Consider the following 55,633-nt stretch of genomic DNA (forward strand, 5'->3'; position numbering starts at 1 on the left):
ACGCCCTGCTGAAGATGTTCAGCGCCGGCTACGCCTTCTACAAGTCGCAGCTGCCCCTGGCCCGCGCCGCCTTCTGCGTGTCCTGGGCGCCGCAGGACGGGCCGGCGATCCGCAGCGCCGCCCCGGTGCAGGCCCTGCACGACCTGATCGCCGAACAGCTCGAGGCGGCGGTCGCCCGCGGCGAACTCGGCCAGGAGTCGGAGGTGAAGCTGCGCACCCAGATGCTGTTCGACGCCTATCTGTCGAATTTCCCGCAGGCGATCTTCCACGGCTGGAGCCTGGACGCGCTTCAGGCGCGCGCCCGCGACCAGATCCGCATCCTGCTGGCGGGCGCCCGCCGCGGCTAGCAGGCTGGGCCGGGGGGCCATGGATGAAGGCGGATGTCGGATCGCGGCCGGGCGTGCTCGGCGCCCGGGCCAACAAGCGTGAGGCGACCCGCAACCGCGTGCTGAACGCGGCGCGGGAGCTGTTCGACACCTCCGGCTACCAGGGCACGACGATCCGGGAGATCGCCCGCCACGCGGGCGTCTCCGTCGGCAGCGTCTTCACCACCTTCGCCTCCAAGGGCGAGATCCTCAGCCAGGTCATGCAGGACCGCCTGGAGCCGCTCTACGCCGAGCTGGACCGGGTGGTCCCGCACCTGCGGGGCTCCACCGCCGACCGCCTGCGGTCGATGTTCGCGATCCACTTCGCCTTCGAGGCTCCGCGGGCGCGCCTGTTCCTGGCGCACATCGCGGCGGCCTACGACTGGACCCTGCCGCCGACCGCCCGGCCCTACGGCCATACGCCCAGGCTGCAGGAGGTTATCCGCGAATGCCTCGCCAAGGGTGTCGAGGCCGGCGATGTGGACCCGGCCGCCGACCCGCAGGAGATCATCGACCTGCTGATGGCCGCCTACGCGTGGATCTGGCGCCTGGCGATCACCAGGGCCGCCGACGCCCAGGCCATGACCGAAGCCATGGACCGCCAGATCGGATTGATCTGCGAGGGCTTTCGGCCGCGCTAGCCGCCGCTCAGTTCGCGCCTTCGAGCAGGCGGCGGGCGATCACCTGGGCCTGGATCTCACCGGCCCCTTCGAAGATGTTGAGGATGCGCGCGTCGGCGAGCACGCGGCTCACCGGCTGCTCGACGGCGAAGCCCGTGCCGCCGTGGATCTGCACGGCGTTGTCGGCCGCCGCCCAGGCGACGCGCGCGGCCACGAGCTTCGCCATGCCGGCCTCCAGATCGCAGCGGCGGCCCTGGTCCTTGGCGTCGGCGGCGAACCAGGCGAGGCGACGCGCGCCCAGGATCTCCGCGGCCATCATCGCCAGCTTGTTGGCCACCCGGGGGAAAGCCGCCAGGGGCTCGCCGAACTGGCGCCTCGCCAGCGCATAGTCGAGGGCGAGGTCCAGGGCGTTCTGGGCGACGCCGATCGCCCGTGCGGCGGTCTGGATGCGGGCGCTCTCGAAGGTCGCCATCAGCTGTGCGAAGCCCTGGCCCTCCTGGCCGCCCAGCAGATTGGCGTGCGGCACGGCGAAGCCGTCGAAGGCGATCTCGTATTCCTTCATGCCCCGGTAGCCGATCACGCCGATCTCGCCGCCGCTCATGCCCGGGGCCGGGAATGGATCGACCTCGGTCCCGCGCGGCTTCTCGGCCAGGAACATGGAGAGGCCCCGGTGGTCCTTGGAGGAGGGATCGGTGCGGACCAGGAGCGTCATCAGATCGGCGCGGGCGGCGTGGGTGATCCAGGTCTTCGCCCCGGTGACCTGCCAGGCGTCGCCGTCGCGCACGGCGCGGGTGCGCAGGCTGCCGAGGTCCGAGCCCGCCTCGGGCTCGGTGAAGACGGCCGTGGGGATGATGGCGCCGGAGGCGATGCCGGGCAGGAACCGGGCCTTCTGGTCCTGCGTGCCGTGGGCCAGGATCAGCTCGGCGGCGATCTCCGAGCGGGTGCCCAGGGAGCCGGTCCCGATCCAGCCGCGGGACAGCGCCTCCGAGACCACGCACATGGCCACCTTGCCGAGGCCGGACCCGCCCCACTCCTCCGGCGCCGTCAGGCCGAAGACCCCGAGATCGCCCAGCTCCTGCAGCAGTTCGAGCGGGATCAGCTCGTCGCGTAGGTGCCAGCCGTGGGCGTGCGGCGCGATCTTCTCCGCGGCGAAGGCGTGGAACTGGTCGCGCACCGCCTCCAGCGTCTCGTCGAGGCCGCTGGCCTCCAGCGAGGGCCGCCCGCGGGCCTCGTCCAGCAGGGCCACGATGCGGGCGCGGACCGCCTGGGAGGCGCCGGGCCGCAGCCGCGCGATCACGGGTTGCAGGCGCGCGGCGTCCGCGCCCAGGTCGCCGGGCCGGAACATCTCGCCCTGGTTCATCGGCAGGCCGCCCGCGAGCTGGCTCAGGTACTCGTAGGCCAGCAACTGGGCGGGCAGGGCTTCCGCCTCGCCGAGGCCGGGGCCGAGCGTCCGGGCCCAGGCCGCCGTCTGGCGCAGGGTCTCGGCGTAGGCGGCGGCCCAGGCGAGGCCGTGAGCCCCGTGCTGGGCGGCGTCGAGGGCGGCGCGGTCCAGGCGGCCGTCGGGGCGCACCTGTGCGGCGATGGCGTCGCGCAGCTCGGTGACGAGGGCGTCGGCCTCGCGCGCGGCGAGGTCCAGGAGGTCGGTCAGCTGGGGCAGGACAAGGCTCATGGCCCCCTTATAGGCGATGCTTGCCTTGCGTCGCGTCAGGGGGCTTTGCTGGCCGCCTTCTCCGGAGAGCCGTCATGATCGTCGTCCACCACCTCAACGACTCGCGCTCGCAGCGCGTGCTGTGGCTGCTCGAGGAGCTCGGCGTCTCCTATGAGATCAAGCGCTATGCGCGGGACGCCACGACCCGGCTCGCGCCCCCGGAGCTGAAGGCGGTGCATCCGCTCGGCAAGTCGCCGGTGATCACCGATGGCGAGCGGACGGTCCACGAATCCGGGGCGATCATCGACTACCTGGTGCGCCGCCACGGCGGCGGGCGCCTCGCGCCGGCCCCGGGGACCGACGCCCACGAGACCTACCTGCAGTGGCTGCACTACGCCGAGGGCTCGGCCATGCTGCCCCTGATGCTGCAGCTCTACGTGGGCCGGCTGGGCGAGGCGGCCGCGCCGCTCCAGCCGCGCATCGATAGCGAGATCGCGAACCACCTGGGCTATGTCGACCAGGCCCTGGCCGGCGGCGACTGGCTGCTGGGCGCCGAGCTTTCGGCCGCCGACATCCAGATGAGCTTCGTGGGCGAGGTCGCCGGCGCGTTCGGCCGGCTGGCGGCCCACCCCAACCTCGCGGCCTGGGTCGCGCGTTTCCAGGCGCGGCCGGCCTACAAGGCGGCCCTCGAGAAGGGCGGCGCCTATTCGTTCGCGCGCGGCTAGCGGCTAGAAGCGGCCCTCGAACGGGTCGTCCAGCAGGCCGTCGAGGAAGTCGAACACCGTCGCCTTGGTCAGCCCGTGCGGGATGGCGGAGAAGTGGTCGCAGCCGGGCAGGGACACGCCCTTCCCGAGCGGGAAGACGCGCGCCAGGTCCTCGGGATCGCCGGCGCCCTCGTCCCGCTGGCCGGCCACCACCAGAACCGGCATGGGCAGGGCGGCCATGGCGGCCTCGTCCAGCGGCGGGTTCTGGGCCTGGACGAAAGCCGCCAGCGCGCGGCGGTCCTCGCCCTGCTCGTCGGCGAACTGGCGGAAGCTGCGCAGGAAGGGGTGGGTGATCGTCGCCGGGTCCTCCGCGAGCATGGCGTCCGCCATGATGCTCCCGCGGTCGGTCGAGGGCTCCAGCAGACGGCCGCCGACGCCGCCCAGGATCAGGTTGGAGAACCGGTCGGGGGCGAGAATCGCCGCCTGCAGGGCGGTGCGCGTGCCCATGGAGTAGCCGAACAGGTCGCAACGCCGGACGCCCAGGTGATCCATCAACGCCAGGGCGTCGCCGGCCAGCTTCTCGCGGGTGTAGTCGGCCGGGTCATAGAGCTTGGCGCTCTCCCCATGGCCGCGCTGGTCGAGGCCGATCACCCGCATCCGCCGCCTCTCGAAGGCGCCGTACCAGCCGGTCCTGCGCCAGCCCTCGCTGCGGTTCGAGGCGAAGCCGTGGAGCAGCAGGACCGTCCGCTCCGCCTCGCCGGCGGGGGCGATGTCGTCATAGGCGAGGGTTACGCCGTCGGGGGTGGTGAAGCTGGCCATGGGGCGGAACCGTACCCTCACGGCGTCTCGCCGGTCCACTCCCAGTGCCAGGGTTCGAAGGGGTAGTTCACGAAGCCGAAGCGATGCGCGTTGGCCACCAGCCAGCGGTAGGTGGGCGTCCGCGTCATGTGGAGCCGGTTGGCGTCGGCGCTGGAGTCCGGACCGTAGCCCGGCGCCTGGCCGACGTAGAGATCCATGGCCAGACCGGTGCGGTGGGGCGAGCAGCGGGCGCGCACGATGCCGTTGCAGTTGCCGTCCCGGGCGCAGCGGGCGGCGTCGTAGGCCGGGCTGCGGTAGGCGGAGAAGATGGTCAGGTTGCGCGGGTCGCGGGCGATCTCGGGGACCTCGGCCTTGGCGGCGTCGACCATAGCCCGATAGGCGGCGAAGGCGCCGGGGCGCAGCTCCACGTGCTTGCCCGCATAGCCCTCGCGGGGCCGGCCGGCGGTGAGCCGCGCCTCCGACGGCGGGCTCGGGCAGACGCCGCGCGAGGACAGGCGCACGAAGGCCCGCTTCTCCTGAGCCTGGCCCTTCAGGTGCTGGAAGGCTTCCGGGCTCATCACCCCGTTGGGGAAGATCCGCTGGTCGCCCTGCCAGGCGGCGAAGGCGGCGGCGAAGCCGGGGGTGTCCGGGGCGCACGGCGTGCCGATGGCGGTCTGGATCAGCGGCACATAGACCTGCCAGCCTGTTTCGGGCCGGCGGAAGGGCGCCCACTGCAGGCTGGTCAGGCTGCGCGCGTTCTGCCGGGCCGCCCGCTCCCAGCCCCGGGCCAGGCCGCAGTCGGGGGCGGCAGGAGGGGTCATGGGCGCGGGGGCGGTGGCCACGGCGGGGCCTGTCCGGCGCGGCGGCGCCTCCGGCTTCTCTCCGGTCACCCGCCACACGAGCAGGACAAGCAGGACCACGGCCGCGCCGAGCGCGCCCAGGAACCGCAGAGCATCTGAAGCCTTGAACGTCACGATGCGTAACAAATGCGCATCGTGAAGCCGAGGTCCAAGATGCCCGCTGCAAAGGTCGCGCTCCTGCTGGGCGCGTCCGCGCTCCTCCTGGCCGCCTGTTCGGAGCCCGCCCCGGGTGGCCGCCAGGCGGCGCTCCCCGCCCCTGACGTCCAGCCCGCGCCGCTGGCGATCCCGGCGGTGACGCCCTCGTCGTCCCCCGTGGGGCAGGCCATCGACAAGGCCCAGTGGGGCACGCAGCTCACGCCCGACCAGATGCGGGCGCTCCTGATCCGCACCCAGGTGCTGCTGTCGCGCGCCCACTTCTCGCCCGGCGTCATCGACGGGACGGACGGCGACAACCTGAAGGACGCGGTGCTGCACTACGAGGCCGCCAACGGCCTGCCCGCCGACGGCAAGCTGGACCAGCAGGTGTTCGAGCGCCTGGCCGCCGATTCAGGGCCGGTGATGACCGACTATGTGATCGCCGAGGCCGACGTGAAGGGGCCGTTCGTCGAGACGATCCCCACCGACTACAAGGAGATGGCCGCCCTCGACCGGCTGGCCTTCACCAGCCCGGCCGAGCTCTTGGCCGAGAAGTTCCACATGGACGAGGTCCTGCTGAAGGCGCTGAACCCCAACGCCGACTTCGGCGCCGTGGGGACGAGGATCCTGGTCGCCGCGCCGGGGCCGGAAACCCTGCCCGCCGCCGTCACCCTGGTGCAGGTCGACAAGGCTAAGCGCCAGGTCCGCGCCTACAGCCAGGACGGACGGCTGGTCGCCTCATATCCGGCGACCATCGGCTCCTCCGACATGCCGACGCCGGCCGGCGAATGGGCGGTCAACATGGTCGCCTTCGACCCGACCTGGAACTACGACCCGTCGAAGCTGAACTTCGGCGACAAGTCGGCGGGCAAGCTGACCATCAAGCCCGGGCCGAACAACCCGGTGGGCGCGGTCTGGATCGACCTCACCAAGGACACCTACGGCATCCACGGCGCGCCGGAGCCCCGCCTGGTGGGCAAGACCGCCAGCCATGGCTGCGTGCGGCTGACCAACTGGGACGCCCGCCAGCTCGCCTCCGCGGTGTCCAAGGGGACGAAGGTGGTCTTCGTGGGGACGCCCCAGGCGGCCCCGGCGAAGACCTAGCTCCGCCAGCGCAGGACGGTCGGCTCCACCGGATTGCGGAAGGGCCGGCTCTCCCGGCGGCTGGCGGCCCATTCGCGCTTGAGCTGCTGGTACCACTTGGCCTGGCGGTCAGCGTCCTCGATCCACATCAGTGGCGGGTCGTACTTCAGGCCCTGGTTCTGCAGGTTCACCATCTCGCCGTCCTGGCGCAGGAAGGTCCGCGCGCCGGCCCGGATGAAGGGGCGCAGCAGCAGGAAGGCCGGATGGTCCGACCAGCCGAGCTGGGTGATCCGGGTCTTCGTCTCGTTCACAGGGGTCAGGCAGGTCAGGGACAGGACCTGCCGGCGCCCGACCGTGACGTGCTCCCAGCGCAGGCCCGGCAGGCGGAAGGTGATCTCGGTCAGCGGCTGGCCGCCGAGGACGGCGTAGGCGCGGGAGTTCTTCGACGGCTCGTGGCGGACCATGGCGAAGCCCGCCTCGCGCGGCTCGAACCGCTTGGCCTTCTCGTGCTGGCTGCCCGCCGAGCGCCACCACCACTGCTGGTGCACGTAGGGGCCATGGGCGGGGTCCATCAGGCCCACCACGGCGTGATCGATGTGGGCGTCGAAGGTCATGCGGTCGACGATCTTCGGCGGCCCGCCCACCACGCCCGGGAACACCGGCGGCGGCTCCGCGGGCTCCGCCGTGGGGTCCGAGCCCATCCAGACGAAGACCAGGCCTTGGCTCTCCGCCACCGGGTACGAGCGCACCCGGATGCGGGAGACGTCCATCTCCTGGTCCGCCACCAGGGACGGGATGGCCGCGCAGGCGCCGTCCTGTCCGAAGCGCCAGCCGTGGTAGGGGCACTCCACCGTCTCGGCGCCCGAGGCCTCGGCGCGGAAGCGGCCCGCCGACAGCGGCGCGGCCCGGTGGGGGCAGATGTCGCGCAGCGCGAACAGGGCTCCCGACTTCGAGCGGCCGAGCATCACCGGCTCGCCCAGGATCTCCTGGCGAACCAGGCGGCCGGGCTTCAGGTCCGAGGCGAGCGCGGCGAAGTACCAGATGTCGGTCAGGAAGCCCTGGCCGAACCGGGCCTGGGCGCGCGCCATCTTGGTTTCGCCGTCTGGCATGGCCCCGTTCCTAGCCCTCCGCTCGCCGCGGTGGAAGCCGGGAGCTAGACGAGCTTCAGGAAGGCCGCGGCAAATGGGGAGAGGCCGAGCGAGCCGGCGCGGAGCTCCGCCTCGCCGCCGAGCGGCAGGACCTCGGCGCCCGCGAAGGCGGCGTCCGCCATCACGGCGGGCTGGGCGCCCAGGTTGAAGACGCAGGCCACCGCGTCGTCCCCGAACCGGCGGACGAAGGCCAGCACCGGTTCCGGCGCATCGAGGAAGGAAAGCTCGCCCAGGCGCATGGCCGCGGAGCTGCGCCGGAAGGCGATCATGGCTCGCGCGAAGGCCAGCACTGACTCTGGGTCCCGCTCCTGCTCGGCGACGGTGAGGCCCTCGTGCTCGCGGGCCGCCGGCAACCAGGGCTGGCCGGTGGTGAAGCCGAGATTCGGGCCCGGCGCCCACGGCATGGGCGTGCGGCAGCCGTCGCGGCCGCTGTCGTAGGGCCAGTAGAGGTCGCCGACCGGATCGCGCAGCTGGTCGCGGGAGAGCGACGCCTGCGGCAGGCCCAGTTCCTCGCCCTGGTAGATCAGGGTGGTGCCCTTCAGGCTGACCAGCAGGGCGAACAGCATCTTCGCCAGCTCAGGCGGCGCGTGCTTGCCCCCAAACCGGCTGACGGTGCGCGGCACGTCGTGGTTGGAGAAGCTGATCGTCGGCCAGTGGAAGGGGTAGTCGGCCAGGGTGGCGTAGTGCTCGCGCACGAAGGCCGGCGTCAGCTTGCGGGCGAGCAGCATGACGAAGGTGTAGCCGGAGTGCAGGCCCTCCTCGGGCGTGCAGTAGGCCCCGCAGCGGGCCTCCTCCTCCGAGAACTCGCCGAACACGAAGCGGTCGCCGCCGCCCCGGCCGTCGTGGGCCTCCACCCGGCGCCGGATGAGTTCCAGCATCTCCACGTTCTCGGGCAGGTTGGAGTCGTGCAGGTGGCGCTGAAGGTTGCCGGCGTGACCCCAGTGCAGGCCGGTGCGCTCCTCGACCGGCACCGGCGGATTGTCGGTCAGCGCCTCGTCGTGGAGGTAGGTGCCCGCGACGTCGAGCCGGAAGCCGTCGACGCCCTTCTCCAGCCAGAAGTCGAGCACCGAGAGCGCCGCCTCGCGGGCCGCCTCGTTGCGCCAGTTCAGCTTCGGCTGCTGGCGCAGGAACTTGTGGTGGTAGTGCTGGCGCCGCTTCGGCTGATAGGCCCAGGCCGGGCCGCCGAACACCGAGAGCCAGTTGTTCGGCGCGGTGCCGTCTTCCTTCGGGTCCGCCCAGACGTACCAGTCGGCCTTGGGCCCATCCGGGCCGCCGGTAAGGCTCTCGACGAACCAGGGATGCTCGTCCGAGGTATGGCTGAGGACCTCGTCGAGGACGACCTTCAGGCCCCGGGCGTGGGCGGCGTCCAGCAGGCGCTGGACGTCGTCGGGGCTGCCATAGTCGGCCTGCACGCCCTCGAAGTCGGCGATGTCATAGCCCCAGTCGCGGTTGGGCGAGGGGTGGATCGGCGACAGCCAGATGCCGTCCACCCCGAGGCTCTCGATGTAGTCCAGGCGGGCCACGACGCCCGCAAGGTCGCCATGGCCGTCGCCGTCGCTGTCGAAGAAGGACCGGACGTAGACGTGGTAGAGGACCGCGCCCTTCCACCACGGCTCTGACACGTCAGGCCTCGGAGGCGTGGCTGATGATCTTGGAGACGATGCCGTAGTCGACGGCCTCCTCGGCGCTCAGCCAGTAGTTCCGCTGGGTGTCCTTGACGATCCGCTCGACCGGCTGGCCGGTCTCCTCGGAAATCATCCGGTTCACGCGGTCGCGCATCTTGATGATCTGCTCGGCCTCGATCTGGATGTCGGAGGCCTGGCCGCGCATGCCGCCCGCCGGCTGGTGCAGCAGGAAGCGGGTGTTCGGCAGGCAGAGGCGGTTTTCCTTCTTCGCCCCCAGGAAGATGTGCGCGCCGGCGCTGGCCACCCAGCCCGTGCCGACCACCTTCACCGGCGCTTCGACGAAGCGGATCATGTCGTGGATGGTGTCGCCGCTTTCGACGTGGCCGCCCGGCGAGTTGATGATCATCCGGATGGGCTTGTCGCTGTCGGCGGCGAGCGCGGTGAGCTGGGCGGTGACCCGCTCGGCCAGCCGCATGTCGATCTCGCCGAACACGAGCACCGTTCGGGACTTGAACAGCGCGTTCTGGACGGGCCCGGCCGTCATCGGCATGTCGGGCAGCCGGCCCTTGTCCTCGTCGTCGCCGTCTTCGTCGTCGAGTCGGCCGGTCCACTGGTGGCGCATAGATACCTCGTAGGTCGCAGGTCTTCGGAGTTATTTGCCCGCGCGGGTTCCGGCAAGGGCCGCCGTGCGGATTGTGGGGCTAGGACGCCGCCGTCGCGATCAGCCGGGCGTAGAACTGCACCGCCTGCTCGAGGTTCTTCAGCGTCAGGTGCTCGTTGGTGCCGTGGATCATGCCGACGTCCTCGAGCGACAGATCCATGGGCTGGAAGCGGTAGACGTCCTGCGCCACCGGCTGGAGATAGCGGCTGTCGGTGCCGGCGGTGACCAGGGAGGGCGCGACCGGCGCCTTCGTCACCTCGCCCGCCACGGCGGCGACCACCCTCCAGGCGTCGGAACGCATGGATGAGACCGGCGATGGCTCATCCGGCGTCTTGGCCCAGGCCAGCGTCACCGGCAGGTCGCCCACGGCCTCCTTCGCCCGCGCCATGACCGTGGCCGAGGTGTCGCCCGGGGCCAGGCGGTAGTTGATCCAGGCGGTGGCGTCCTGCGGCAGGACGTTCTCCTTCGGGCTGCCCTTCAGCATGGTGGGCGCGATGGTGGTGTGCAGCAGGGCGGCGCCCGACGGGGTCGCGCCCACCTGGCCCACCAGCATCGGCTCGAACAGCCAGCTGTTGGCCACCGCCATGCGCACCGGGAACGGGGCGTCCGGAGCCAGCACCTGCAGCATGTCCGCCCCCGGCCCCCGGAAGGCCATCGGGAACGGCCGGTCGGCGATGGCGGTGACGGCGCGGGCCAGCGTCACGACGCCGCCGGCGTCCTGCGGCGGGGCGGAGGAATGGCCGCCCGGCGCCTTGGCGGTCACCACCAGGGTGGCGTAGCCCTTCTCCGCCGTGCCGACCAGGGCGAGCTTGCCGTCGGTGACCGGGTTGTCGGTGATAACCGCCAGGCCCTCGTCCAGCACGAACTGGGCGCGGATACCTCGCGACTTCAGCAGGGCTGCAGCGGCGCGGGCGCCCTGGCCGCGCACCTCCTCGTCGTGCCCGCTCACCAGGATCACGGCGCGGCGGGGGCGGAAGCCCCGGGCGGCCAGCGTCTCGACGCCTTCAAGGAGGGTGATCAGCGACCCCTTGTCGTCGATCGCGCCCCGGCCCCAGACCGCGCCCTCCGCGATATCTCCGGCGAAGGGGGCATGCTTCCAGTCCCGCTCCGTGCCGGGCGTCACCGGCACGACGTCCTGGTGGGCCATCAGCACGATGGGGGCGAGCGACGGGTCGCTCCCCGGCCAGGTGTAGACGAGGGTGTGGCCGGCCACGACCTCGCGGCGCAGGACGGCGTGGGCGGCGGGATAGGCGGTCCGCAGGAAGGCGTGCAGCCGGTCCCACTCGGCGGGCTGGTCGTGCGCCGGGTCCTGGTGGCTGACAGTCCGGATGCGGATGGCGGCGGAGAGCCTCCGGGCCGCGCCGGCCACGTCCACGGCCACGGGTGCGGCGACCCGCACCGACGAGGCGTCGGCGGTGACGGGCGGCTTGTAGGTAAGGGTGCGCACGAGGATCACGGCCACCAGCAGCAGCACGGCGGCGAACACGATGAGCGCGATCCGGCCCAGCAGGCGCATGCGAGGGTCCCTCCCCAAGGAAGCGCGACCTTAGGGGTTCCGGCGCGGTTGGGAAGCGGCTGAACCGTGCGGCCGCCCACCCGTTCCGCCGCCGTGCCGTTCCGCCCGCCCAAGCTGAAGCCCGTTTCGCCCGAGATGCTGGCGCTCGCCGGCCTCTGGACGACGCTCACCGACCTGGCGCTGGCGGGCCTCGCCGTGCTGGTCTTCGTCAACGCCTGGGCCCCGCCGCAGGACCTGCCGTGGAAGCCGTTCAGCCTGAACCGCCCCGTGGGCCTGGCGACCCATACCCAGTTCATGCGGGCCGCCGCCGATCCGGCCCTCTGCCGCGCGGCGCTGACGGAAGGCCGCGTCACCTTCACGGAGGAGCCGGACCGCGACCTCGGCGAGTGCGCCACCGAGAACACCGTGCGCATCCGGGACGGGACCGCCGTCCCGCTCTCCCCCACCGCCCCCGTGGTCACCTGCCCTGTGGCCCTGGGCTACGCCATGTGGACGCGCCATGTGGTGCAGCCGGCGGCCCGCGACCTGCTGCAGACCCGCATCGCCCGGGTGGAGCACTACGGGACCTACGCCTGCCGCAACATCTACGGACGCGAGGAGGGCCGGCGCTCGGAGCACGCCTTCGCCAACGCGATCGACGTGGCGAGCTTCCGCACCGCCGGGGGCGCGCGGATCACCGTGGTCGGCGACTTCCGCGACGAGGACGCCCGCGGCCGGTTCCTGCGTCGGGTGCGCGACGGCGCCTGCCCCTGGTTCCGGGCGGTCTTGAGCCCCGACTACAACGCCGCCCACCGCGACCACCTGCACCTCGACCACGGCCGCTGGGGCGTCTGCCGCTAGGGCTTCGGCCGGAACGCCAGGAAGCTGTTGCCCGGGGCCTGGCCGAACATGCCGTAGCCGGAGTTCACGAACAGCAGGCCGTTGGCCGCGACGATCGAGGCCGCGTCGATGGAGCCGCCCCGGGCCTTCACGCCGTTCAGCGTCTCGAAGTCGCGCAGAGTGTCGTAGCGCCAGAGCTCCTGGCCGGTGCCTGCGTCGAGGACGAACAGCCGCCCGTCGAGGCTGCCCTGGACCACGGCGCCGTCGATCACCGTCGGCGCGCCCGAGAAGCCGTAGAGCCGCTCGCAGCGGGGCGCCTTCTTCCCCCGGTCTCCCGCGCAGTCCGGCGTGGCCGAATAGTGCCAGCGGATCTCGCCGGTGTTGGCGTCCACGGCGTACATGCCGGGCTGCAGCTTCGGGTCGATGGGCGCGCCGCCGGGCAGAGGGCGGCCGATCTGGGCGACGGGGACGTAGACGGTGTCCTGGTCGAAGGCGATGCCCCAGTGAATGCCGCCATTGGGCGCGCCGGTGCCGATGTCGCGCCGCCAGACGACCCTGCCCGTGTCCGGATCGAGCGCCCAGACCGTGCCCGACTTCTGTCCCGCCAGGACCAGCTCGCGGCCGCTCTTCAGCTTGGCCAGGATCAACGAGGCGCCGAAGTCCACGTCGCGGTAGACCGTCTCCTTCACGCAGTTCAGCCGGGTGGGCGCAGGGTTCGGCCCGCAGCCGGCGTTGAAGATGTCGTTCTCCGTGGCCTGCAGGCTCCAGGCCTCCGTGCCGTCCTGCAGGCGGATGGCGATCAGGGCGTCGGTGTTGCGGTGGGCCGGCGGCGAGTTGGCCTCGCCGGTGCCGAAGAAGATCAGGCCGCGCTTCTCGTCGACCACCGGCGAGTTCCAGATGGGCGCTCCGGACGGGCCCATCAGCGGCTTGCCGTCGCCGCGGTCGCGGATGGGCTGGGCGTCGGGCATGGTGTCGTAGCGCCACTGCTGGGCGCCGGTGGCGGGATCCAGCGAGACCACGAAGCCGTGGTTGGTGCAGCAGGTCACCGCGTTGTCCGCCGCCTGCATGATCTCGTACTGCGAGACCGGCACGATGATCCGGTCCTTCAGCACGCGCGGCGTGCCGGTGGTCAGCGAGTAGGAATAGGCCCCGACGTTCTTCGTCCAGAGCGCCTGGCCGGTGCGCGCGTCCACCACGTGGACGGTGGAATCCAGGCCGGAGAAGGCCAGCACCGGCCGCCCGTCGGCGATCACCCCGTAGGACGCGCTGGTCCGGAGCGGCGCGCCGCCGGGCGTGCGGTAGATCCACTGCACGCAGGGCTTGGCCGGGTCGCTCACGTCGAGGCTGTAGAGGGCCGCGGCCTCGGCCACCGGCAGGAACAGGTTGTTCCCCACCACGGCGGCCTGGGAGCGCATCATGGTCACGTCCGGGAAGCCGACCACCCAGGCGAGCTCCAGCCGGCCGAGTTTCGCCTTGCTGAGGCCGGTCTGGCGGGGCGTGAGCGTGCGCGTCTGGCGCGGGTCGAAGCCGAAGGTGGCGACGCTGGCGGGGCCTTTCAAATCGACCTTCGCCCGCGCGCCCTGGCACATCATGGCGCCGGTCCAGGCGTCGGTGGTCACGGTGGAGCGGCCCGTCAGGTAGTTGATCAGTTGGCCGCGGGTCTCGTCGGTGAGGGTCGCGCCCTGGACCTTCATCTTGCCCTGGGTGAGCGCGTAGTTGAGCGCCTGGTAGCTCATGGCCTCCAGGGTGGCCCGCGCGGGCGAGCGGCTGGCCTCGGGATTGTCGTGGCAGGCGGCGCACTGGGTCCGGTAGATCGCCTGGCCCGGATGGGGCAGGGGCGTCTGGGCCAGCGCCGCACCTCCCGCGAACAGGCTGCACATGGCGGCCGCAGCCGCGGCCAGGCGCGATAGGCGCATATCTTCCCCCCTTGGTCCCGCGCTCCTCGCCCTGCGGCGGGGCGCGTTGGCCATGAGGATAGGTGATCGGCGGTCAGGAAGTCGACCGCGGCTTGACGCTGCGGCGCGGGGCGTCGCAAATGGCCGCCAAGTCAAACAACTGTTTCAAGAGGAGCGCGCCATGAGCGAGGTGATGGACAAGCCGAAGGTGCTGGCGGGCGGCCTCTTCGACCTGACGGGCAAGGTGGCGGTGATCACCGGCTCCTCCCGCGGCATCGGCCGCGCCATCGCCGAGCGCATGGCCGAGCAGGGCGCCAAGGTGGTGATCTCCTCGCGCAAGCCGGGCCCGTGCGAAGAGGTGGCCGCGCTGATCAACGAGAAGAGCCCCGGCCACGCCATCGCCGTGCCGGCCAATATCTCGTCCAAGGAGGACCTTCAGCGGCTGGTCGACGAGACCCGCAAGGCGTTCGGAAAGATCGACATCCTGGTCTGCAACGCCGCGTCCAACCCGTTCTACGGCAGCCAGCTCGACATCACCGACGACGCCTTCAACAAGATCCTCAACAACAACATCGTGGCCAACAACTGGCTGATCTCGATGGTCGTGCCGGAGATGCGCGAGCGGAAGGACGGCGCGATCATCGTCGTCTCGTCGATCGGCGGCCTGCGCGGCTCCACGACCATCGGCGCCTACTGCATCTCCAAGGCGGCCGACATGCAGCTGGCGCGCAACCTCGCGCAGGAACTGGGCCCCCACAATATCCGGGTGAACTGCATCGCGCCGGGCCTGGTGAAGACCGATTTCGCCAAGGCGCTCTGGGACACGCCCGAGGGCGAGAAGCGCGCCAGCTCCGGCACACCGCTGCGCCGCCTGGGCGAGCCCGACGACCTCGCCGGGGCGGCCATCTACCTGGCCTCGCGCGCCGGCGCCTGGACCACCGGCCAGACCATCGTCGTGGACGGCGGGAGCACCTGCTGAGCTAGACCCTGACCACCATCTCCAGCCCGCCGTCGAAGGGCAGGGTGAGGGCGCGCAGGCGGTTGGCGGGGTCGGCCACGTAGTCGAAGAAGCGGCGGTAGGCGTGGCGGAACTGGTCGGTGTTGTCGGCCAGGACCACCGCGCCGAGCCGCAGGTGCGGGCCGATCAGCTCGATGGCCGGGCGCGCCATCTCGGTCCAGATGTCCATCAGGACGAAGTCCACCGGCCCGTCGATCACCTTCAGGGTCTCGCGCAGGTCGCCCTCGCGCAGGTCGATGAAGCCTGAGAGCCCGGCCGCCTCGAAGTTCGCCCGGGCGCGGGCCGCCTTGGCCGGCTCGTACTCGGTGGCGATCACCGTCCCGCCGCCGTTGTCGCGCACCGCGGCGGCCAGGTAGTGGGTGGAGACGCCGTAGGAGGTGCCCACCTCCACCACCCGCCTCGCCCGGAGCGAGCGGCAGAGCAGGTAGGCGAACTCGGCCTTGATGGGCTCGAGCGCGATGAGCTTGTCGGCCATGAAGCGGTTGGCGTCGGCGTCGAGGGCGTCCCAGGAGAGGTCCCCCTTCTGCGCCCGCTGGGCGAAATAGCCGAAGACCGCGGGCTCCTGGGCCCGGCTCTCGGCCTGCAGGGCCTCGATCCGCGCCTCCAGGGCCGGATCGGACAGCACGCTCATTCCGGCCATTGCGGCGCCTCGTACTGCATGGCGCCGGCGATGTTGCCTTCGGTGTCCTGGAAGAAGATCAGCTTGCCGACCGTCTCGATGTGGAAGGGCGGCATGATCACCTTGCCGCCGGCCGCCTCGATCGCCCCCATGGTGGCCTCGATGTCGTCAACCCCGAAGGTGATCTCCATGCCCGGCATCCTGTGGCCGCCCACATCGCGGCGGCCCTGCAGGGCGCCGCGGAAGCCCCGCCCCGCGTCGCGGACCTGATAGAAGCCCGGCGGCCCCCAGGGCTGGAAGCTCCAGCCGAACACCGTCTCGTAGAAGGCCCGGGCGCGGGGCACGTCGTCGGCGTTGATGGCGAAATGGCGCAGGGTCGCAGGCATGGCGGCGCTCTCCTTATCCGCCGCCAGCTTGGCCGTTCGCGCAGCGTCGCGCTTGCGCTATCCTGACAATCCATGTCGCAGGCGCGCCAAACCCTCCGTGACCCCGATGGCTTCCCCGTGCGCGGGCTGGCGGTGACCTATGGCGACCGCGCCCGGCTCGACACCCACACCCATCCCTGGGCCCAGCTGGTCTATGCGGCGAGCGGGGTGATGGTGGTGCAGACGCCGGACGCCGCCTGGCTGGTGCCGCCGACCCGCGCCATCTGGGTGCCCGGCGGCACGCCGCACGCCATCGAGATGCGCGGGACGGTGGCCATGCGCACCCTCTACCTGGCGCCGCCGGGCGAGCACCCGACGCTCGCCGCGTGCCGGGCGATCGAGGTGGCGCCCCTGTTGCGCGAGCTGATCCTGCACATCGTCAGGCTCGGCATGCTGGACGCCGGCCGGCCCGAGCACGAGCGGCTGGAGGGCCTGCTGACCGACCTGCTGGCGGCCGGCGAGACCGCGCCGCTGGAGCTGCCGCTGCCGCGCGATCCGCGGGCCCGGGGCTTCGCCGCGCGCATCCTCGCCGAGCCCGGGCGGGAGGACACGCTGGCGGACCTGGCGCGCGGCGCCGGGGCGTCCCTGCGCACCCTGCAGCGGCTGTTCCTCGCCGAGACCGGCCTGCCGCTGGAGGCCTGGCGGAGCCGGGCGCGCATGCAGCAGGCTGTGGTGGCGCTGAGCGCCGGCGCCTCGGTGACGGAGACGGCGCTGGAGGCCGGCTACCAGAGCCCCTCGGCCTTCATCGCCGCCTTCAAGCGGGCGTTCGGCGCGACGCCGGCGCGCTACCGCGCACGGCGCTGATCGAGAGCTCGCGCGCCCGCGCCAGCCGTTCGACCCCGGCGTCGAGGGTCGCGTCGCGTTTGGAGAAGCACAGGCGCAGGATGGTGGTCACCGGCGCCTCCTCGTAGAGGGCCGAGACGGGGATGGAGGCGACGCCCGCCTCCCTCACCGCGCGCACGGCGAAGGCCCGGTCCGGCTCGTCGATCCCGGAGGCCGGCAGGTCGACGTTCAGGAAGTAGGTGCCCTGGCTCGGCAGGACGGCGAAGCCCTCCCGCCTGAGGCCCTCCGTCAGCCGGTCACGGGCGCGCGCCAGGTCGCGCGGCATGTCGGCGAACCAGCCGGCGGAGTTCTCCAGACCCCAGGCGACGGCCGCCTGCAGGTTCGGCGGGGTGGTGAAGGTCAGGAACTGGTGGGTGCGGGCCAGCGTCCGGGTGAGCTCCGGGGCGGCGCAGAGGAAGCCCACCTTCCAGCCGGTCAGGCCGAACATCTTGCCGGCCGAGCCGATCTTCACGCACCGCTCGCGCATGCCGGGAAACGCCATCAGCGGCCGGTGGACGGCGGCTTCGAACACCACCTGCTCCCAGACCTCGTCGCAGATGGCGGTCAGGTCGTGGGCGACGCAGAGCTCGGCGAGCAACGCCAGGTCCTCGGCCGGGAGCACCACGCCGGCCGGGTTGATCGGGTTGTTGAGCACGACGTAGCGGGTGCGCGGCGTGATCGCCGCCTCCAGTCGGGCGCGGTCGAAGCGCCAGCCGGGCGGCTCCAGGCGCACGAACCTGGGAATCCCGCCGGCCCGGCGGATCAGCGGGACATAGGCGTCGTAGAGCGGCTGGAAGACGATCACCTCGTCGCCCGGCTCGATCAGGCCGAGGAAGGCCGCCGCCAGGGCCTCGGTCGCGCCCGAGGTGATCGTGACCTCGCTCTCCCACTCGAGGTCGAGCCCCTGTGCGCGCCCGTAGTGGCCGGCCACCGCCTGGCGCAGCTCCGGCAAGCCGGCCATGGGCGGGTACTGGTTGTAGCCGTTCAGCACGGCGTCGGCGGCCCGGGCGCGGATCGGCTCCGGCCCCGGGTCGTCCGGGAAGCCCTGGCCGAGGTTCACCGCGCCCAAGGTGCGCGCCAAGCCAGACATCTCCTCGAAGATGGTGGTCGGCAGGCTTGAGAAGATCGGGTTCGCCATGATCTTCTCTTCAGACCAATTCCGAAGGCGCACGTCCATGGAGATCGTCCAGTTCCGCCCCGAGCACGCCGAGGCGTTCCGCACCCTCAACGAGGCGTGGATCGCCCGGCATTTCACCCTCGAGCCGAAGGACCGCGAGGTGCTGGAGGACCCGCAGGGCCAGATCCTCGCCAAGGGCGGGAAGATCTTCATGGCCCTGGACCACGGCCGGCCGGTGGGCTGCGTGGCCATGGTCGCGATGGCGGACGGCGGCTATGAGGTGGCGAAGATGACGGTGGCCGAGGGCCTGCGCGGCTCCGGCCTCGGGCGCAGCCTAATGCAGCGCTGCATCGACGAGGGCCGCCGCCTCGGCGCGCCCAGGCTCTACCTGGAGACCAATTCCAGCCTCACGCCGGCGCTGGCCCTCTACCGCGCCATGGGCTTCCGCGAGCTGGAGCCCTCCGACACCGAGTACGCCCGCTGCGACGTCTGGATGGAGCGGCCCTTACCTCCCCTGTGACGCAGCGACGGTCCCCCTCCCCCGCTTCGCAGCGGAGGAAGGTCGTTGCGAATGACTCGCAACTGCAATAGCGTCAGCGCCTCAGATGGAGCTGGCGATGGACGACTTCGATTCGGGCCTGACCTGCGGCGAGCGGCTGCTGCTCTGCGGATTGAGGGTGATGGCGGCGGACGCGACCTGCGTCGACCTGCGGCCCTCCTTCGAACGGGCGTGCGGTTGCGCCGGCCCGGCGGCCTTCCGGGCGCTGGAGGCCTTCGTCCAGCAGCTCAGGATCCATGGCCGGCGCCGGATCGCGGTGGCCCCGCCGTCGGCTGCGCCGCCCACGGCGGACGAGGCGCTGGTGCTGGAGGCCTTCGCCTGCGCCCAGGCTGACGACTACCAGGGGCTGGACGCACGGCTGGCCCGGCTCACCGGGGACGAGCCGCCGGGCGCGCTCGGAGCCGCGGCCTGCCTCGTGGCGGAGGCGTTCGGGATGAGCGGCCTGGTGCTGCCCGTGCGGATCAGTGCTGGCTGGCCAACACGACGCCCAGCAGCACCGCCGCCCAGTGTGCGGCCGCCGCCGCCACCACATGGCCATGCCAGATGGCTCGCGAGAACTTCAGGCGCTTGTTGACGTAGAACACCACGCCCGTGGAGTAGAGCAGCCCGCCGCTGGCCAGCAGGGCGAGGGCGTACCAGGCCAGGTTGTCGATCATCGGGCCGAGCGCGATGACCACCAGCCAGCCGAGGGCCAGGTAGACGCCGACCCAGAACTTCCGGTCGAGGCCCGCGAGGAACAGCTTGCCCAGCGCCCCGAGCGTGGCGATCGACCAGACGGCCGCGGTCATGCCCCAGCCCCAGGCTCCGGGCAGGCCCAGGGTGAAGGGGGTGTAGGAGCCGGCGATCATCAGGAAGATGCCGGCGTGGTCGAGCCGGCGCAGGGTCGGCCGGTAGCGATGATGGGCGAAGTTGTAGGCGGTGGAGAAGCCCAGCATGGCCACGACGCCGGCGGCGTAGATCGAGACCCCGACGATGGTGCTGATCCGCCCGGCGCCGACGGCCATCACCAGCAGCACGATCCCGCCCACCAGGGCCAGCGTCAGGCCCACCACGTGGACGACCAGGTCGGCGCACTTGGCGGCGGGCGTCGGGTAATGCCGGGGCGGCTTTGCGAACGTGTCGGTCATGGGGACACCTCTAGCGCCCCCACGTGTCACGCTGATGGCGCCGGCGTCTAGTCCTCGCGGACGCGCTTCTTGCGGAAGGAGGGGTTCAGCACCTTCTTGCGCAGGCGGATGGACTTGGGCGTCACCTCCACCAGCTCGTCCTCTTCGATGTAGGCGATGGCCTGCTCGAGGGTGAGGCGGCGCGGCGGGGTGAGACGGACGGCCTCGTCCTTGCCGGACGCGCGGACGTTGGTCAGCTGCTTGGCCTTCATCGGATTGACGTCCAGGTCGTCGGACCGGGAGTTCTCGCCGATGATCATGCCCTGGTAGGTCTTCTCGCCGGCGCCGACGAACATGGTGCCGCGCTCTTCCAGGTTCCACAGGGCGTAGGCCGCCGTCTCGCCGTCGGAGTTGGAGACCAGCACGCCCTTGCGGCCGGCGTCGATGGGGCCCTTGTAAGGCTCGTAGTGGCTGAACACGCGGTTCAGCACGCCCGAGCCGCGGGTGTCGGTCAGGAACTCGCCCTGGTAGCCGATCAGCGAGCGCGACGGGCTCATCAGGCTGATGCGGGTCTTGCCCGCGCCCGAGGGGCCCATGTCCTTCAGCTCGGCCTTCCGGGCCGACAGCTTCTCGATGACGATGCCGGTGAACTCGTCGTCCACGTCGATCATCACGTCCTCGATCGGCTCCAGCCGCTCGCCGGTCTCCGGATCGGTCTGGAACACCACCCGCGGGCGGCTGATGGAGACCTCGAAGCCCTCGCGGCGCATGCCCTCGATCAGCACGCCGAGCTGCAGTTCGCCGCGGCCGGCCACCTCGTAGGCGTCCTTGTCCGGGGTCTCGGTGACGCGGATGGCGACGTTGGATTCCGCCTCCTTCAGGAGGCGCGCGGCGATCACCCGGCTCTGCACCTTGTCGCCTTCGCGGCCGGCCAGCGGGCTGTCGTTGACCGACACGGTCATGGAGATGGTCGGCGGGTCGATGGGCTGGGCGGGGAGGGCCTCGGTGACCTCCATGGCGCACAGGGTGTCGGCCACGGTGGCCTTGGATAGGCCGGCGATGGCGACGATGTCGCCGGCCTCGGCGCCCTCGTCCACCGGCTGGCGCTTCAGGCCGCGGAAGGCCAGCACCTTGGTGATGCGCCCGCGCTCGATCTCCTTGCCCTCGCGGGACAGGGCGTGGATGGCCATGCCCGGCACGGCGCGTCCGGCCTCGATGCGGCCGGTCAGCAGGCGGCCCAGGAACGGGTCGCTCTCGATCAGCACGGCGAGCATACGGAAGGGCTCGTCCTTGCGCGCCTCGGCCGCCGGCGGCGGCACGTGGTCGACGATCAGGTCGAACAGCGGGGCCAGGTTGTCGTTGGGTTTGGACAGGTCGAGGGTCGCCCAGCCGTTCTTGCCCGAGGCGTAGATGTGCGGGAAGTCGAGCTGCTCGTCGGTCGCGCCCATGGCGGCGAACAGGTCGAAGGCGTCGTTCAGCACCCGGTCCGGGTCGGCGTGCGGACGGTCCACCTTGTTCAGGCAGAGGATCGGGCGCAGGCCCATCTTCAGCGCCTTGCCGAGCACGAACTTGGTCTGCGGCATGACGCCTTCCTCGGCGTCGACGAGGAGGACGCAGCCGTCCACCATGCCCAGGATCCGCTCCACCTCGCCGCCGAAGTCGGCGTGGCCGGGGGTGTCGATGATGTTGATCCGGGTCTCGCCAGCCTTCCCGTGCCAGAGCACGCTGGTGCACTTGGCCAGGATGGTGATCCCGCGCTCGCGCTCCTGGTCGTTGGAGTCCATGGCGCGCTCGACGGTCGCCTCATTGGCTCGGAACACGCCGGACTGGGCGAGCAGCTGGTCCACGAGCGTGGTCTTGCCGTGGTCGACGTGGGCGATGATGGCGATGTTGCGCAGCGACATGGGGTGGGCGGTCTTCGTCTTTCAAGGAAGGCGGGCTTGTAGGCGAGGCGGGGCTTCACCGCCAGCCACAGTTCGCAGGCGCGACGGCCTGCCCCGGACCGTGCGGGTCCCATGGCGAAGCTGTTTTGCGGTGCACCCAAATATGCCTGCAATGCAGCGGAAATTCAATAGACGGAAACTATTGAGGAAATTTCTTGTAACGGAATGTGATAGCGGTATCTTGACGGTGCTAGCTTGCGTTTTTGTGCGCTGCACCGTATATGGAGGATGTGAGGCGTCGCTGACGCCTCTGCCCTTCCTGGGCGTTTCCTCCCTAATGAACTAGCCGCGCCGCTTGGCGCGGCTTTTTTTTGCCTCAGCCGGCGCGGAGCGCGCTCCAGTCGGCGGCGGCGAGGGCGCGGGTCAGCGCCTCCAGGTGGCCCTTGAGCCGGTCGAAGCCGGCGGTGGGCGAAAGCCGCGCCTCATCGAGGTAGAGCGCCCGGTTGATCTCGATCTGCAGGGCGTGGGTGCGCCGGGCGGGGCGGCCGTAATGCTCGGTGGTGTAGCCGCCCGCGTAGGGGGTGTTGCGGGCCACGCGATACCCCAGGGTCTCCAGCTCCCGCTCGACGCGCGCCGTGAGCAGGCCCGCGCAGGCCGCGCCGAACCGGTCGCCCAGCACGATGTCGCACGGCCGGTCGCGGCCGCCGGCCTTGGCCGCGGCGGCGGGCATCGAGTGCCAGTCGATCAGGATGGCGAAGCCGTGCGCTGCTCGCGCCTCGGCGATCAGTCCGGTCAGGGCGGCGTGGTAGGGCCGGTGCGCCCCCTCGATCCGGGCGCGGGCCTCGGCGAAGGTGAGCTTGCGGGCGTAGATCTCCTGGCCCTCCGACACGACCCGGGCGATCGCGCCCAGGCCAGCGGCGACCCGGGCGGTGCGGGCGCGGGCGAACTCCGGCAGCTCGTCGGCGAACATGCCGGGGTCGAGCTCGAAGGCCTCGCGGTTCAGGTCGATGTAGGCGCGGGCGAAGCGGGCGGTGATGACCGAGGCGCCCAGGCCGGGCGCGGCGGCGATCAGGTCGTCGACGAAGGCGTCCTCGGAGCGGCGGATGGCCAGCGCGTCCAGCGCGGCGGCGGCCATCATGTCGTCGGGGTAGAGCCGCCCGGAGTGCGGCGAGGCGAAGACGAGCGGCGTGGGCGGCGGCCCGCCCTCCGGTCCGGCGCGGCGCACGTCGAAAGCCACGGGGCGCGCGGTCGCAGGCTCGGCGGCGATGGGCTCCCAGGCGTTCATCTCGCCCATAGAACGCTCAGCCGACGGGATCGGTCAAAGGGTTCATCGCGAGTTTACGCTTGGCGCGCTATGCTTTCGGCTTCCTGACCGAACTCCGACCGCCAGGCCCCGAGCCCATGCCCCGCATCCTGCTTGCCGAAGACGACGATTCCCTGCGCGGCTTCCTCGCCCGCGCCCTTGAGCGGGCGGGCTACGACGTGGTGGCCTGCGCCGACGGCGACGAGGCCGCGGCCATCCTCGACCAGGACTGGGACCTGCTGCTCACCGACATCGTCATGCCGGGTATGGACGGCATCGAGGTGGCGCGCCAGGCCGCGGCCCGGCACCCCGGCCTGCGGATCATGTTCATCACCGGATTCGCCGCCGTGGCGCTGGCCGCCGGCGAGCAGGCGCCCCCCGGATCCAAGGTGCTGTCCAAGCCGATCCACCTGCGCGAGATCGTCTCCGAGGTGGAGCGGATGATCGCAGCCTGAGACTTGGCTTGCGCGGGCGCGGGCCCGCCGTTATATCCCCGCCTTCCCGAGACGACCGGTACGGACGCGTAGCTCAGCGGGAGAGCACTACGTTGACATCGTAGGGGTCGCTGGTTCGATCCCAGCCGCGTCCACCATCCTCCTCCCCACCTTTCCAGTCTCCCGAGGCTCAGCCCGGCGGGGGCGGTGTTCCGTGACGGAAGCTTGACGTCGCGGCGCCCGTCCGGACGCCGGAACCCCTTTCGCCACATGGTGTTGCGCGGGCGCCGCTCGGCGCGAGCGTCGTTATTCGAACGCTGGAATCTGTGTAGCGCGCCTGAAACAAATGGTTCGTTATGGCGGGACTCAGGCGCTCCGCGACCCCTCTCGGGCGGAGAGAGCGCCGAGGGGGAGGATACTCATGACCAAGAGCAGTTTCTTCTGCAGCGTGTCCGCCGTGGCCGCCATGGCCGCCTTCGTCGTCGCCGGGCCCGCCGCCGCCCAGGCCACCCAGGCCGCCACGCAGCAGGGCGGGACCGAGGTGGGCGAGGTGGTGGTCACCGGCTCGTTCATTCGCGGCACGCCCGAGGACGCCGCCCTGCCGGTGGACGTCATCGGCGCGGAAGAGTTGGAGAAACAGGGCTCGCCCTCTCCGGTGGAGCTGATCAAGAACCTGCCCTCGTCCAACGGCGTCATCGGCGACACCAACCAGTTCGACGCCCGCGCCCAGGGCGCCGAGGGCGCCGCCACGGTGAACCTGCGTGGCCTCGGCGCCTCGCGCACGCTCGTGCTGTTCAACGGCCGGCGGGTCGTGACCGCGCCCATCGGCCAGGGCGCGCCCGATATCAACCTCCTCCCGCAGGCCGCGATCGGCCGGATCGAGGTGCTCAAGGACGGGGCGGCGGCCACCTACGGCTCGGACGCCATCGGCGGCGTGATCAACTTCATCACCCGGCGGAATTTCGACGGCCTCGAGGTCAACGGCGCCTATCGCTACATCGACGGCTCCGACGGCGACTGGAACGGCCACGTCCTGTGGGGAAAGGACTTCGGCGCGGTGAACGTGCTGCTTTCGGGCAGCTATCAGCACCGCTCCGAGCTTTCGGTCAGGGAACGCGACTTCACCCAGGTTCCGTACTTCAGCAGCCCGGAGACCGGCTGGTCGACAGGCAACGCGGTGACGGCCTTCCTCCCGGTGGGTCCGGGGGCGCTGGTAGGCTCGCCCGCGCCCTTCGCGCCCGTGGCCGGCCTGCAGCGCGACGTGGGATGCGCGCCCTTGGGCGGGCAGCCGACGTTCAGCGGTACGACCCCCGCCTGCGCCTTCAACTACACCCCCTACGACAACCTCGTGGAGAAGGAGAACCGCTTCCAGCTCTACGGTGAGGCGAACTGGGAGATCGCAGAAGGTCACAGGCTGCACGTGGAGGGCCTGTACTCGGAGACCGACACGCCGGAATGGGCCACCTCGCCCTCCTACCTCGCCCTCCAGGCGCCGACCTCCACGACCAGCCCGATCGTCACCTCCGGTCTCGCCGCGGGTTATTTCGTGCCGTCGACCAACCCCGGCTTCGCCCTTTACCGGCAGCAGAACCCGACCCAGATCCCGGCCTTCGCGACGGGCGCGTACCTGCCGGGCGTGCTCTACCGACCGCTGAGCTTCGGCGGCAACCCGCTCTTCGGCGATCAGTCCTCCCGCGGCAGCCGCAAGTTCGAGGCCTGGCGTCTGTCGGCCAACCTGACCGGCGAGTTCGGCAACGGCATCGGCTACGACCTGGCCGCCACCTACATGGAAGATAACCTCGTGCGCATCGGCTACGACGCCGTGGTCAGCCGCCTGCAGTTGGCCCTGCGCGGCCTGGGCGGTGAGGGGTGCAGCCCGACCACCGGCACGCCCGGCGTCGGTCCGTGTCGCTGGTTCAACCCGTTCTCGAACGCCATCCAGGCGAACGCGCTGACCGGCCAGACCAACCCGAACTTCAGCGCCGCCGTGGCCAACGATCCGGAATTGATCCGCTGGTTCTTCCAGCCCACCGGCTCGGACCTGACCACGCGCCTCCTGGTCACCGATGCGGTGCTCAACGGAGAACTCGGCTTCGAGCTTGGCGGCGGCGCCGTCGGCTGGGCCGTCGGCGCCCAGTACCGCAAGGAGTGGTACGAGGCGGAGTACGACGCGCTCACGGACCTGAACGTCACGCCCTGCATCGACACGCCGGTGACGGGGACCACCACCTGCACCGTGCGCAACGGTCCGTTCCTGTTCCTGGGCGGCGGTACGCCGGCTGACCTGAAGGGCGACGTGTGGGCCGCCTTCGCCGAAGTCAGCCTGCCCTTCACCGACCGCATCCAGGCCCAGCTCGCCGCGCGCTACGAGGACTTCGGCGGCGCCGTCGGCTCCACCTTCAACCCGAAGGTCTCGGTGCGCTGGCAGCTCAGCGACATGTTCGCCGCGCGCGGCACCATCGGGACCACGTTCCGGGCTCCGCCGCTGACCCAGCTCGACCCGGGCCAGGTGACCAGCCTGCAGTTCCTGGGCGGCGCCTTCCGGGCGGTGGACATCAGCGGAAACCCGGACCTGGAGCCCGAGGAGGCCACCACCTACAGCGTGGGCCTGATCGCGAGCACGGGCGGCTTCCAGGCGACGATCGACTACTGGGACTTCGACTTCGACAACCCGCTGGTCACCGAGCCCGTCGGCGGCATCTTCTCCACGCTCTTCCCGACCGGCTCCGGCACGGGCAACTGCGGCAATCCGGCCTTCGCCGCGCTGCAGAGCCGGTTCGTGTTCGGCGCGGGCGGCGTCTGCTCGGTGGCCAACCTGTCGCGGATCCGCACCTTCGTGGTCAACGGCCCGCGGGTGAAGACCAACGGCATCGACGTCCTGGCGAACTATCGGATGGACGACGTCTGGGGCGGCGACGCGGCGTTCGGCGCCACGCTCACCTACACCCTCGAATACAGCGTGGAGGCCACCACGGTGGAGGGTGTGGTGGTCTCGCCCGCGTTCGAGGGGGTGAACCACCTGAACTATCAGACGCAGATCGTGCCCGTGCCCGACTGGAAGGGGAACGCCTTCGTGGAATACACCACCGGCCCCCATAACTTCCGGGTGCAGGTGAACCACATCGCCAGCTACACCGACCAGCGGACGTCGCCGTTCCCGCCGAACGTGGTCCAGAACGCCACGGGGGCGACGCTCCCGCGGTCCAACGAAGGGCGCAAGATCGAGGCCTTCACCACGGTGGACGCTACCTACCGCTGGCAGGCGCCCTGGGACACCACGGTGGTGCTCGACGTGGACAACGTCTTCGACACCGATCCGCCCTTCGCGCGGCTCGACCTTGGGTACGACCCGTTCACGGCCAATCCGCTCGGGCGGACCTTCAAGGTGAGCGTTACGAAGCGCTTCTGACGCCTCCGACGGATATTCGCACGACCACGCCGCCGGCTCGCGCCGGCGGCGTTTTCGTGTCGCCACCATGGCGTCTTTTCGAAAACGCCCAGGAACGCCGTGTCTGTTATGCGAAACTCAGAGGGCTGACTTTCAACAGAAACTCGAACAACGCCGATACCTGACCGGTGAAATTAGAATATGCAGTACGGTTCTGCGTGGTCGTGCTAAAAAATATCGTTATTGTTCAAAGTGTTGCAGATGTGGCGCACCATCACGAGATCGTTTCGACAGATCCGCGATTTTGCCTTCCGGAGCCGTGCTGCCAGGCGCAGAAGTCACTCTGCTCGCGAGCTTGAAACCGTCGGCCTGGATCGTCGGGGCTTCGCGACTAGGGAAGGACTGCATGTTGAAAGCGCAATTTCTCTGCGGCGGCTCTGCGCTCGCCGTCGCCTTTTCACTCGCCTGTGCGCCGCAGGCCGCCGCCCAGGACTCGCAGGTTGAGGAGGTGGTGGTCACCGGCTCCTTCATCCGCGGAACGCCCGAGGACGCCGCGCTCCCCGTCGAGGTCATCGGGGTCGATGAACTCCAGCGCCGCGGCTCCCCGAGCACGGTCGACCTGATCAAGAGCCTGCCCGTGAGCGGGCCGGTGCTGGGCGACACCAACCAGTTCTCCACCAGCGCCCAGGGCCAGGTCGGCGCGGGCACCGTGAACCTGCGCGGTCTCGGCAGCCTGCGTACGCTGGTCCTCCTGAACGGCCGGCGCACTGTGCCGTCCGCCGGCGCCGGCAGCGGCGGGGTGGACACCAACCTGCTGCCCGTGGGCGCCATCGGCCGCGTCGAGGTCCTGAAGGAGGGCGCCGCGGCCACCTACGGGTCCGACGCCATCGGCGGCGTGGTCAACTTCATCACCCGCAAGAACTTCTCGGGCCTGGAGGCGAGCGCCGACTACCGCTACGTGCCGGGATCCGACGGCGACTACAACGCCGGCGTGCTGTGGGGCTGGGCCGGCGACACCGGCAACATCCTGATCAGCGCCGGCTACCAGCACCGTTCCGAGCTGCGCAGCACAGAGCGCGACTGGGCCAACCAGCCGTACACGGTGAACCCCTCCGGGTACTCCGTCCTGGGGCAGCCGCCGTCGTTCCTGCCGCGCAATGGGGCGACCCCGGTGGCCGGGGTCCAGCGCGACGCCAACTGCACGGCGCTGGGCGGCTTCGCCGGCTTCTCGGGGACGACGCCGGCCTGCTACTTCACCTACGTTCCCTTCGACAACCTGATCGAGGACGAGGACCGCTACCAACTCTACGGGGAGGCGAACTACGACCTCAACGAGAACACGCGCTTCCACGTCGAGGCGCACTACGCAAAGACCAGCATCCCCAACATCCGGTTCTCGCCGTCCTATCCGCCGACGTCGGGGCCGAACGGACCGGGGAGCGTGGGCGTGTTCACGGCCCCGCGCTCGAACCCGGGCGTGCTGACCGCCCTGCAGCAGGCCGGCCTCTCGGCGGGCGCCATCGCGGCGACCAGCAACGTCTCGCTGACGCTCTTCCGGCCGCTCGGCGCCGGCGGCAACCCCGCGACCGACGGCGGCGGGCAGATCGGCTCGCGCGAGTACGACATCTACCGGATCTCGGGCGGCGTGACCGGCGAGATCCTCGGCGGCGTCGGCTATGACGTGGCGCTGACCTACTCCCAGACCCGCAACACCCAGCGGACGACCGACATCCTGATCGACCGCCTGCAGCGGGCGCTCAACGGTCTCGGCGGGGCGAACTGCACGGGCACGACCCCCGGCGCGAACGGCTGCCAGTACTTCAATCCGTTCTCGAACGCCTACGCGGGCAACCCGGCGCTCGGGCTGACCAACCCGGGCTTCGTGGCCGCCAATGCCAATGACCCGGCGCTCGTGGGCTGGCTGTTCGACGCCCAGGTCACCCGCCAGCGCCAGAGCCTGTTCGTCGCCGACGTGGTCTTCAACGGCGAGCTGCCGATCGAGCTCGGCGGCGGCCCGATCGGCTGGGCGGCCGGCGCCCAGTACCGCACGACCGAGTTCGACTCCCGGCCCATGAGCGACTTCCAGGACGCCCGGGTCACGCCGTGCCCGGTTGTGGGCCAGACCAACTGCGCCTTCCCCACCGGTCCGTACATCTTCCTCGGCCAGAGCCGGCCGACGTCCCTGGAGGACTCGGTGTATGCGCTGTTCGCCGAAACCAACCTCCCCATCACCGACACGCTGAACGCTCAGCTGGCGGTGCGCTTCGAGGACTACGGCGGCCAGACCGGCTCCACGACCAACCCGAAGCTGGCCCTGAAGTGGCAGGCGATGGACCAGCTGGCGTTCCGCGCGTCGGTGGGCACCACCTTCCGCGGGCCCACGCCGGCCAACCGGTCTCCGACCGGCCCCACCGGCCTGTCCGGCATCGTGGCCGCGGGTAACAACTTCAAGTCGGTCGACTTCGTCGGCAACCCGGCGGTCGGGCCGGAGAAGGCCCTGACCTACAGCGTGGGCGCGATCTTCGAGACGGGCGGCTTCCGCGCCATCGTCGACTACTGGAGCTTCAAGATCGAGGACCAGATCACCTCGGTCCCGGCCAACGTCATCGCCAGCGCCGTGGCGGGTCCCGGCAACGGCACCCAGCTGGTCAACTGCTCGGCCGCCCTGCGCAGCCTGATCACCTTCAACAACAACAACACCTGCACCCAGGGCGTGACGGTCGGCAACGACATCGCGCGCGTGCGGTCCGATACCGTGAACGGACCGCAGATCGATGTCTCCGGCATCGACGGCTCGGTGGACTTCCGGCTTGACGACATCCTGGGCGGCTCCGCCCGCCTGGGCGCCTCGGCGAGCTACTATCTCGAATACGAGTTCGACGAGTTCCGCTTCAACGGCGTCTTCGTGGCGGCGGGTTACGATGCGCGGGGCTTCGCCAACTACGACAGGCTGCCGGGCACGATCTCGGACTGGCGCGCCAACGCCTATGCCGAGTACGAGCGCGGGCCGCACAATCTGCGGGCCGACGTCACCTTCATCGACGGGGTGATCGACAACCGCGCGCCCATCAGCGTGCAGGACGCCACCGGCGCCCTGACGCCGATCCAGTTCGGCAAGAAGGTCGAGGACTTCTATACGCTCGACCTGAATTACCGGCTGCAACTGGCGGGCGACACGACGATCACCGCCTCGGTGTTCAACGTGTTCGACCGCGATCCGTCCGCCGCGCGGCTCGAGCTGAGCTACGACCCGTTCGTCGGCAATCCGTACGGCCGGACCTACAAGATTGGGGTCCGCAAGCGGTTCTGAGACCGATCCGCGACTTTCGGGGAGGGCGTCGCCGCATCGCGGCGGCGCCCTTTTCGTTTGGCCGCCGCGAGCGTCATTTCTGCAACAGAGGCCTGCGTCACGCCCAATCCGAAACATGGGTATGCCAACCGCCGTTTCTCAGCGGGGCTGTTTTCGAAGCTGAAGTACGTTGACGTCGCGTCCTCTCACGGTCGCGTTATCGAAGGCCGAGTACGCCTGACGTTAGGGCGCCGCGAAGCGTACGTCGTCAAATCAATGACTTAACATGCCTGACGTCATTCATCGGCTGAACGCACATTGTTATGTTTCGAACCCGAAAAACCCTAGCGCTGGCGGCGAAGCTGCCGGATGATCCCTCCGTTTAGGGCCGAAAGCTCCTGCGTCAGATGGGAGCGAGGTCTCGATTGGGGAGGGAAACCCGAACATGTTGAAGAGCAGATATTTCTGCGGCGGCTCCGTCGTGACCGTCGCCATGATCCTGGGCCTGGCCGCTCCGGCCGTCGCCCAGACCGCCGCCCCCCGCGCCGCTGAGGTCGAGGAGGTGGTGGTCACCGGCTCATTCATCGCCGGAACGCCTGAGGACGCCGCCCTTCCGGTGGACGTCCTCTCGACCGAGGACCTGCAGGAGCAGGGCTCGCCCACCGTCGTCCAGCTGGTGAAGACCATCACCGCCTCGCAGGCCTCGCTCGGCGAGTCCAACCGCTACAACGGCGGCGCCGGCACGGCGACCATCAACCTGCGCGGCTTCGGCGCCTCGCGCACGCTCACTCTGATGAATGGGCGGCGTCTCGCGGACAGTCCGGTGGCGGCCTTCCAGGGCGGCGGCGCCAACCTCAACTTCATCCCGACCTCGGCCGTGGGCCGGATCGAGATCCTGAAGGATGGCGCGGCAGCGACCTACGGCTCGGACGCCATCGGCGGGGTGGTCAACTTCATCACCCGCCGGGACCTCGACGGACTGGAGATGGACGCGGAATACGCCTTCATCGACGGCTCGGACGGCGATTGGAACGCCAACGTCGCCTGGGGCAAGACGTTCGAGAACGGCAACGTCCTGCTGACCGGCGGCTACCGCCACCGCTCGCGCCTGGACATCCATGAGCGCGACTACGCGCTGAAGCCGTTCGACTTCGCCGGGTCCTCCGGCGCGGCGGGCTTCACCGGCGCGTCCAACCCCGGCTTCTTCGTGGCCGGCGCGACCCCGTTCCGCGACAATGGCTGCGAGGAGCTGGGTGGCACCCTGACCCGCACCATCACCTACCAGAACCCGCTGGCGGGCCAGCCCAACCAGACTCCCACGGTGGCCTTCGCGGTGCCGACCGGCCCGCAGCTGCCGGCGACCTCGGGCACGGCTACGACCTGCCGCTTCCAGTTCTCCAACTTCAACGACCTGGTGAACGAGGAGGACCACTACCAGCTCTACGGCGAGGTCAACTTCGACCTGTCCGAGAACGTGGCCTTCCACGGCGAGGTGGCCTGGTCGCGCAACGACATCCCGATGCAGCGCCTGTCGCCGGCCAACCTGACGGCGCAGTATCCGTCGCGGGTGTCCGACGGCGGCACCTCGTTCTCGCCGAGCGCGGCGAGCGGCCCCAACCTGTCGGTGCCGTTCAACGTGCCGGTGACCAACCCGGGCCTGCTGGCGCTGGTCAACGACTGCCGGGCGCCGCTCACCGCCGCCGAGTGCGCCGCCATCCGCGCCGGCGCCTTCTCGACCACCGGGGCCCAGCCCGGGGCTCCGGGCGGCGCGCGCGGGGTGGACATCGTCCAGCTCGGCTGGCGGGCCATCGCCTTCGCCGGCCACCCGACCAATCCGGACAAGGCCGACCACCAGACCATCGTGAACGACGCCTACCGCATCTCCGGCGGCTTCAAGGGCTCCATCTTCGGCGGCATCAACTACGACACCGCCATCACCTACATGGAGCAGAAGAACACCTCGAACACGAACGACCTGCTGGTCCGCAACCTGCAGCTCGCCCTGCGCGGCTTCGGCGCCAAGGCGGACGATCCGAACGGGTGCACGGCCGGCGAGACGGGCAACTTCACCACCGGCGCCGGCAACGCCGCCCTGGGCTGCTACTTCTTCAACCCGTTCACCAACGGGGTGCAGACGAGCGCGGTGAACGGAGCGGCTAACCCGTTCTTCAACGCCGCGGTCGCCAACGACCCGCAGGTGGTCCGCTGGCTCTACGGCAACTACACCAACGTCCTCACCAACCAGATCCTGGTGCTGGACACGGTGTTCTCCGGCGAGACCGGCTTCGAGCTCGGCGGCGGGCCGGTGGCCTGGGCCGCGGGCGCGCAGTACCGCTACAACCGTGAGATCCGGAAGTACGGCGCCCTGTTCAACGCGGACGAGAACCCCTGCCCGGACCGTGCGGCCTGCGCCGACGAGACCGGCCCGCTGGTGTTCTTCGGCTCCAACACCGACCGTGACGACGACGCCAACGTGAAGGCGGTGTTCGGGGAGCTGCAGTTCCCGGTCACCGACGCCCTGAACGTGAACTTCGCCATCCGGCACGAGGACTACCAGGGCAACATCGGCTCCACGACCAACCCGAAGATCGCGGTGAAGTGGCAGCTGACGGACTTCCTGGCGGTGCGCGGCAGCGCCAGCACGACCTTCCGGGCGCCGGGTCCGGGCCTCACCGGCCCGAACTGCAACAACGGCGTGCGGGTGCTGGGCTCGGCCTACCGGGCGTTCCAGAGCTGCGGCAACCCGGACCTCAAGCCGGAGAAGGCCGACACCTTCAACATCGGCGCCATCGTCGAGCTGGGCGGCTTCTCCGCGACGGTCGACTACTTCAACTTCAAGTTCAAGGAAGAGATCATCGAGGAGAGCGGGTCGCGCCTCTACGCGACCATGTTCCCGAACAACACCAACGTGCGCTGCAACGACCCCGCCTTCGCGGCGCTGCAGGCCCGCTTCACCTTCGCCGGCGCCTGCGGCGCGGGCAACGTGGCGCGCCTGCGCAGCTTCGCGGTGAACGGGCCGACCACCGACACCTCCGGCATCGAGGCCCGCGCCCAGTACGCCTGGGACGGCTGGTTCGACGCCAGCTGGTCGGTGGGCGGCGAGATCACCTACCTGATCGAGTACAAGCGCGGCGCCATCAGCCTGCGCGAGGACGCCGACATCGTCATCGCCCCGGCGGAAGACCGCGCGGGTCTCCACGACGTCCTGAACGACTTCTTCTCGTATCCGCAGCTCAAGGCCAACGGCTTCGCCACCTTCAACCGCGGGCCTCTGACGCTGCGCTGGCAGATGCGGTACGCGGAGGGGACCTCGCCGGCCTTCGGCTCGCCGTTCTTCATCACCGTGCCGGATGCGAGCGCCACGACCGTCCCGGCGGCGGGCGCGGCCTGTCCGACCAACGCCTGCGGCGGCCGGCGGCTGGAAGCGGTGGGCAAGTCCGACGACTACTGGCAGCACGACCTGATCGCGCGCTGGGAGGCGCCGTGGGACACGGTGGTCACCTTCAGCATCCAGAACGTGCTGGACGAGGATCCGCCCTACGTGCCCTCGCCGTACAACTACGACCTGACCCAGGGCAATCCGCTGGGCCGGGTGTTCGAGATCGGCTTCCAGAAGCGCTTCTAGACGCCGGATGAACGGGGGGAGGGGCGCCGGGCCGCGAGGTCCGGCGCCCTTTTCTTTTCGCCTACGGCCGGGCGCGGGAGGGCAGCGCGGCCACTTCGTCGGGCGTCAGCTTGCGCACCGCGCGGACCGGGCAGCGCTGCGGCCCGATCGGCGAGGCGGTGACGATCTCGGCGTCGAGACCGGTGCAGATCGAGGACGAGCCCCGGGAGACCAGCGCGATCTTCTGCGACCAGTCGATGTCGGTGCAGCGGCCCAGCATCTCGAACTGATAGACGTCCCTGACGCCCACCCGGATGTTCACGGTCTTCTCGTCGGCGGCGGCGAAGCCGTTGGCGTTGCGGGCCCAGAAGCAGCTGCGCTGCGTCTTGGTCTCCGGCGTGTCCGGCTGGACGGGCGAGCGGGCGGCGGCGATCTGCGGGGCGGCGGCGGAGACCGCCAGCGCGGCCAGCGGCGCGGCCCAGAAAAGCTTGGATTTCATTACCTTCGGTCCCTGGCTGGGTGTCGCCCGAAGCGGCCCAGATATAGCCGCGGCGCGGCGGTTCAGGAAGCGCCCCGCCGCGCCGCCCGCTGGCGGAAGCGACCGGGATCGACGAGCGCTGCGAGCGGCCTGGGCAGCGGGGAGGGGGCGCCCATGGCCAGCGCGGCGACATGCTCGGCCAGCAGCGGCGCCCAGGAGAGGCCCCGCGAGCCGAAGCCGGTGAGCACGAAGAGGCCGTCGGGCCCACCGTCGGCTGGCCCCGCGACCGGCAGCCGGTCCGGCGTGGTGGCCCTCACCGAGGCGCGGCCGTCCAGCGGCAGGCCCTGCAGCCCGCGGGCGAGGCCGGGCATGGCGGCGGCAAGGGTCTCGAGGTTGCGGGCATGGTCGGCGGAGCGGAGGTCGTCGGCGGCGTCTCCGCGGTGATGGGTGGCGCCGAACAGTACCCCGTCCCGCGTGGGGATCGCATAGCCGCCCCAGGCGACGGCGGGGACGCGCAAGTCCGTCCGCGCCCAGCTGGCTTGGCCCCGCACGGGCGACAGCGGCAGGCCGGGCGCGAGGCGCGCGGACTCCAGGGCGGCGGCCAGGATGACCGCATCGAACCGGCCGAGCGAAGCGCCCGCGGCGTCGCGCAGCACGAAGCCGCCACCGTCCGGCTCCACGGCCGCCACGGCGGCGCGCAGGCGCTCGCCGGCCCAGGCGGCCAGGACAGGCGCGGGCTCCAGGACGAGCGCCGTCTCTTGCGCCAGCGCCGCGGGCGCGGCCTCGCCGAGCCGCGCCCCGGTCTCGGCTGGGGCCAGCAGGCGTAGGGCCCCGGGCTCGAACAAGTCCGACTGGGCGATGCGGGCGAAGCGCGGCTCGTCACGCGGCGAGGCGGCGAGCTGGAGGACGCCGCGGGCGACGATGGCCTCGGGTGTCTCGGCCTCGTAGAGCGTCACGGCCCGCCGGAACGCTTGGGCGAAGAGCTCGGCCGGCGCCCCAAGGCCGGCGTCCAGCCGCGGGGTCACCAGACCTGCGGGATTCCCGGAGCCGCCGGCGCCGAGGCGCTCGGCCTCCAGGAGCAGGGTCTCGCCGCCAAGGGCGCGGACGGCGCGGGCCGCCGCGGCGCCGGCGATCCCGCCCCCGATGATCGCCACGCGCCGCGGCGAGATGTCGGCCGGCATTCCGGGGAAGCGGGCCTCCAGGCGCTCGCGCTTGCGTCCGAAGCCCGGCTTCTTCTCCACCTGGAAGCCCGCCGCCGCGAGCGCCCGACGGACCTGGCCCGCGACGGTGAAGGTGGCGGCCCGGGCGTCCGGCGCCGAGCGCGCGCCCACCAGGGCCATCACCTCGTCGCGCCACATGGCGGGGTTCAGCGCCGGCGAGAAGCCATCGAGGAACCAGACGTCGGCTTGGCCGCCCCAGCCGGCCAGCGCCGGCTCCACGTCCATGACCGCAAGGTCGATGATCGCGCCGAGCTCGGGAAGGTCCAAGCGATGGAGCCCGCGCGCGCGGCCGGGCCAGCGCGCCAGGAGGAGGGATGAAAGATCGGTGAGCTCGGGCCAGCGGGCGTGGGCGCGGGCCGCCTCGTCGCGGCCGAGCGGATGGGCCTCGATGGTGAAGACCTGGAGCCGGGCGCCCGGCTCGCGGACGCGGCGCCAGAGATCGAGAAGGGCCAGGATGTTGAGGCCGGTGCCGAAGCCCAGCTCGCCCACCACGAAGCGCGACCGGCCCTGCCAGGCGTCGGGCAGGCCGCAGCCCTGGAGGAAGACCGCGCGGGCCTCGGCCAGGCCATCCTCGGTGGAAAAGTAGACGTCGCCGAACAGGCGGGAGCGCGGCTGCCCGTCCTCGCCCCAGGCGAGCGGGCTTTCGGAGGCGCTCGGGTCGTCGCTCATGGTCCAAATAGAAAGAGGGCCGCCCCCAAGGGGAGCGGCCCTCTCGTAACGCGTTTCCGCGTGAGAAGCTTAGTGCTTCTCGGCCGGGGCAGCGGCGGCGTCGGCGGCCGGAGCAGCCGGAGCGGCAGCGGCGTCGGCGGCGGGAGCGGCAGCGGCGTCGGCGGCCGGAGCAGCGGCCGAAGCGTCGGCAGCGGCGGTCGCGGCGGCGTCAGCCGGAGCGGCGGCCGGAGCTTCCGTGGTGGTTTCGGCGGCGGCTTCGGTCTTCTCTTCCGGCTTGTTGCAAGCGGCGACGGAGAGAGCGGCGACGGCGGCGCCGGCGACGAGCATCTTGCGGAGCAGTTCGGAGGTCATATCCCTGGTTCCCCTGATCGGAGTGTCAAAACACCCGCGGGCCTTTGCGGAGTCCCCGGGCGCGAGTCAGGAATATGCCGCGCTTCGGGCCTCGGGCAAGCCCTTTATTCACGCATCCGTGATCACTTTTTTCATCTTTCCGATTCCGGCCGGACCGGCGGAAAGACGCGGTGATCAGGCCTCGTTCGGGATCGCGTTGAGGGCCTCTTCCAGCTCCAGGAAGCTGGGCTGGGCGCCGGACGGAACGCTGCCGCGGCCGATCTCGACGGAGATCTGGGCGGCGTTGCCGTGCAGGTGGGCCACGAGGACCGACTGGATGATCTTGTAGAAGGAGCCTTCCTCCTCGGTGACTTCCTTCATGCGGGTCGCCATCGGACCCACCAGGCCATAAGCCAGGAACACGCCCAGGAAGGTGCCGACCAGGGCCGAGCCGATCATCTCGCCCAGCACTTCGGGCGGCTCGGTGATCGCGCCCATGGTCTTGATGACCCCCAGCACGGCGGCCACGATGCCCAGCGCCGGCAGGGCGTCGGCCAGGTTCTGCAGCGCGTGCGGCGGCCCCATCGCCTCGTGATGGTGCTTCTCGAGCTGCTTCTCCATGGCGTCCTCGACCTGGTGGGGATCCTCCAGGTTCATGGTCATCATGCGCAGCGTGTCGCAGATGAAGTCGACCGCGAAGTGGTCCTTCATGATCTTCGGGAACCTCGAGAAGATCGTGCTCTCCTTCGGGTTCTCGATGTGGCTCTCGAGCGCGATGACGCCCTTGGACTTCATGGTCTTGGTCAGCAGGAACAGCAGGCTCAGCAGGTCGCGATAGTCGGAGGCCTTCCACTTCGGCCCGCCGAACACCTTGGAGAAGCCCGACAGGGTGCCCTTGATCACCGGCATGGAGTTGCCGATCAGATAGGCCGCCACGCCGGCACCGCCGATGGCCATCATCTCGTGAGGGAGGGCGTGCATGATCACGCCCAGGTTGCCGCCTGAGATCAGGTAGCTGCCGAACACCAGGGCGAACAGCAGCACGATGCCGATGATCTGAAACATACTTCGCGGGTCCCCGTAGTCTTCGGGAACATGGGCGTTAATGCTTAATGGGCGGTGAGCGGCTTTCGGGTTTGCGCGCCCGCGGCGGGCGTCCTAAGCGAAAGGCATGTCCGCTCCGCCCGCCCCCCAACGCGACCTCTCCAAGCGGGCGTTCACGATCATCTTCGGCGTCTCCCTGGCGACGGCGCTTGGCAACACCGGTCTGATCAGCGTGCTGCCGGCCATCGGCCGCTCGATCGGCATCCCGGACCCCATGGTGGCGGCGGTCTTCTCGCTCTCGGCGCTCCTGTGGGCCCTGTCCTCCCCCTGGTGGGCGCGGGCGTCGGACCGCTATGGTCGCAAGCCGCTGATGCTGGTGGGACTGTCGGGCTTCATGGTCTCGATGATCGCTTGCGGCTTCGTGGTCAGCGCCGGCCTCCGCCACCTGGCCGCTCCCCTGGTGATCTTCGTCCTCTTCCTGTTCGCCCGGGCCCTGTTCGGCCTGTTCGGCGCGGCCTCGAACCCGGCCACCCAGGCCTACGTCGCCGAGCGCACCGCGCCGGAGAAGCGGACCCAGGCGATGTCCAGCCTGGCCGGCGCGTTCGGCCTGGGCACGGTGATCGGGCCGTTCCTCGCGCCGCTGTTCATCTTCCCGATCCTGGGCCTGGCCGGGCCACTGTTCAGCTTCGCCCTCATCGCGGCGGTGATGCTGTTCGTGGTCTGGCGCTACCTGCCGGAGGGCAAGGTCGATCCGGAGGCTGCGCGCCCGCGCCGGCCGGTGATCGCCGGGGCCAAGCGGGACACGCCCATGTGGCGCGACCCGCGGGTGACGCCGTTCCTGATCTACGGCTTCGTGGTCGCCGTCTGCCAGACGGCCCAGGCCCAGACACTCGGCTTCCTGATCATCGACAAGCTGAACTTCACGCCGACCCAGGCCCAGGGCTTCATCGCCATCGCCATGATGTTCGGGGCCGTGGCCGGCCTGCTGGCCCAGTGGGGCATCATCCGGATGTTCGAGATGACGCCCCGCCAGCTGCTGCGGTGGGGCGTGGCCGTGGCGGCGCTCGGCAACCTGATGGTGGCCCTGTCGCCCGACTACTGGACCGTGGTGGCCGGCTACGCGGTCTCCAGCCTCGGCTTCGGCTTCGCCCGACCGGGCTTCACCGCCGGCTCATCGCTCGCCGTCGACATGGGCGAGCAGGCCCGCGTGGCCGGGGCGATCGCGGCGGTGAACGGGGTCAATGTGGTGCTCGCGCCGTTTTTCGTCTGGCTCTACCAGCACTCCAACCCGGCGCCCTTCCTGCTGAACATGGCGCTGATGCTGGGGATGCTGGTCTACGCCTTCCGCAACAAGCAGCTCCGCAACGCCGACCCGAAGCCCGCCACGCGCGCCGACACGGCCATCGCCACCCTGGAAAAGCAGGACGAGGGCGGCGCGCCCTAGCTGGCGGCGCTGGCGGCCTGGGCCTCGCTCTTCAGCCGCTGCACCATTTCCGGTGAGAGATAGCCGTCGGCCACCAGGCCGCGGGCCTTCTGCCAGTTCCGGAGCGCCGTGCGCGTGCCCATGCCGACCACGCCGTCGGGCTGGCCGGGATCGAAGCCCAGCGCCGCCAGCGCCCGCTGGGCGGTCATCCGGTCGGCCAGGGACAGGGGCGTTTCGGCCGGCCACGGCTTCACGAGGTCGCTCTGGCCGCCGATGCGGTCCGCCAGCAGCCCGACGCCGAGCGCATAGGCGATGGAGTTGTTGTACTTGCGGATCGCGAAGTGGTTCGGGAACAGCAGGAAGACCGGGCCTTGCGCGCCCGTCGGCGCCACGAGCTGGGCCTTGGCCGAGAGATCGGCGTCGGTCCAGGGCAGGCCGTCGGCGCGCCGGACCCCCCGCTCCACCCACCAGGCCGGCGTCTCGCGCGGGCCCTCCGTCAGGCTCCAGTCGAAGCCGTCGGGCACGGTGACCTCCCGCGCCCAGCTCTGGCCGCGCACCCAGCCCGCCTTGGAAAGCAGGTTGGCCGCCGAGGCCAGGGCGTCGGCCGGCGAGGCCCAGATGTCGCGCTTGCCGTCGCCGTCGTGGTCCACGGCGGTGGACGCGAAGGTCGTGGGGATGAACTGGGTCTGGCCCATGGCCCCGGCCCAGGAGCCGCGCAGGCGCGAGCGCGCGTGCTCGCCGGACTCGATGATCTTCAGCACGGCGATCAGCTCGCCCTCGGCCCAGCTCCGCCGCCGGCCCTGGGCGGCCAGGGTGGCGAGCGAGCGGATCACGTCGTAGTCGCCCTGGATCGCGCCATAGCCGCTCTCCAGCGCCCACACGCCCATGAGGATCTCGCGCGGCACGCCGTAGCGCTGCTCGATCCGGTCGAAATAGGCCTCGCTCCGGCGCTGCTGGCCCATGGAGACCCGGCCGCCGGTGACCACGCCCTTCAGGTACTCCGAGATCGGCTTGGAGAACTCGGGCTGCCGGCTGTCGAGGTTGCCCACGCGGGGGTCGGGGGTGAGGCCCTTCAGCTCGCGGTCGAGCACGGCGCGGGAGACGCCCGCCTTCGCGGCGCGGCCGTAGAACTCCGCCGCCCAGGCGTCGAAAACCTGGTCGCCGGAGACCACCGGCGGGGTCACGGGCTGCGGGGCGGGCGCGGGCGCGACGACCGGCGGCGGCGTCACGCTGGGCGTCGGCAGGAGGGCCTTGTTGGCGGGGCTCGCGCACCCGGCCAGGACGTACAGGGCGAGAAGATAGCGACGGCGCATCATGACCTTATCTAGTGAGCCGCGAGTCGGCGCCCAGTCACAACGGCGTCAGGGGCCAATGCGTTGACTCAGGCCCAGCCTGCCCGTATATGCGCCCGCTCTCTTGTTGAACCAGGACGCCGCGCGTCCGCGCACGCCCGAGAACAGGTCATGAAGGTCAGAAGCTCGCTCAAGTCGCTCAAGACTCGCCACCGCGACTGCAAGCTCGTGCGCCGCAAGGGCCGGGTGTACATCATCAACAAGACGGACCCGCGCTTCAAAGCCAAGCAGGGCTAAGCGCGCCGGCCGATGCCCCAGGCGGTTGGCCCCAAGGCCGTTGTCTGGGATTTCGGCAACGTCATCGTGCGGTGGAACCCCCGCACGCTCTACCAGAAGATCTTTCCCGATCCGGCCGAATGCGACCGGTTCCTGAGCCACGTCTGCACCATGGACTGGCACATGGCGCACGACCGCGGGGAGAGTTTCGAGACCAACATCGCGGCCCTCGTGCAGAAGCATCCCGACCACGCGCCGGCGATCCGCGCCTGGCGTGAGCGCTGGTGGGAGATGTTCTCCGGCCCCATCCCCGAGACCGAGGCCGCCATCGAGGCCCTGCACGTCCGCGGCGTGCCCCAGTTCGGCCTCTCCAACATCCACCAGGACACCGTCGAGGGCACCTACGCCCTGAGCCCGGCCTTCGGGCGGCTCAGAGACGCCATCATCTCCGGGCGGGAGCGGCTGACGAAGCCGGACCCGGCGATCTTCCGCCTGGCGGCCGAGCGGTTCGGCTATGCGCCGCAGGAGCTGCTGTTCGTGGACGACAGCGCCAAGAACATCGAGGCGGCCCGCGAGCTCGGCTTCGACGTCCATCACTTCACCGACGCGGCGGCCCTGCGGCCGGCGCTGGAGGCCCGCGGCCTCCTCTAGCCCGGGCCGGCGCGGACCAGCTCGAAGAACTCCTGCCGCGTGCGGGGGTCGTCGCGGACCTCGCCCAGGAGGTGGCTGGTGGTGAGCCGTGAGCCCGGCGTGTTCACGCCCCGCATGGTCATGCAGCTGTGTTCGGAGACCAGCACCACGCCGACCCCCTTGGGCTGCAGGATGTCCTGGATCGCCTCGGCGATCTCGGCGGTCAGCTTCTCCTGGATCTGCAGCCGCCGGGCGAAGCCGTTGACGACCCGGGCGAGCTTGGAGATCCCCACCACCCGGTTGGCCGGCAGGTAGCCCACGTGCGCCTTGCCCAGGAACGGCAGCATGTGGTGCTCGCAGAAGCTCACCACGCGGATGTCCTTCAGGATCACGAGCTCGTCGTAGCCGCCCACCTCCTCGAAGGTGCGCGCCAGGTACTCGCGCGGGTCCGTCTCGTAGCCGGCGAAGAGCTCGCGGTAGGCCTTGGCGACCCGCTTCGGCGTCTCCAGCAGGCCCTCGCGGGTGGGGTCGTCGCCCGCCCATTCGATGAGGGTGCGGACGGCGGCTTCGGCGTCCTGCTGGGTCAGTGGGCGTTTGTCTCCGGCCATCGGCTGCCTCCGCGTCGATGCGTCTCAATGGTCGGGCTTCGGCAAAGGTTCAAGCGACGGATGACACGGGGCCGGCCGGTGGCTAGGTTCCGCCGCTTTCCGAACCCCCGAGATCTGTGAGAGGCTCTCCCCCATGGCCGACGACGCCGCCGACGCCCACCCCGACGTGCTCAACCAGGCGGCCCAGGGCCAGCTGAAGAGCATCATCGAGCGCGTGGAACGCCTTGAGCAGGAGAAGTCCGAGATCGCCGAGCAGATCAAGGAGGTCTTCGCCGAGGCCAAGGGCAACGGCTTCGACGTCAAGGTGCTGCGCAAGGTGGTCCGCATCCGCAAGCAGGACCGCGCCAAGCGCATGGAGGAAGAGGCGATCCTCGACCTCTACCTGTCTGCGATCGGAGAGATTTGAAGCGCAAGGCGCCACCTTCGCCCTTCGAGGCGCAGCGGGCGGCCGCCAAGCGCGCCGCCCTCAACGCCCTCAAACGCGCCCGCCGGGCCGCCGAGAAGGCGGGCGTCGAGCTCTCCGACTGGGAGGGCGAATTCCTCGGCAGCGTCGCCGAGCGCGTGAAGACCTACGGCCGCGCCTTCGGCGACCCGGAGAAGGGCGCCCGCGGCGAGGCGCTCTCCATCATGCAGGCGGTCAAGCTCAAGGAGATCGCCGCCAAGGCCAAGGGCGAGAAGAAGCCCATGAGCCGGGGCAAGGGTTTCCGGCGCAAGCCGAAGGATGCCGAGGGCTAGGTCAGCCCTGGGCCGCCACCTGCTCGACCACGTCCTCCAGCCCCTGTTCCTTGACCTTGCGATAGAGGGTGGAGCGGCCGATGCCGAGGCGGCGGGCCACCTCGCTCATGTGGCCGGCGTAGATGCCGATGGCGAGCTGGATCAGGTCGCGCTCGATCTCCTCCAGCGTGCGCAGGTGTCCGCGCTCGTCGAGGATGCGCACCGGCGCATCCTTTGGCATCTCGGCGACCAGTTGCTCGGCGGTCGGCAGGGTCTGAGGTACGGCCGTCGCCACGGGTTGCACGAGCGCTTCCGGCGGCGGTGCGGCGACGCCCGAGATGGCGGGGAAGTCGTGGGGCGCGAGGTACGGCGCGTCGGAGAGCACGATAGCCCGGTAGACGGCGTTCTCCAGCTGGCGGACGTTGCCCGGCCAGTCGAAGGCGGTGAGGAAAGCCATGGTCTCGGGGGCGGCGCCCACCACCGACTTGCCCTCCTCCACGTTGAACCGGCGCACGAAGGCGTCGACCAGGGCCGGAATGTCCTCCTTGCGCTCGCGGAGCGCCGGGGCCTCGATCGGGAAGACGTTCAGGCGGTAGAAGAGATCCTCGCGGAAGCGGCCCTCGGCCACGGCCTGGCTGAGGTCGCGGTTGGTGGCCGAGACGATCCGCACGTCGACCTTGATGGAGCGCTTGGAGCCGATCGGATCGATCTCGCTCTCCTGCAGGGCGCGCAGCAGCTTGACCTGGATGTCGAGCGGCAGCTCGCCGACCTCGTCCAGGAACAGGGTGCCGCCACTGGCCTCCTGGAACTTGCCCAGGTGCTTGTCGGTGGCGCCGGTGAAGCTGCCCTTCTCGTGGCCGAACAGGATCGACTCCACAAGGTTTTCGGGGATCGCGCCGCAGTTGACGGCCACGAACGGCTTGCCGGCGCGCTCGGACGAGCCGTGCACGGCGCGCGCGATCACTTCCTTGCCGACCCCGCTCTCGCCGGTGATCAGGATGGGGATGGAGGACTTGGCGGCCCGCTCGCCCAGCCGCTTGACCATGGTCATGGCCGGCGAGGCGCCGATCAGGTCGTCGAAGGTGGCCCGGCCCGTGGCGTGCTTCTTCAGCCGGTCCACCTCGCCCTTCAGGGCGCCCATGGAGAGCGCATTGCGGATCGAGACGATGATCCGCTCCGGCGCCGCCGGCTTGACGAAGAAGTCGATGGCGCCGCCCTGCATGGCCTGCACGACGGTGTCGATGCCGCCGGTGGCGGTCACCACGATCACCGGCTGGTTGAAGCCGCGCGCGCGCATCTCGGCCAGGGTGTCGTGGCCGGAGATCCCGGGCATGACGAGGTCGAGGAGGACGACGTCGGCCTTCACGCCGGCGCCCAGCTTCTTGATGGCCTCGTCGCCGCTCTCGGCGTGGGTCACCGCGAAGCCTTCGCGCTCCAGGACAGCCTGGATCAGGCGGCGCTGGGTCGGGTCGTCATCGACGACGAGGACCGTCTTGGACATTGGAAAACACCCACCTCAATCGGACTCTCGTCTCTTCTGGACGATGCTCTTCGTGGCCCGAATTGATACAGGCGGGGGGTAAAGGCCGAGTTTCGGAGACCCGAATCAGGGGTTAACGAGACCGTCGGCCGCAGCGATGGTTTCGAGGCCCGACGAGAGCGGCGGGGACGGCGGGGGTTCGGTCGCGAACGCGGCCGGTGCTTCGGCGGGCGCCTGCAGCGCGATCTGCTCCGCCGGGGCGGCCTCGACCGCCGAGGCGGGAGCGCCCTGGGGTTCGGCGGCGGCGATGGTCTGGGCCGCGTCGCCCTCGCAGTCCGACCGCAGCATGCCCTTGAGATAGCCGCGCCGGGCCCAGCCGGCCATCGCGGCTTCGGCGAGTTCCCGCTCCTTGCGATCCACGCCGGTGAGCACCCGGAAGATCTCCCGGTGCGGGATCAGGCTGCGCACGCCCTTCATGAGCAGGTTGCCGGCCTGGGCCTTCTTCACGCTCGGCTCGTCGGCGTCCGGGCCCAGGATCTGGTCCAGGGCGGCGAGCTCCTGGTAGGCGGTCTCGCACGCCGGCGCGGCGGGCGGGGCGTAGGGATCGGCCTTGGCCTTCTTCAGGAGCTCCGGGACGTCCTGCGCGGTGAGCCCCAGGCCCTCCTGCTGGCCGGGCTTGATCTCGGCGGCCGCAGGCGCAGCGAGCGCGGCGGCGCCGGTCGCCACGAGGGCTGCGATCAGAGGGGCGGCTCGCCGATTCATCGGCTCGGGATCTCCACGCAAGGACGCTCCTAAACACGTGAAAGGGCGAAGCGGTTCACGGCCGGGCTTGGCGCGGCGCGCGAACCAAACGGGGCCTTGGCGAGTTGGAGCGGCGCCAGGGGGGCCTCGCGTCGGGGGACGACACGAGAAGGAGAGACCCCATGACCAAGCACAACCGGACCGCCATGCTCGCGGGCGTGGCGCTGGCGATGAGCGCCGGCGCCGCCTCCGCCCAGGCCTGGATGTCGATCAACGAGCGGCAGGCCCGCCTGGACGAGCGGATCGAGGCCGGCATGCGCTCCGGCGACCTGTCGCAACCCGAAGCCATGTCGCTGCGGGCGGAGTTCCGCGACCTGATCAACCTGGAGGCCCGCTACCGGGCCGGCGGCCTCTCGGCCTGGGAGCGTCAGGACCTCGACCGGCGCTTCGACCAGCTCTCGATGCGCATCCGCTACGACCGCACCGACCGCGAGCGCGGCTGGTTCGGCGGCAGCGGCTGGATGGACGAAGGCGGCCGCTGGGTGCCGGTGGAGCGGCGCAAGGCGCAGCTGGAGCGCCGCATCGAGCAGGGCCTGCGCAACGGCCAGCTGACCGCCGGCGAGGCCGCCCGCTTGCGGGCGGAGTACCGCGCCGTGGTGCGGCTGGACATGCGCTACCGCCGCGGCGGCTACTCCACCTGGGAGATGGCCGACCTCGACCGCCGCTTCGACGCGCTGGCGGCCCGCATCCGCTGGGAGCGCCGGGACGGCGACCGCTACGGCTACTATCGACGCTAAGCATGACGGGAGCTCCGGAGCACGGCTCCGGGGCTCCCCCCCGCCGCCCCGGTTGACGTTGGGGCGCGCTTGCCCGGCCCGCCGCTCCGGGCCTAACGTCGCCTCAAGGCCGACAAAGGCCACGGGGAGGCGAGATGCGGATCATCACCCTTGCGGTCGCGCTGGCGCTGTCCGGCGCCCTGGCCGCCTGTCAGAAACCGGCGGCGACGGGCCAGGTCGACGGGGCGCGGATCGCCGCGGCCGACGCCAACGCCGAGTGGCTCTCCTACGGCAAGGGCTACTCCGAGCAGCGCTTCAGCCCGCTCGACCAGGTCAACACCGCCAATGTGGGTCAGCTCGGCCTTGCCTGGTACGCGGAGTTCGACACCGACCGCGGCCAGGAGGCGACGCCGCTGGTGGCCGACGGGGTGCTCTACACCACCACCGCCTGGTCCAAGGCCTATGCGTTCGACGCCAAGACCGGCAAGCAGCTCTGGGCCTTCGACCCGAAGGTGGAGGGCGCCAAGGGCTTCAACGCCTGCTGCGACGTGGTCAACCGCGGCGTCGCCCTGTGGAAGGGCCGCGTCTATCTCGGCACCATCGATGGCCGGCTGATCGCGCTGGACGCCAAGACCGGCCAGCCGGTCTGGTCGGTGCAGACCACCGACACCTCCAAGCCCTACACCATCACCGGCGCGCCGCGGGTGGTGAAGGACAAGGTGCTGATCGGCAACGGCGGGGCCGAATACGGCGTGCGCGGCTACATCGCCGCCTATGACGCGGCGACGGGCAAGCAGGTCTGGCGCTTCTACACGACCCCCAATCCCAACGGTCAGCCCGACGGCGCGGCCTCCGACAAGGTGATGGCCGAGAAGGCCGCGGCCACCTGGTCCGACGGGGAGTGGAAGCGGACCGGCGGCGGCGGGACGGTGTGGGATTCCATCGCCTATGATCCGACCCTCGACATCGTCTACCTGGGCGTCGGCAACGGCACGCCGTGGAACCACCAGCGGCGCTCGGGCGGCAAGGGGGACAACCTCTTCCTGTCCTCGATCCTGGCCCTGAAGCCCGACACCGGCGAGTACGTCTGGCACTACCAGACGACGCCGGCCGAGAGCTGGGACTACACCGCGACCCAGCACATCATGCTGGCCGACCTGAACATCGGGGGGCAGCCGCGCAAGGTGCTGATGCAGGCGCCGAAGAACGGCTTCTTCTATGTGATCGACCGGGCCACGGGTCAGCTGCTGTCGGCCAAGAACTACACCAACATCAGCTGGGCGACCGGCGTCGACCCCAAGACCGGCCGGCCGATCGAGGCGCCCAACGCGCGCTACGGCCAGGGCCCGGCTCTGGCCATCCCCGGCCCGCTCGGGGCGCACAACTGGCAGCCCATGGCCTATAATCCGAAGGCCGGGCTGGTCTACATCCCCACCAACGTCACCCCGTTCGCCTACACCGACGACAAGGGCTTCACCTACAAGGACGGGGCGTGGAACGTCGGGGTGGACTTCCTGACCAACGCCCTGCCGACCGACGAGGCGACGCAGAAGGCGGTGGCCTCGATGATCCGCGGCGCCCTCGTGGCCTGGGACCCGGTGCAGCAGAAGGCGGTCTGGACCGTCGAGCACCCCTACTTCTGGAACGCCGGTGTGCTTTCGACGGCGGGCGGCCTGGTCTTCCAGGGCGCGGCCCAGGGGGAGTTCGTGGCCTATGACGCGGCCAAGGGCGCCAAGCTGTGGACCTACAAGACCGGTAACGGGATCATCGCCGCGCCGATGAGCTACCAGATCGACGGCGAGCAGTACGTGGCCGTGATGGTGGGCGCCGGCGGCGGCGGGCAGATCTCGGCCCCCGGCTTCATGCCCCAGCGACCGAGGCTGCCGGGCCGGCTGCTGGTCTTCAAGATCGGCGGCAAGGCGACGGCCCCGGCGTTCAATGTGCCCGCCCAGCCGGAGATCGACCTGACGGGCGTCAGCTCGTCCGGCGACGTGCAGCACGGCTTCGCGGTCTTCCACCAGCACTGCCAGGTCTGCCACGGCCCGAACGCGGCCGGCGCCTGGCTGCCCAACCTGCGCGCCTCGCCGATGCTGGCGAACGCGGAGAACTGGAAGGGCGTGGTGATCGACGGCGTGCTGGCCCCCCGCGGCATGGCGAGCTTCTCCCGCTTCCTGACGCCGAAGGACGCGGAAGACGTGCGCGCCTACGTCATCCAGGAGGCGAGGAACGCCTCCGCGGCCCCGGCCACGGCGCAGGGTTCTAGGACGCCCGCGCCGCCGCCGAAGAGCTAGCTAGGGCAGCACCGTCGCAAACTGGTCGGCGATCCAGTCGGCCTGGGCGTCGGTGAGGATCAGCGGCGGGGCGATGCGGATGGTGTGGTCGTGGGTCTCCTTGGCCAGGAGGCCGCGCGCCTGCAGCGCCTCGCACACCCGCCGCGCGCCGCCGGCCTCGGGGTGCAGCTCCACGGCCAGCATCAGGCCGCGGCCGCGGACCTCCTTGACGCCATCGGCCTCGATCGCGGCGAGCGAGGCCCTCAGGCGCTCGCCCACCCGGGCGGCGTTCTCGATCATGCCCTCCTCGGTCAGCACCCTCAGCGCGGCCCGCGCCACCGCGCAGGCCAACGGGTTGCCGCCGAAGGTGGAGCCGTGCTCGCCCGGGTGCAGGACCGACATGACCTCCGAGTTAGAGAGCACGGCCGAGACCGGATAGAAGCCGCCCGAGAGCGCCTTGCCGATCAGGGTGAGGTCGGCCTCGATCCCCTCGTGCTCCTCGGCGAGCAGCTTTCCGGTGCGGCCCAGGCCGGTCTGGATCTCGTCCAGGATCAGGATGACGTCGTGCTTCGTGCAGAGCTCCCGGGCGCGCTTCAGGTAGCCGGCCGGCGGGATGATCACGCCGGCCTCGCCCTGGATCGGCTCGACGAGGAAGGCCACGGTGTTGGGGCCGATCGCCTGCTCGAGCGCGTCGGCGTCACCATAGGGCACGACCTTAAATCCCGGAGCGAAGGGGCCGAAGCCGCCGCGCGAGCCCGGATCGGTGGAGAAGCCCACGATGGCCACGGTGCGGCCGTGGAAGTTGTCGGCGGCGACGATGATCTCGGCCTGGCCCTCGGGCACGCCCTTGACCTCATAGCCCCACTTGCGCGCGACCTTGATGGCGCTCTCGACCGCCTCGGCGCCCGAGTTCATCGGCAGGGCCTTGTGCGACTTGGTCAGCGCGCAGAGCTCCTCGTAGAAGGGCGCGAGCTGGTCGTTGCGGAAGGCGCGCGAGGTGAGCGTCAGGCGCGACGCCTGGGCGACCATGGCCTCCAGGATCTTCGGGTGGCAGTGGCCCTGGTTCACGGCCGAATAGGCCGAGAGACAGTCCATGTAGCGGTTGCCGTCCACGTCCCAGACGTAGACGCCTTCGCCGCGGGTCAGCACCACGTCGAGGGGCTTGTAGTTCTTGGCGCCGTAGAGGGCCTCGGTGGCGATCAGGTCGGCGGCGATCGAGCGTTGCAGGGTGATGTCGTTCATCGGTCTGACCCTCTATTCGGCGGCGATGGCGGAAGCTTGCGGGACGCTGGTCCGGTCGAGGCGCAAGGTCATGCAGTAGGCGGCCCCGCCGGACAGGATGAACGGGGAGAGGTCCACCTCGACGAGCTGGTAGCCGCGCTGCTCAAGCCGGGCGCGCAGCGCCGGCGGCGCCTTGGCCATGATGATGGTGCGGTCGAGGTTCACCGCGTTGACGCAGAAGGCGGCGGCGTCCTCGTCGGTCGCCTCGATGCGCAGTTCCTCCGGCACGCGGGCGCGAATCTCGGCGAGCGCGGTCTCGGTGAAGGCGGGCGGGTAGTAGAGCACCTCGCCGCCGGACAGCGGGCAGAAGCAGGTGTCCAGGTGGTAGTAGCGCTCGGAGGCGAGCTCCAGCGGGACCACCTCCTGGCCGAAGTAGCCCTGCACGACGGCGAGCGAGCCGCGGCTGGAGCGCGGGCCGTAGCCGGCCCAGAAGAGCTGCCGGCCGAGGTCCCAGATCGCGTCGCCCGCGCCCTCGTGGAACAGGCCCTCGGGCAGGTCCATGACCTCCTGGACCACGCCGCGCTTCGTCAGCTTGCAGAAGGCGGAGCGGAAGATCGCCTCCTCGCCCTGCCGCTCCGGATGTCGGAAGCGGGCCAGCAGGACCTTGCCGTCGAGCACCACCGCGGCGTTGGCCGGGAACACGAGGTCGGGCAGGCCGCGGGCGGCCTCCACCATCTCGACACGCGCGCCGGCGGCCTTCAGGGCGGCCTTCAGCCCGCCGGAGGCCGCCTTGGCGGCGGCGAGGCAGCCGTCGCGGTCGGCGCGCCAGGCGGTCGGCTTCATCCAGGGATTGATCTGGTAGCAGACCTCGAAGTGACCCGGGTCGGTCATGAGGAAAAGCGCCATACGAACCCTCCAGCGATGGACCTCCAGAGGGTCGCCCATGGTTGCGCTAGCGAAAAGCGCACAAGGTGCTACTCTTCGGCAGATCATAATGCAGAGTGTCAGGTATGGCTGTCGAATTGCTCGACGAGCTGGACCGGAAGCTGGTCGCCCTCCTGCGGGCCGATTCGCGCCAGCCCGCGTCCTCGCTCGCAGCGGCGCTGAGGGTCAGCCGCGGCACGGTGCAGAACCGGATCGAGCGGCTCTTGGCCCGCGGCGTGATCCAGGGTTTCACCATCCGCACCCGGCCGGAGCTCGAGGCCAACCGGGTCCGCGCCATCATGTGCATCGCCATCGAGGGCGAGAGGTCCGGAGCGGTGGTGAAGGCGCTGAAGGGTTTCCCGGAGGTGGCGGCCATCCACACCACCAACGGCCGCTGGGACCTGGTGGCGGAGCTCGACACCGAGAGCCTGGCCGAGTTCAGCCGCACCCTCGACCAGATCCGCATGCTGGAGGGCATCGCCTCCACGGAGACCTCGATCCTGCTGGCGACCCAGAAGTTGTAGCGCGCCTCCTCCCGCTCCGCGGGCGGATGGACTACATCCGGGCCATGAACGCGCCCGTGAAGCCCGAGACCCTGCCGCAGTGGCGGCTGGACGACCTCTACACCGACCGCGAAGACCCGCGCATCGAGGCCGACCTCCACCGGGCCCGGACGGCCAACGAGGCCCTGGTGGCGCTGAAGGGCCGGTTCGTGGCGAGCCGCGCGGACGCCGCCGGCCTGGGCCGCCTGCTGGACGAGGGGATCGGCCACTACGAGGCGGCCACCAACGGCCTGTGGAGCGTCGCCTCCTACGCCTCCCTGGCCGCCTCGGTGGCCCGCGACGACCCGGCCTGGGCGAAGTTCGAGGCGGACCTGCGGGCCCGCGCCTCCCAGATCGCCGCGGAGAGCCTGTTCTTCACCCTGGAGATCAACCAGCTCGAGGACGCCGAGATCGAGGCGGCGCTCGAGGCTCATCCGCCCGCCGTCCGCTGGCGACCATGGATCCGCCGGGTGCGGCTGGCGCGGCCGCACGAGCTGTCGGCGGAGCTGGAGCGCATGCTGGTGGACCGCGCGCCCGCAATCGCCAACTGGGCGCGCCTGTCCGACGAAACGCTGGCGAAGCTGACCGCCCGGGTGGGCAAGGAGACGCTGACGCTCTCGGAGGCGCTGAACCGCCTCTCCAGCCCCGACCCGGCCCAGCGAAAACAGGCGGCCATGGCGCTCTCCAAGGCGCTCGGGGACCGCGCGACCACGCTGGTGCTCTGCCTCAACACCCTGGCGTTCGAGAAGCAGGTGGAGGACCGCTGGCGGAAGTATCCCGACCCCGCCGCCGCACGGCATCTGGCCAATGAGGTCGACGCCGCCTCCGTCGAGGCCCTGGAGCAGGCGGTGGTGGAGGCCTATCCGTCGGTCAGCCATCGCTACTACCGGCTGAAGGCGCGCGTCATGGGCCGCGAGGCCCTGGACCATTGGGACCGCAACGCCCCGCTCGATACCGCGCCGCCCAGGCTCTACGGCTGGGATGAGGCCAAGGGGCTGGTGCTGGAGAGCTTCGCCGACCTGGCCCCGAAGTTCGCGGACGCGGCCCACACCTTCTTCAACCAGCCCTGGATCGACGCCCGGCCGCGGCCTGGCAAGCAGTCGGGCGCCTATTCCCATCCGGTGACCGCCGAGCGGCACCCCTACGTCTTCATGAACTACATGGGCGAGCGGCGCGACGTGCTGACCCTGGCCCACGAGCTCGGCCACGCGGTCCACCAAACGCTCTGCCAGCCGCTGGGGACGCTGCTGGCCGACACCCCGCTGACGCTCGCCGAGACGGCCTCGATCTTCGGGGAGGGGCTGGTCTTCGAACGGCTGCTCGCGGCCGCCTCGCCCGAGGAGAAGCGCGGCCTGCTGGCGGGCAAGATCGAGGACGCGCTGAACACGGTGGTGCGCCAGATCGCCTTCCACCGCTTCGAGACCCGCTTCCACGCCGCGCGCCTGGAGGGCGAGCTGTCGCCGCAGGAGATCGGCGGCCTTTGGCTGGAGGTGATGGGCGAGAGCCTTGGGCCCGCGATCCGGCTCAACCGGGGCTATGAGCACTACTGGGGCTACATCAGCCACTTCGTGCACTCGCCGTTCTACGTCTACGCCTACGCGTTCGGGGACCTTCTGGTGCGCGGCCTGATGGAGAAGCGGCGGGAGGATCCGCAGGGCTTCGCGCCGCTTTACGAGGCCCTCCTCGCGGCCGGCGGGACGAAGACCTATGTGGAGGCCCTGGCCCCGTTCGGCCTCGATCCGCGCCAGAAAGCGTTCTGGGCGGCGGGCATGAAGCAGATCGAGCGGCTGGTGGACGAGTTCGAGACCCTGGTCCCGGAGAAGTGAGCGCTGCACGCGATCTCCACATGACGTCGATCAAGGCTGCGGCGCCGCAATGCCACGAAATGAACCCTTCGCGCGTTCGAGGGACCGAGGGCGAAGGCTGAGGTATCCCGGAGTATGATTTTGAATCGAGAGCGGCGCGCGAGCATCCGACTGGCCGCCGTGGCTGTCGCCCTGCCCATCGCGCTGACAGGGGCGGTGCTGCACGCCCAGGAGCCCGCCGCGCCCCCCGCGGCCGCTCGCGCGGCGCTGCCCGCGCTGACGCCCGCCCAGCAGGAGCTGGCGCTGCGGGTGCTGCGCGACGCCGACGCCCACGGGCTGCAGCCGAAGGACTACCTTCCCGCCGGGGGAACTCCGGACAGCGCCGCGATCACCTCGGGCCTGTTGCGCTACGCCCATGACGTGCGCGTGGGGCGGATGGAGCCCGGCGAGTTTCCGAAGATGTGGGGCGTGCGGCCGGCCGCCTATGACGCCGCCCCGGAACTGGCCCAGGCGCTGGCCGCCGATCGGCTGAAGCCGTGGCTGGACAGCCTCGCGCCGCCGTATTCGGGTTACGCCGGCCTCAAGCGGGGCCTGCTGAAGTACCGCGAGATCGCCGCGGCCGGCGGCTGGACGGCCGTGCCCGAGGGCGCGCCCCTGAAGCTCGGCGTCACCGATCCGCGCGTCCCCGCGCTGCGGGCCCGGCTGGCGGTGGAGGACCCGCAGGTTTCGGCGGGCTCCGGGGAGACCTTCGACGAGCCCCTGCACCAGGCGGTGCAGCGCGCCCAGCGCCGCTTCGGCATCGAGCCCGACGGCGTGGTCGGCCCCGGCACCCTTCGGATGTTGAACCAGCCGGTTGGACAGCGGGTGCTGCAGATCATCGCCAACATGGAGCGCTGGCGCTGGATGCCGCGCGAGATGCCGGCGGACCGGGTTCAGGTGAACTCCGGCGCGGCCATCGTCACCCTGTTCAAGGACGACCGCCCGGTGCTGTCGATGAAGGCGGTCTCCGGCAAGCCCGGCGACGAGACGCCGATGCTGCAGTCGGCGATCCACAGCGTGGTGATCAACCCGCCCTGGAACGTGCCGAGCAGCATCGCGAACGAGGAGCTGTGGCCGAAGGAACGCGCGAGCCCGGGCTATCTGTCGCGCAACGGCTTCCGCGTGATCACCAACGACGACGGGTCCAAGCGCCTGCAGCAGCGCTCGGAGCAGAGCGCGCTCGGCCGCTACAAGTTCGACTTTGACAATCCGTTCGCCGTCTACCTGCACGACACCCCGACGAAGGCGACCTTCGAACGCTTCGCCCGCCAGGCCAGCCACGGTTGCGTGCGGGTGGAGAAGCCCAGGGAGCTCGCGGAGGCCCTGCTCGCAGGGGACGCGGAGTGGACGCCCGAGCAGATCGCCACGACCCTAGACAGCGGCAAGACCGTGCGGGCGCGCTTGCCGACGCAGGTGCCGGTCTTCATCCTCTACTGGACCACGTTCGCCGGCGCCGACGGCCAGATGCACTTCCGCTCCGACCCCTACGACTGGGACCGCGAGCTGCTGCGCCGGGTGGGCGTTCTGGCGACGCCGAAGAAGACCGAAGAGGCCTGACCGATGCTTAGAGTGGTGCTGTGGATCGCGGCGGCGTGCGCCGTGCTGCTGCTGGCGCTGGCCCTGACGCGCGGCGCACGGTTCACGTCCGAACCTGCGGAGAGGGCGCCTGCCGAGGTGGTCGCGCCGGCTGCGGAGGACCAGGCGGTCCCGGCCGCCGCCACGGCGCCTGAGCCCGCGTCACCCTCGCCGCCGCCCCCGCCCATCGACGACCAGGTGGCCGAGGATGCCGCGGCCGTGGGCATGACCACCCGGGAGCCGCAGGACGAGGCCGCTCCGGAGGCGCCGCCGCCGGAGCCCGCCGCCGAGCCCGTGCCCTAGGAGCCCGACCACCGGCGCACACGGCCGGTGTCCACGTGGACGAAGTTGGAATTGGGATAGTACCCGACGCCGCCGGCCGACACGTCGAGCGCGGCCTTGTGCAGGTGGGTGAGCTGGAGGCCTTCAATGCGCACGTCGACGGCCTTGCCCAGCGTGTGCTGGCTTTGCGAGGCGACGCCCTTGCTCTTGGCGTGCAGCATGGCGTTGGTCTTCGGGGACCGGTAGCCGGAGATGATCTGGAAGGGACGGTTGGTTTCCAGGCGGGTGTTGATGGCGTGCAGGGCGTCGAACAGGCCCGGCTCCATCATGTGCTCCTCGCCGGTGCGCCAGTCGCGCAGCACGCGCATGGCCTCGGCAAGCGCCTGGGGCACGTAGCGGCCGTTTTCGAAATAGACCGCGTTGAAGCGGTCGCCGGTGTGCAGATTGTGCAGGATCGCCCGCCGCGGGCTGTCACCGAGGGCGCTCGCCCAGGCCGGCATGGCGAGGCTGGAAAGCGCGGCCGCACCACCCAGGCGCAGCGCCTCGCGGCGTCCGATCAGTGTCTGCATTGCTGGAACCCCGACGACAGCTACGCCTCTGAAGATGCCGTCTGAGGTTAGAATATCAAGCTAAACAGCCCGTTGCTGCGACAAGCCGCCTCAGGCAAGCAGGCTCGCGAGCACGAAGAGCACGCCCGTCAGCAGGGCGAGCGCGATGATCCCGGCCGTCCATCCGAAAACGGTTTCGCGGTTGTGGTAGCGCCAGCTGCGGTAGGCGCGACGCAGGGTCTTGCGCTTCTGCCCCCGGATCTCGAGCTGCGGCATGCGCGGCTTGCGGGGGCGTGGGTTCGGCTCTGTCACGTAGGCGGTTTGGGTCATGGGCGTTGTCTCCCCCCACGAACGACCGCGGCCGCTGGTTTCTTCCGCTGTTCCTCCAAGCTTGCCATTTTTCAAACGCCCGTTAGACCCGATGGCGATGTCCGACGACTTGACCGAGGTCCAGGCCGCCGTCGTGCCCGACGGCTACGAAATCAACCTCTGGCAGCGGGGGTTCGGCCGCACGGTCGGGCCGTTCTACTCGCGGCGCGAGGCCGATGGCCGCGAGACCATGGCGTTCCGCGTGGAGGAGCACCACGCCAACGGCATGAACAACTGCCACGGCGGCATGCTGATGAGCTTCGCCGACATGGCCTGGGGCCGGGTGATCTCCAGCCAGCGCTCGATCGGCTGGGTCACCGTGCGGCTGATGACCGACTTTCTTTCCGCCGCCCGCATGGGCGACTGGGTCGAGGGGACCAGCGAGATCGTGTCGGAGGGGGACGACCTCTTCACCGTCCGTGGCCGGATCTGGTGCGGCGACCGGACGCTGATGACCGGCACCGCCGTCTACAAGGGCATCCGCCAGGTCCGGAAGGCGCCGGCGGAGCGCGACGTTCTGGGGATCGCATGATGGCCGACGAAGCGGGACAGGCGTCGAAGGCCGACGCGCCGGAGAAGGAAACCTACGACGACCGGCCGTTCCACTCCGACAACCTGCCGCCGGAGGTCCGCGCGCCGCTGGAGGCGTTCAAGGGCGAGGAGCCGCCGGCCCCGCAGTGGTTCCGCGACGCCATCGCCCAGGCGCCGGAACGCAGCTTCGTGGAGAGCCTGGGGACCCGGCTCGAGGCGCTGACCTGGGGCGAGCGCGGCAAGCCTGGCCTGCTGCTCGTGCACGGAAACAGCGCGCATGCCGACTGGTGGAGCTTCATCGCCCCGTTCTTCGCCGCCGACTACCGCGTCACCTCCATGTCGCTCGCCGGCATGGGCGCCTCGGACTGGCGCGAACGCTACGCCTTCACCGACTTTGCCGAG

52 protein-coding genes and 1 tRNA gene (2 of these 53 only partly in view) are annotated in these 55,633 nt (G+C 70.6%); 27 read left to right on the plus strand and 26 right to left on the minus strand.

The window, feature by feature from the left end:
* Positions 1–347 carry the 3' portion of a helix-turn-helix domain-containing protein gene (locus tag VM685_RS08780; protein WP_325459764.1) on the plus strand. It extends 304 nt beyond the left edge of the window, so 347 of the gene's 651 nt are visible here — the last part of the coding sequence; the start codon falls outside the window, past its left edge; it ends in the stop codon at positions 345–347.
* Positions 348–370: 23 nt separating this feature from the next.
* A complete protein-coding gene (locus VM685_RS08785; RefSeq protein WP_325459765.1) occupies positions 371–1,006 on the plus strand; it encodes a TetR/AcrR family transcriptional regulator in 636 nt (211 codons plus the stop codon).
* Positions 1,007–1,013: 7 nt separating this feature from the next.
* Here VM685_RS08785 and VM685_RS08790 read toward each other — a convergent pair whose 3' ends face one another.
* On the minus strand, positions 1,014–2,654 hold the full coding sequence (locus tag VM685_RS08790; protein ID WP_325459766.1) for an acyl-CoA dehydrogenase family protein: 1,641 nt from the start codon (positions 2,652–2,654) through the stop codon (positions 1,014–1,016).
* A gap of 74 nt (positions 2,655–2,728) precedes the next feature.
* Here VM685_RS08790 and VM685_RS08795 point away from each other — a divergent pair, with 74 nt between their 5' ends.
* Positions 2,729–3,358, plus strand: coding sequence for a glutathione S-transferase (locus tag VM685_RS08795; protein ID WP_325459767.1), 630 nt, complete (start codon positions 2,729–2,731; stop codon positions 3,356–3,358).
* Between the two features lie 3 nt (positions 3,359–3,361).
* Here the strand turns inward: VM685_RS08795 and VM685_RS08800 are convergent, their stop codons facing one another.
* Both VM685_RS08800 and VM685_RS08805 read right to left on the minus strand, forming a co-directional pair.
* On the minus strand, positions 3,362–4,156 hold the full coding sequence (locus VM685_RS08800) for an alpha/beta hydrolase (protein WP_325459768.1): 795 nt from the start codon (positions 4,154–4,156) through the stop codon (positions 3,362–3,364).
* A 17-nt stretch (positions 4,157–4,173) separates the two neighbouring features.
* Positions 4,174–5,109, minus strand: coding sequence for a D-alanyl-D-alanine carboxypeptidase family protein (locus VM685_RS08805; protein ID WP_325459769.1), 936 nt, complete (start codon positions 5,107–5,109; stop codon positions 4,174–4,176).
* A 12-nt stretch (positions 5,110–5,121) separates the two neighbouring features.
* Between VM685_RS08805 and VM685_RS08810 the strand changes: the two genes are divergently transcribed.
* On the plus strand, positions 5,122–6,234 hold the full coding sequence (locus VM685_RS08810) for a L,D-transpeptidase (RefSeq protein WP_325459770.1): 1,113 nt from the start codon (positions 5,122–5,124) through the stop codon (positions 6,232–6,234).
* Here the strand turns inward: VM685_RS08810 and VM685_RS08815 are convergent.
* The 4 genes from VM685_RS08815 to VM685_RS08830 all read right to left on the minus strand — a co-directional run bounded on the left by VM685_RS08815 (position 6,231) and on the right by VM685_RS08830 (position 11,163).
* Complete coding sequence (locus tag VM685_RS08815) at positions 6,231–7,322, minus strand: aromatic ring-hydroxylating dioxygenase subunit alpha (RefSeq protein ID WP_325459771.1); 1,092 nt, start codon at positions 7,320–7,322, stop codon at positions 6,231–6,233. The two genes, VM685_RS08810 and VM685_RS08815, sit on opposite strands and share 4 nt — an antisense overlap.
* A 44-nt stretch (positions 7,323–7,366) precedes the next feature.
* Positions 7,367–8,983, minus strand: coding sequence for an alpha-glucosidase (locus VM685_RS08820; protein WP_325459772.1), 1,617 nt, complete (start codon positions 8,981–8,983; stop codon positions 7,367–7,369).
* 1 nt (position 8,984) lies between these two features.
* On the minus strand, positions 8,985–9,608 hold the full coding sequence (locus tag VM685_RS08825; protein WP_325459773.1) for an ATP-dependent Clp protease proteolytic subunit: 624 nt from the start codon (positions 9,606–9,608) through the stop codon (positions 8,985–8,987).
* Between the two features lie 79 nt (positions 9,609–9,687).
* Complete coding sequence (locus tag VM685_RS08830; protein WP_325459774.1) at positions 9,688–11,163, minus strand: M20 family peptidase; 1,476 nt, start codon at positions 11,161–11,163, stop codon at positions 9,688–9,690.
* A gap of 66 nt (positions 11,164–11,229) precedes the next feature.
* On the opposite strand from VM685_RS08830, the gene VM685_RS08835 reads away from it, so the two are divergent.
* On the plus strand, positions 11,230–12,003 hold the full coding sequence (locus VM685_RS08835) for an extensin family protein (RefSeq protein ID WP_325459775.1): 774 nt from the start codon (positions 11,230–11,232) through the stop codon (positions 12,001–12,003).
* On the opposite strand, the gene VM685_RS08840 is transcribed toward VM685_RS08835, so the two are convergent.
* A complete protein-coding gene (locus tag VM685_RS08840) occupies positions 12,000–13,898 on the minus strand; it encodes a PQQ-binding-like beta-propeller repeat protein (RefSeq protein WP_325459776.1) in 1,899 nt (632 codons plus the stop codon). The genes VM685_RS08835 and VM685_RS08840 overlap by 4 nt on opposite strands.
* A 160-nt stretch (positions 13,899–14,058) precedes the next feature.
* Between VM685_RS08840 and VM685_RS08845 the strand changes: the two genes are divergently transcribed.
* On the plus strand, positions 14,059–14,856 hold the full coding sequence (locus VM685_RS08845) for an SDR family oxidoreductase (protein WP_325459777.1): 798 nt from the start codon (positions 14,059–14,061) through the stop codon (positions 14,854–14,856).
* Between the two features lies 1 nt (position 14,857).
* Here the strand turns inward: VM685_RS08845 and VM685_RS08850 are convergent, their stop codons facing one another.
* Together VM685_RS08850 and VM685_RS08855 are read right to left on the minus strand one after the other, a co-directional pair.
* Entirely contained in the window at positions 14,858–15,526 is a 669-nt protein-coding gene (locus tag VM685_RS08850) for an O-methyltransferase (protein WP_325459778.1), read from the minus strand.
* Positions 15,523–15,900: a VOC family protein gene (locus tag VM685_RS08855; protein WP_325459779.1), complete on the minus strand. Its 378-nt coding sequence runs from the start codon at positions 15,898–15,900 to the stop codon at positions 15,523–15,525. The genes VM685_RS08850 and VM685_RS08855 overlap by 4 nt, the downstream gene beginning before the upstream one ends.
* A gap of 72 nt (positions 15,901–15,972) precedes the next feature.
* On the opposite strand from VM685_RS08855, the gene VM685_RS08860 reads away from it, so the two are divergent.
* Positions 15,973–16,743, plus strand: coding sequence for a helix-turn-helix transcriptional regulator (locus VM685_RS08860; RefSeq protein ID WP_325459780.1), 771 nt, complete (start codon positions 15,973–15,975; stop codon positions 16,741–16,743).
* Here the strand turns inward: VM685_RS08860 and VM685_RS08865 are convergent.
* Complete coding sequence (locus VM685_RS08865) at positions 16,694–17,899, minus strand: aminotransferase (RefSeq protein WP_325459781.1); 1,206 nt, start codon at positions 17,897–17,899, stop codon at positions 16,694–16,696. The genes VM685_RS08860 and VM685_RS08865 overlap by 50 nt on opposite strands.
* Before the next feature lie 37 nt (positions 17,900–17,936).
* On the opposite strand from VM685_RS08865, the gene VM685_RS08870 reads away from it, so the two are divergent.
* Both VM685_RS08870 and VM685_RS08875 read left to right on the plus strand, forming a co-directional pair.
* The gene (locus tag VM685_RS08870) at positions 17,937–18,398 is read left to right on the plus strand and encodes a GNAT family N-acetyltransferase (protein WP_325459782.1); all 462 of its coding nucleotides are present in this window, start codon (positions 17,937–17,939) and stop codon (positions 18,396–18,398) included.
* A gap of 97 nt (positions 18,399–18,495) precedes the next feature.
* Positions 18,496–19,011, plus strand: coding sequence for a hypothetical protein (locus tag VM685_RS08875; protein WP_325459783.1), 516 nt, complete (start codon positions 18,496–18,498; stop codon positions 19,009–19,011).
* Here the strand turns inward: VM685_RS08875 and trhA are convergent.
* The 3 genes from trhA to VM685_RS08890 all read right to left on the minus strand — a co-directional run bounded on the left by trhA (position 18,899) and on the right by VM685_RS08890 (position 22,711).
* Positions 18,899–19,564, minus strand: coding sequence for a PAQR family membrane homeostasis protein TrhA (trhA, locus tag VM685_RS08880; RefSeq protein ID WP_325459784.1), 666 nt, complete (start codon positions 19,562–19,564; stop codon positions 18,899–18,901). The two genes, VM685_RS08875 and trhA, sit on opposite strands and share 113 nt — an antisense overlap.
* A gap of 47 nt (positions 19,565–19,611) precedes the next feature.
* Entirely contained in the window at positions 19,612–21,447 is a 1,836-nt protein-coding gene (gene typA / locus VM685_RS08885; RefSeq protein ID WP_325459785.1) for a translational GTPase TypA, read from the minus strand.
* Positions 21,448–21,802: 355 nt separating this feature from the next.
* A complete protein-coding gene (locus VM685_RS08890) occupies positions 21,803–22,711 on the minus strand; it encodes an N-formylglutamate amidohydrolase (RefSeq protein WP_325459917.1) in 909 nt (302 codons plus the stop codon).
* A 116-nt stretch (positions 22,712–22,827) separates the two neighbouring features.
* Here VM685_RS08890 and cpdR point away from each other — a divergent pair, with 116 nt between their 5' ends.
* From cpdR to VM685_RS08915, 5 genes are all read left to right on the plus strand, one after another.
* Complete coding sequence (cpdR, locus tag VM685_RS08895; protein WP_325459786.1) at positions 22,828–23,184, plus strand: cell cycle two-component system response regulator CpdR; 357 nt, start codon at positions 22,828–22,830, stop codon at positions 23,182–23,184.
* A 62-nt stretch (positions 23,185–23,246) separates the two neighbouring features.
* Positions 23,247–23,321 (plus strand) — tRNA-Val (locus tag VM685_RS08900).
* 263 nt (positions 23,322–23,584) lie between these two features.
* Positions 23,585–26,572, plus strand: coding sequence for a TonB-dependent receptor (locus tag VM685_RS08905; protein WP_325459787.1), 2,988 nt, complete (start codon positions 23,585–23,587; stop codon positions 26,570–26,572).
* 385 nt (positions 26,573–26,957) lie between these two features.
* Positions 26,958–29,861 (plus strand): TonB-dependent receptor plug domain-containing protein, encoded by a 2,904-nt coding sequence (locus VM685_RS08910; RefSeq protein WP_325459788.1) that lies wholly within the window; start codon positions 26,958–26,960, stop codon positions 29,859–29,861.
* Between the two features lie 424 nt (positions 29,862–30,285).
* Positions 30,286–33,465, plus strand: a complete 3,180-nt coding sequence (locus VM685_RS08915; RefSeq protein WP_325459789.1) for a TonB-dependent receptor domain-containing protein — start codon at positions 30,286–30,288, stop codon at positions 33,463–33,465.
* Positions 33,466–33,526: 61 nt separating this feature from the next.
* Here the strand turns inward: VM685_RS08915 and VM685_RS08920 are convergent, their stop codons facing one another.
* The 4 genes from VM685_RS08920 to motA all read right to left on the minus strand — a co-directional run bounded on the left by VM685_RS08920 (position 33,527) and on the right by motA (position 37,206).
* The gene (locus tag VM685_RS08920; RefSeq protein ID WP_325459790.1) at positions 33,527–33,943 is read right to left on the minus strand and encodes a DUF6491 family protein; all 417 of its coding nucleotides are present in this window, start codon (positions 33,941–33,943) and stop codon (positions 33,527–33,529) included.
* A gap of 62 nt (positions 33,944–34,005) precedes the next feature.
* Positions 34,006–35,811, minus strand: coding sequence for a tRNA (5-methylaminomethyl-2-thiouridine)(34)-methyltransferase MnmD (gene mnmD / locus VM685_RS08925; protein WP_325459791.1), 1,806 nt, complete (start codon positions 35,809–35,811; stop codon positions 34,006–34,008).
* A 69-nt stretch (positions 35,812–35,880) separates the two neighbouring features.
* Entirely contained in the window at positions 35,881–36,162 is a 282-nt protein-coding gene (locus tag VM685_RS08930) for a hypothetical protein (RefSeq protein ID WP_325459792.1), read from the minus strand.
* Between the two features lie 174 nt (positions 36,163–36,336).
* The gene (motA, locus tag VM685_RS08935) at positions 36,337–37,206 is read right to left on the minus strand and encodes a flagellar motor stator protein MotA (RefSeq protein WP_325459793.1); all 870 of its coding nucleotides are present in this window, start codon (positions 37,204–37,206) and stop codon (positions 36,337–36,339) included.
* 106 nt (positions 37,207–37,312) lie between these two features.
* Here motA and VM685_RS08940 point away from each other — a divergent pair, with 106 nt between their 5' ends.
* Positions 37,313–38,629: an MFS transporter gene (locus VM685_RS08940; RefSeq protein ID WP_325459794.1), complete on the plus strand. Its 1,317-nt coding sequence runs from the start codon at positions 37,313–37,315 to the stop codon at positions 38,627–38,629.
* On the opposite strand, the gene VM685_RS08945 is transcribed toward VM685_RS08940, so the two are convergent.
* A complete protein-coding gene (locus tag VM685_RS08945; RefSeq protein ID WP_325459918.1) occupies positions 38,626–39,921 on the minus strand; it encodes a lytic murein transglycosylase in 1,296 nt (431 codons plus the stop codon). The two genes, VM685_RS08940 and VM685_RS08945, sit on opposite strands and share 4 nt — an antisense overlap.
* A gap of 150 nt (positions 39,922–40,071) precedes the next feature.
* Here VM685_RS08945 and ykgO point away from each other — a divergent pair, with 150 nt between their 5' ends.
* Positions 40,072–40,197, plus strand: coding sequence for a type B 50S ribosomal protein L36 (gene ykgO / locus VM685_RS08950; RefSeq protein WP_111513452.1), 126 nt, complete (start codon positions 40,072–40,074; stop codon positions 40,195–40,197).
* A 12-nt stretch (positions 40,198–40,209) separates the two neighbouring features.
* Complete coding sequence (locus tag VM685_RS08955) at positions 40,210–40,827, plus strand: HAD family phosphatase (RefSeq protein WP_325459795.1); 618 nt, start codon at positions 40,210–40,212, stop codon at positions 40,825–40,827.
* Here the strand turns inward: VM685_RS08955 and folE are convergent.
* Entirely contained in the window at positions 40,824–41,414 is a 591-nt protein-coding gene (folE, locus tag VM685_RS08960; RefSeq protein WP_325459796.1) for a GTP cyclohydrolase I FolE, read from the minus strand. The two genes, VM685_RS08955 and folE, sit on opposite strands and share 4 nt — an antisense overlap.
* A gap of 133 nt (positions 41,415–41,547) precedes the next feature.
* On the opposite strand from folE, the gene VM685_RS08965 reads away from it, so the two are divergent.
* A complete protein-coding gene (locus tag VM685_RS08965; protein WP_325459797.1) occupies positions 41,548–41,820 on the plus strand; it encodes a DUF2312 domain-containing protein in 273 nt (90 codons plus the stop codon).
* Positions 41,817–42,149 (plus strand): hypothetical protein, encoded by a 333-nt coding sequence (locus VM685_RS08970; RefSeq protein ID WP_325459798.1) that lies wholly within the window; start codon positions 41,817–41,819, stop codon positions 42,147–42,149. The genes VM685_RS08965 and VM685_RS08970 overlap by 4 nt, the downstream gene beginning before the upstream one ends.
* A 1-nt stretch (position 42,150) precedes the next feature.
* Here VM685_RS08970 and VM685_RS08975 read toward each other — a convergent pair whose 3' ends face one another.
* Complete coding sequence (locus VM685_RS08975; protein ID WP_325459799.1) at positions 42,151–43,629, minus strand: sigma-54 dependent transcriptional regulator; 1,479 nt, start codon at positions 43,627–43,629, stop codon at positions 42,151–42,153.
* A 105-nt stretch (positions 43,630–43,734) separates the two neighbouring features.
* Entirely contained in the window at positions 43,735–44,370 is a 636-nt protein-coding gene (locus VM685_RS08980; RefSeq protein ID WP_325459800.1) for a hypothetical protein, read from the minus strand.
* Between the two features lie 161 nt (positions 44,371–44,531).
* Here VM685_RS08980 and VM685_RS08985 point away from each other — a divergent pair, with 161 nt between their 5' ends.
* Both VM685_RS08985 and VM685_RS08990 read left to right on the plus strand, forming a co-directional pair.
* A complete protein-coding gene (locus VM685_RS08985) occupies positions 44,532–45,146 on the plus strand; it encodes a hypothetical protein (RefSeq protein WP_325459801.1) in 615 nt (204 codons plus the stop codon).
* 134 nt (positions 45,147–45,280) lie between these two features.
* A complete protein-coding gene (locus VM685_RS08990) occupies positions 45,281–47,416 on the plus strand; it encodes a PQQ-dependent dehydrogenase, methanol/ethanol family (RefSeq protein ID WP_325459802.1) in 2,136 nt (711 codons plus the stop codon).
* Here the strand turns inward: VM685_RS08990 and rocD are convergent, their stop codons facing one another.
* Both rocD and VM685_RS09000 read right to left on the minus strand, forming a co-directional pair.
* Entirely contained in the window at positions 47,417–48,637 is a 1,221-nt protein-coding gene (gene rocD / locus VM685_RS08995; protein WP_325459803.1) for an ornithine--oxo-acid transaminase, read from the minus strand.
* Between the two features lie 12 nt (positions 48,638–48,649).
* Positions 48,650–49,522 (minus strand): dimethylarginine dimethylaminohydrolase family protein, encoded by an 873-nt coding sequence (locus VM685_RS09000; protein WP_325459804.1) that lies wholly within the window; start codon positions 49,520–49,522, stop codon positions 48,650–48,652.
* Between the two features lie 104 nt (positions 49,523–49,626).
* Between VM685_RS09000 and VM685_RS09005 the strand changes: the two genes are divergently transcribed.
* The 4 genes from VM685_RS09005 (at position 49,627) to VM685_RS09020 (ending at position 53,804) form a co-directional block, all read left to right on the plus strand.
* Positions 49,627–50,064: an Lrp/AsnC family transcriptional regulator gene (locus tag VM685_RS09005; protein ID WP_325459805.1), complete on the plus strand. Its 438-nt coding sequence runs from the start codon at positions 49,627–49,629 to the stop codon at positions 50,062–50,064.
* A gap of 44 nt (positions 50,065–50,108) precedes the next feature.
* Positions 50,109–51,908, plus strand: coding sequence for a M3 family oligoendopeptidase (locus VM685_RS09010; RefSeq protein WP_325459806.1), 1,800 nt, complete (start codon positions 50,109–50,111; stop codon positions 51,906–51,908).
* Positions 51,909–52,022: 114 nt separating this feature from the next.
* Positions 52,023–53,483, plus strand: a complete 1,461-nt coding sequence (locus tag VM685_RS09015) for a L,D-transpeptidase family protein (protein ID WP_325459807.1) — start codon at positions 52,023–52,025, stop codon at positions 53,481–53,483.
* Positions 53,484–53,486: 3 nt separating this feature from the next.
* Positions 53,487–53,804 (plus strand): hypothetical protein, encoded by a 318-nt coding sequence (locus VM685_RS09020; protein ID WP_325459808.1) that lies wholly within the window; start codon positions 53,487–53,489, stop codon positions 53,802–53,804.
* Here the strand turns inward: VM685_RS09020 and VM685_RS09025 are convergent.
* A complete protein-coding gene (locus VM685_RS09025; RefSeq protein WP_325459809.1) occupies positions 53,801–54,352 on the minus strand; it encodes a YcbK family protein in 552 nt (183 codons plus the stop codon). The two genes, VM685_RS09020 and VM685_RS09025, sit on opposite strands and share 4 nt — an antisense overlap.
* 90 nt (positions 54,353–54,442) lie before the next feature.
* Positions 54,443–54,661, minus strand: coding sequence for a hypothetical protein (locus VM685_RS09030; RefSeq protein WP_325459810.1), 219 nt, complete (start codon positions 54,659–54,661; stop codon positions 54,443–54,445).
* 97 nt (positions 54,662–54,758) lie between these two features.
* On the opposite strand from VM685_RS09030, the gene VM685_RS09035 reads away from it, so the two are divergent.
* Both VM685_RS09035 and VM685_RS09040 read left to right on the plus strand, forming a co-directional pair.
* Positions 54,759–55,232: a PaaI family thioesterase gene (locus tag VM685_RS09035; protein WP_325459811.1), complete on the plus strand. Its 474-nt coding sequence runs from the start codon at positions 54,759–54,761 to the stop codon at positions 55,230–55,232.
* Positions 55,229–55,633, plus strand: the 5' end (the start) of a protein-coding gene (locus VM685_RS09040; protein WP_325459812.1) for an alpha/beta hydrolase. The gene runs 660 nt beyond the window's last position; 405 of the gene's 1,065 nt are visible here — the first part of the coding sequence; the start codon lies at positions 55,229–55,231; the stop codon falls past the right edge of the window. The genes VM685_RS09035 and VM685_RS09040 overlap by 4 nt, the downstream gene beginning before the upstream one ends.

The organism is Phenylobacterium sp., assembly GCF_035539035.1.
Classification (GTDB): domain Bacteria; phylum Pseudomonadota; class Alphaproteobacteria; order Caulobacterales; family Caulobacteraceae; genus Phenylobacterium.

Coding starts and splice junctions, on each gene's coding strand:
- VM685_RS08785 (WP_325459765.1), top strand. CDS start 371: ATGAAGGCGGATGTCGGATCGCGGCCGGGCGTGCTCGGCGCCCGGGCC.
- VM685_RS08790 (WP_325459766.1), bottom strand. CDS start 2,654: ATGAGCCTTGTCCTGCCCCAGCTGACCGACCTCCTGGACCTCGCCGCG.
- VM685_RS08795 (WP_325459767.1), top strand. CDS start 2,729: ATGATCGTCGTCCACCACCTCAACGACTCGCGCTCGCAGCGCGTGCTG.
- VM685_RS08800 (WP_325459768.1), bottom strand. CDS start 4,156: ATGGCCAGCTTCACCACCCCCGACGGCGTAACCCTCGCCTATGACGAC.
- VM685_RS08810 (WP_325459770.1), top strand. CDS start 5,122: ATGCGCATCGTGAAGCCGAGGTCCAAGATGCCCGCTGCAAAGGTCGCG.
- VM685_RS08815 (WP_325459771.1), bottom strand. CDS start 7,322: ATGCCAGACGGCGAAACCAAGATGGCGCGCGCCCAGGCCCGGTTCGGC.
- VM685_RS08825 (WP_325459773.1), bottom strand. CDS start 9,608: ATGCGCCACCAGTGGACCGGCCGACTCGACGACGAAGACGGCGACGAC.
- VM685_RS08830 (WP_325459774.1), bottom strand. CDS start 11,163: ATGCGCCTGCTGGGCCGGATCGCGCTCATCGTGTTCGCCGCCGTGCTG.
- VM685_RS08840 (WP_325459776.1), bottom strand. CDS start 13,898: ATGCGCCTATCGCGCCTGGCCGCGGCTGCGGCCGCCATGTGCAGCCTG.
- VM685_RS08845 (WP_325459777.1), top strand. CDS start 14,059: ATGAGCGAGGTGATGGACAAGCCGAAGGTGCTGGCGGGCGGCCTCTTC.
- VM685_RS08850 (WP_325459778.1), bottom strand. CDS start 15,526: ATGAGCGTGCTGTCCGATCCGGCCCTGGAGGCGCGGATCGAGGCCCTG.
- VM685_RS08855 (WP_325459779.1), bottom strand. CDS start 15,900: ATGCCTGCGACCCTGCGCCATTTCGCCATCAACGCCGACGACGTGCCC.
- VM685_RS08860 (WP_325459780.1), top strand. CDS start 15,973: ATGTCGCAGGCGCGCCAAACCCTCCGTGACCCCGATGGCTTCCCCGTG.
- VM685_RS08865 (WP_325459781.1), bottom strand. CDS start 17,899: ATGGCGAACCCGATCTTCTCAAGCCTGCCGACCACCATCTTCGAGGAG.
- VM685_RS08870 (WP_325459782.1), top strand. CDS start 17,937: ATGGAGATCGTCCAGTTCCGCCCCGAGCACGCCGAGGCGTTCCGCACC.
- VM685_RS08875 (WP_325459783.1), top strand. CDS start 18,496: ATGGACGACTTCGATTCGGGCCTGACCTGCGGCGAGCGGCTGCTGCTC.
- trhA (WP_325459784.1), bottom strand. CDS start 19,564: ATGACCGACACGTTCGCAAAGCCGCCCCGGCATTACCCGACGCCCGCC.
- typA (WP_325459785.1), bottom strand. CDS start 21,447: ATGTCGCTGCGCAACATCGCCATCATCGCCCACGTCGACCACGGCAAG.
- VM685_RS08890 (WP_325459917.1), bottom strand. CDS start 22,711: ATGAACGCCTGGGAGCCCATCGCCGCCGAGCCTGCGACCGCGCGCCCC.
- cpdR (WP_325459786.1), top strand. CDS start 22,828: ATGCCCCGCATCCTGCTTGCCGAAGACGACGATTCCCTGCGCGGCTTC.
- VM685_RS08905 (WP_325459787.1), top strand. CDS start 23,585: ATGACCAAGAGCAGTTTCTTCTGCAGCGTGTCCGCCGTGGCCGCCATG.
- VM685_RS08910 (WP_325459788.1), top strand. CDS start 26,958: ATGTTGAAAGCGCAATTTCTCTGCGGCGGCTCTGCGCTCGCCGTCGCC.
- VM685_RS08915 (WP_325459789.1), top strand. CDS start 30,286: ATGTTGAAGAGCAGATATTTCTGCGGCGGCTCCGTCGTGACCGTCGCC.
- VM685_RS08920 (WP_325459790.1), bottom strand. CDS start 33,943: ATGAAATCCAAGCTTTTCTGGGCCGCGCCGCTGGCCGCGCTGGCGGTC.
- mnmD (WP_325459791.1), bottom strand. CDS start 35,811: ATGAGCGACGACCCGAGCGCCTCCGAAAGCCCGCTCGCCTGGGGCGAG.
- VM685_RS08930 (WP_325459792.1), bottom strand. CDS start 36,162: ATGACCTCCGAACTGCTCCGCAAGATGCTCGTCGCCGGCGCCGCCGTC.
- motA (WP_325459793.1), bottom strand. CDS start 37,206: ATGTTTCAGATCATCGGCATCGTGCTGCTGTTCGCCCTGGTGTTCGGC.
- VM685_RS08940 (WP_325459794.1), top strand. CDS start 37,313: ATGTCCGCTCCGCCCGCCCCCCAACGCGACCTCTCCAAGCGGGCGTTC.
- VM685_RS08945 (WP_325459918.1), bottom strand. CDS start 39,921: ATGCGCCGTCGCTATCTTCTCGCCCTGTACGTCCTGGCCGGGTGCGCG.
- ykgO (WP_111513452.1), top strand. CDS start 40,072: ATGAAGGTCAGAAGCTCGCTCAAGTCGCTCAAGACTCGCCACCGCGAC.
- VM685_RS08955 (WP_325459795.1), top strand. CDS start 40,210: ATGCCCCAGGCGGTTGGCCCCAAGGCCGTTGTCTGGGATTTCGGCAAC.
- folE (WP_325459796.1), bottom strand. CDS start 41,414: ATGGCCGGAGACAAACGCCCACTGACCCAGCAGGACGCCGAAGCCGCC.
- VM685_RS08965 (WP_325459797.1), top strand. CDS start 41,548: ATGGCCGACGACGCCGCCGACGCCCACCCCGACGTGCTCAACCAGGCG.
- VM685_RS08975 (WP_325459799.1), bottom strand. CDS start 43,629: ATGTCCAAGACGGTCCTCGTCGTCGATGACGACCCGACCCAGCGCCGC.
- VM685_RS08980 (WP_325459800.1), bottom strand. CDS start 44,370: ATGAATCGGCGAGCCGCCCCTCTGATCGCAGCCCTCGTGGCGACCGGC.
- VM685_RS08985 (WP_325459801.1), top strand. CDS start 44,532: ATGACCAAGCACAACCGGACCGCCATGCTCGCGGGCGTGGCGCTGGCG.
- VM685_RS08990 (WP_325459802.1), top strand. CDS start 45,281: ATGCGGATCATCACCCTTGCGGTCGCGCTGGCGCTGTCCGGCGCCCTG.
- rocD (WP_325459803.1), bottom strand. CDS start 48,637: ATGAACGACATCACCCTGCAACGCTCGATCGCCGCCGACCTGATCGCC.
- VM685_RS09000 (WP_325459804.1), bottom strand. CDS start 49,522: ATGGCGCTTTTCCTCATGACCGACCCGGGTCACTTCGAGGTCTGCTAC.
- VM685_RS09005 (WP_325459805.1), top strand. CDS start 49,627: ATGGCTGTCGAATTGCTCGACGAGCTGGACCGGAAGCTGGTCGCCCTC.
- VM685_RS09010 (WP_325459806.1), top strand. CDS start 50,109: ATGAACGCGCCCGTGAAGCCCGAGACCCTGCCGCAGTGGCGGCTGGAC.
- VM685_RS09015 (WP_325459807.1), top strand. CDS start 52,023: ATGATTTTGAATCGAGAGCGGCGCGCGAGCATCCGACTGGCCGCCGTG.
- VM685_RS09020 (WP_325459808.1), top strand. CDS start 53,487: ATGCTTAGAGTGGTGCTGTGGATCGCGGCGGCGTGCGCCGTGCTGCTG.
- VM685_RS09025 (WP_325459809.1), bottom strand. CDS start 54,352: ATGCAGACACTGATCGGACGCCGCGAGGCGCTGCGCCTGGGTGGTGCG.
- VM685_RS09030 (WP_325459810.1), bottom strand. CDS start 54,661: ATGACCCAAACCGCCTACGTGACAGAGCCGAACCCACGCCCCCGCAAG.
- VM685_RS09035 (WP_325459811.1), top strand. CDS start 54,759: ATGTCCGACGACTTGACCGAGGTCCAGGCCGCCGTCGTGCCCGACGGC.